Origin of the sequence: Streptomyces sp. NPDC094032 (genome assembly GCF_040303965.1) — a bacterium.
Lineage (GTDB): Bacteria > Actinomycetota > Actinomycetes > Streptomycetales > Streptomycetaceae > Streptomyces.
This window is the reverse complement of record NZ_JBEOUE010000008.1, coordinates 168,264-224,120: the sequence shown is the minus strand read 5'-3', so window position 1 is coordinate 224,120 and position 55,857 is coordinate 168,264. Positions and strand designations below refer to the sequence as shown.

48 protein-coding genes and 1 pseudogene (2 of these 49 running past the window's edge) are annotated in these 55,857 nt (G+C 73.7%); 21 read left to right on the top strand and 28 right to left on the bottom strand.

The features are described 5' to 3' along the window. On the bottom strand, nt 1-717 hold the 5' portion of the coding sequence (locus ABTZ54_RS14820) for an ATP-binding cassette domain-containing protein (RefSeq protein ID WP_351662168.1). 240 nt of this gene lie to the left of the window's left edge; only the first 717 of its 957 coding nucleotides appear in the window; it begins with the start codon at nt 715-717; the stop codon falls past the left edge of the window. Nucleotides 718-824: 107 nt separating this feature from the next. Here ABTZ54_RS14820 and ABTZ54_RS14815 point away from each other — a divergent pair, with 107 nt between their 5' ends. After that, complete coding sequence (locus ABTZ54_RS14815; RefSeq protein WP_351662165.1) at nt 825-1,544, top strand: TetR/AcrR family transcriptional regulator C-terminal domain-containing protein; 720 nt, start codon at nt 825-827, stop codon at nt 1,542-1,544. 12 nt (nt 1,545-1,556) lie between these two features. On the opposite strand, the gene ABTZ54_RS14810 is transcribed toward ABTZ54_RS14815, so the two are convergent. From ABTZ54_RS14810 to hmgA, 3 genes are read right to left on the bottom strand one after another with little or no spacing between them, the layout of a single operon-like run. Beyond that, nucleotides 1,557-2,777, bottom strand: a complete 1,221-nt coding sequence (locus tag ABTZ54_RS14810) for a type ISP restriction/modification enzyme (RefSeq protein ID WP_351662162.1) — start codon at nt 2,775-2,777, stop codon at nt 1,557-1,559. A gap of 14 nt (nt 2,778-2,791) precedes the next feature. Further along, complete coding sequence (locus ABTZ54_RS14805) at nt 2,792-3,541, bottom strand: GntR family transcriptional regulator (protein WP_351662160.1); 750 nt, start codon at nt 3,539-3,541, stop codon at nt 2,792-2,794. A 42-nt stretch (nt 3,542-3,583) separates the two neighbouring features. After that, nucleotides 3,584-4,906: a homogentisate 1,2-dioxygenase gene (hmgA, locus tag ABTZ54_RS14800; protein WP_351662157.1), complete on the bottom strand. Its 1,323-nt coding sequence runs from the start codon at nt 4,904-4,906 to the stop codon at nt 3,584-3,586. 150 nt (nt 4,907-5,056) lie between these two features. Here hmgA and ABTZ54_RS14795 point away from each other — a divergent pair, with 150 nt between their 5' ends. The 7 genes from ABTZ54_RS14795 (at nt 5,057) to ABTZ54_RS14765 (ending at nt 13,672) form a co-directional block, all read left to right on the top strand. After that, nucleotides 5,057-7,180: a right-handed parallel beta-helix repeat-containing protein gene (locus ABTZ54_RS14795; protein ID WP_351662154.1), complete on the top strand. Its 2,124-nt coding sequence runs from the start codon at nt 5,057-5,059 to the stop codon at nt 7,178-7,180. An 8-nt stretch (nt 7,181-7,188) separates the two neighbouring features. Continuing rightward, nucleotides 7,189-8,013, top strand: a complete 825-nt coding sequence (locus ABTZ54_RS14790; protein WP_502997248.1) for a hypothetical protein — start codon at nt 7,189-7,191, stop codon at nt 8,011-8,013. A gap of 89 nt (nt 8,014-8,102) precedes the next feature. Continuing rightward, entirely contained in the window at nt 8,103-9,377 is a 1,275-nt protein-coding gene (locus tag ABTZ54_RS14785; RefSeq protein WP_351662380.1) for a hypothetical protein, read from the top strand. Nucleotides 9,378-9,542: 165 nt separating this feature from the next. Then, the gene (locus ABTZ54_RS14780) at nt 9,543-10,286 is read left to right on the top strand and encodes a TetR/AcrR family transcriptional regulator (RefSeq protein WP_351662148.1); all 744 of its coding nucleotides are present in this window, start codon (nt 9,543-9,545) and stop codon (nt 10,284-10,286) included. A 239-nt stretch (nt 10,287-10,525) separates the two neighbouring features. Continuing rightward, nucleotides 10,526-11,989: a CitMHS family transporter gene (locus ABTZ54_RS14775; protein WP_351662145.1), complete on the top strand. Its 1,464-nt coding sequence runs from the start codon at nt 10,526-10,528 to the stop codon at nt 11,987-11,989. Nucleotides 11,990-12,129: 140 nt separating this feature from the next. After that, nucleotides 12,130-12,855: a hypothetical protein gene (locus tag ABTZ54_RS14770; protein ID WP_351662142.1), complete on the top strand. Its 726-nt coding sequence runs from the start codon at nt 12,130-12,132 to the stop codon at nt 12,853-12,855. A 157-nt stretch (nt 12,856-13,012) separates the two neighbouring features. Then, on the top strand, nt 13,013-13,672 hold the full coding sequence (locus tag ABTZ54_RS14765) for a class F sortase (RefSeq protein WP_351662139.1): 660 nt from the start codon (nt 13,013-13,015) through the stop codon (nt 13,670-13,672). Between the two features lie 377 nt (nt 13,673-14,049). Here ABTZ54_RS14765 and ABTZ54_RS14760 read toward each other — a convergent pair whose 3' ends face one another. The 3 genes from ABTZ54_RS14760 to ABTZ54_RS14750 form a co-directional block, all read right to left on the bottom strand. After that, the gene (locus ABTZ54_RS14760) at nt 14,050-17,511 is read right to left on the bottom strand and encodes an ATP-binding protein (RefSeq protein WP_351662136.1); all 3,462 of its coding nucleotides are present in this window, start codon (nt 17,509-17,511) and stop codon (nt 14,050-14,052) included. Between the two features lie 112 nt (nt 17,512-17,623). Beyond that, nucleotides 17,624-20,515, bottom strand: a complete 2,892-nt coding sequence (locus ABTZ54_RS14755) for a VCBS repeat-containing protein (RefSeq protein WP_351662133.1) — start codon at nt 20,513-20,515, stop codon at nt 17,624-17,626. Continuing rightward, nucleotides 20,515-23,085 carry a S8 family serine peptidase gene (locus ABTZ54_RS14750; RefSeq protein ID WP_351662131.1) on the bottom strand — a complete coding sequence of 857 codons (2,571 nt, stop codon included), beginning with the start codon at nt 23,083-23,085 and terminating at the stop codon, nt 20,515-20,517. Before ABTZ54_RS14750 ends, ABTZ54_RS14755 begins: the two co-directional genes overlap by 1 nt. Before the next feature lie 538 nt (nt 23,086-23,623). Between ABTZ54_RS14750 and ABTZ54_RS14745 the strand changes: the two genes are divergently transcribed. Together ABTZ54_RS14745 and ABTZ54_RS14740 are read left to right on the top strand one after the other, a co-directional pair. After that, nucleotides 23,624-25,015: an aldehyde dehydrogenase family protein gene (locus ABTZ54_RS14745; protein WP_351662128.1), complete on the top strand. Its 1,392-nt coding sequence runs from the start codon at nt 23,624-23,626 to the stop codon at nt 25,013-25,015. Between the two features lie 48 nt (nt 25,016-25,063). Next, a complete protein-coding gene (locus ABTZ54_RS14740; protein WP_351662125.1) occupies nt 25,064-26,143 on the top strand; it encodes a Zn-dependent alcohol dehydrogenase in 1,080 nt (359 codons plus the stop codon). Nucleotides 26,144-26,159: 16 nt separating this feature from the next. Here ABTZ54_RS14740 and ABTZ54_RS14735 read toward each other — a convergent pair whose 3' ends face one another. The 3 genes from ABTZ54_RS14735 to ABTZ54_RS14725 form a co-directional block, all read right to left on the bottom strand. Continuing rightward, on the bottom strand, nt 26,160-27,068 hold the full coding sequence (locus ABTZ54_RS14735) for a DMT family transporter (RefSeq protein WP_351662122.1): 909 nt from the start codon (nt 27,066-27,068) through the stop codon (nt 26,160-26,162). Between the two features lie 109 nt (nt 27,069-27,177). Then, on the bottom strand, nt 27,178-27,873 hold the full coding sequence (locus ABTZ54_RS14730; protein WP_351662119.1) for an ArsR/SmtB family transcription factor: 696 nt from the start codon (nt 27,871-27,873) through the stop codon (nt 27,178-27,180). Between the two features lie 49 nt (nt 27,874-27,922). Then, a complete protein-coding gene (locus tag ABTZ54_RS14725; protein ID WP_351662116.1) occupies nt 27,923-28,579 on the bottom strand; it encodes a TetR/AcrR family transcriptional regulator in 657 nt (218 codons plus the stop codon). Nucleotides 28,580-28,644: 65 nt separating this feature from the next. Here ABTZ54_RS14725 and ABTZ54_RS14720 point away from each other — a divergent pair, with 65 nt between their 5' ends. The 3 genes and pseudogenes from ABTZ54_RS14720 (at nt 28,645) to ABTZ54_RS14710 (ending at nt 30,816) form a co-directional block, all read left to right on the top strand. Further along, the gene (locus ABTZ54_RS14720; RefSeq protein ID WP_351662113.1) at nt 28,645-29,796 is read left to right on the top strand and encodes an acyl-CoA dehydrogenase family protein; all 1,152 of its coding nucleotides are present in this window, start codon (nt 28,645-28,647) and stop codon (nt 29,794-29,796) included. Nucleotides 29,797-29,900: 104 nt separating this feature from the next. Beyond that, nucleotides 29,901-30,113, top strand: a pseudogene (locus tag ABTZ54_RS14715) (YiaA/YiaB family inner membrane protein); the annotation flags it as partial. A gap of 76 nt (nt 30,114-30,189) precedes the next feature. Further along, entirely contained in the window at nt 30,190-30,816 is a 627-nt protein-coding gene (locus ABTZ54_RS14710; protein ID WP_351662110.1) for a TetR/AcrR family transcriptional regulator, read from the top strand. Here the strand turns inward: ABTZ54_RS14710 and ABTZ54_RS14705 are convergent. Further along, nucleotides 30,807-31,268, bottom strand: coding sequence for a MaoC family dehydratase (locus tag ABTZ54_RS14705; RefSeq protein ID WP_351662107.1), 462 nt, complete (start codon nt 31,266-31,268; stop codon nt 30,807-30,809). The two genes, ABTZ54_RS14710 and ABTZ54_RS14705, sit on opposite strands and share 10 nt — an antisense overlap. Nucleotides 31,269-31,375: 107 nt before the next feature. Between ABTZ54_RS14705 and soxR the strand changes: the two genes are divergently transcribed. Further along, nucleotides 31,376-31,837 carry a redox-sensitive transcriptional activator SoxR gene (gene soxR / locus ABTZ54_RS14700; RefSeq protein WP_351662104.1) on the top strand — a complete coding sequence of 154 codons (462 nt, stop codon included), beginning with the start codon at nt 31,376-31,378 and terminating at the stop codon, nt 31,835-31,837. A gap of 176 nt (nt 31,838-32,013) precedes the next feature. On the opposite strand, the gene ABTZ54_RS14695 is transcribed toward soxR, so the two are convergent. From ABTZ54_RS14695 to ABTZ54_RS14675, 5 genes are all read right to left on the bottom strand, one after another. Beyond that, nucleotides 32,014-32,733: a 3-keto-5-aminohexanoate cleavage protein gene (locus ABTZ54_RS14695; RefSeq protein ID WP_351662101.1), complete on the bottom strand. Its 720-nt coding sequence runs from the start codon at nt 32,731-32,733 to the stop codon at nt 32,014-32,016. Then, a complete protein-coding gene (locus tag ABTZ54_RS14690) occupies nt 32,733-33,344 on the bottom strand; it encodes a hypothetical protein (protein WP_351662098.1) in 612 nt (203 codons plus the stop codon). The genes ABTZ54_RS14695 and ABTZ54_RS14690 overlap by 1 nt, the downstream gene beginning before the upstream one ends. Nucleotides 33,345-33,493: 149 nt before the next feature. Further along, the gene (locus tag ABTZ54_RS14685) at nt 33,494-34,729 is read right to left on the bottom strand and encodes a serine-threonine protein kinase (protein WP_351662095.1); all 1,236 of its coding nucleotides are present in this window, start codon (nt 34,727-34,729) and stop codon (nt 33,494-33,496) included. Between the two features lie 71 nt (nt 34,730-34,800). Next, on the bottom strand, nt 34,801-36,162 hold the full coding sequence (locus tag ABTZ54_RS14680) for an erythromycin esterase family protein (RefSeq protein WP_351662093.1): 1,362 nt from the start codon (nt 36,160-36,162) through the stop codon (nt 34,801-34,803). A gap of 81 nt (nt 36,163-36,243) precedes the next feature. Continuing rightward, entirely contained in the window at nt 36,244-37,518 is a 1,275-nt protein-coding gene (locus ABTZ54_RS14675) for an exo-beta-N-acetylmuramidase NamZ family protein (RefSeq protein WP_351662090.1), read from the bottom strand. A gap of 153 nt (nt 37,519-37,671) precedes the next feature. Here ABTZ54_RS14675 and ABTZ54_RS14670 point away from each other — a divergent pair, with 153 nt between their 5' ends. From ABTZ54_RS14670 to ABTZ54_RS14660, 3 genes are read left to right on the top strand one after another with little or no spacing between them, the layout of a single operon-like run. After that, nucleotides 37,672-38,445: an SDR family oxidoreductase gene (locus tag ABTZ54_RS14670; protein ID WP_351662087.1), complete on the top strand. Its 774-nt coding sequence runs from the start codon at nt 37,672-37,674 to the stop codon at nt 38,443-38,445. Beyond that, complete coding sequence (locus ABTZ54_RS14665) at nt 38,442-40,148, top strand: AMP-binding protein (protein ID WP_351662084.1); 1,707 nt, start codon at nt 38,442-38,444, stop codon at nt 40,146-40,148. Before ABTZ54_RS14670 ends, ABTZ54_RS14665 begins: the two co-directional genes overlap by 4 nt. 41 nt (nt 40,149-40,189) lie before the next feature. Beyond that, the gene (locus tag ABTZ54_RS14660) at nt 40,190-40,783 is read left to right on the top strand and encodes a TetR/AcrR family transcriptional regulator (RefSeq protein WP_351662081.1); all 594 of its coding nucleotides are present in this window, start codon (nt 40,190-40,192) and stop codon (nt 40,781-40,783) included. 15 nt (nt 40,784-40,798) lie between these two features. Here the strand turns inward: ABTZ54_RS14660 and ABTZ54_RS14655 are convergent, their stop codons facing one another. From ABTZ54_RS14655 to ABTZ54_RS14615, 9 genes are all read right to left on the bottom strand, one after another. Beyond that, on the bottom strand, nt 40,799-42,013 hold the full coding sequence (locus tag ABTZ54_RS14655; protein WP_351662078.1) for an acyl-CoA dehydrogenase family protein: 1,215 nt from the start codon (nt 42,011-42,013) through the stop codon (nt 40,799-40,801). A 6-nt stretch (nt 42,014-42,019) separates the two neighbouring features. Then, nucleotides 42,020-43,057: a phosphotransferase family protein gene (locus tag ABTZ54_RS14650; RefSeq protein WP_351662075.1), complete on the bottom strand. Its 1,038-nt coding sequence runs from the start codon at nt 43,055-43,057 to the stop codon at nt 42,020-42,022. A gap of 138 nt (nt 43,058-43,195) precedes the next feature. Further along, a complete protein-coding gene (locus ABTZ54_RS14645) occupies nt 43,196-44,107 on the bottom strand; it encodes an MBL fold metallo-hydrolase (RefSeq protein WP_351662072.1) in 912 nt (303 codons plus the stop codon). An 88-nt stretch (nt 44,108-44,195) separates the two neighbouring features. Next, the gene (locus ABTZ54_RS14640) at nt 44,196-44,492 is read right to left on the bottom strand and encodes a hypothetical protein (protein WP_351662069.1); all 297 of its coding nucleotides are present in this window, start codon (nt 44,490-44,492) and stop codon (nt 44,196-44,198) included. 116 nt (nt 44,493-44,608) lie between these two features. Next, nucleotides 44,609-44,941, bottom strand: coding sequence for a DUF202 domain-containing protein (locus tag ABTZ54_RS14635; protein WP_351662066.1), 333 nt, complete (start codon nt 44,939-44,941; stop codon nt 44,609-44,611). Then, complete coding sequence (locus tag ABTZ54_RS14630) at nt 44,938-45,333, bottom strand: YidH family protein (protein WP_351662063.1); 396 nt, start codon at nt 45,331-45,333, stop codon at nt 44,938-44,940. The genes ABTZ54_RS14635 and ABTZ54_RS14630 overlap by 4 nt, the downstream gene beginning before the upstream one ends. 120 nt (nt 45,334-45,453) lie before the next feature. Beyond that, on the bottom strand, nt 45,454-45,969 hold the full coding sequence (locus tag ABTZ54_RS14625; RefSeq protein ID WP_351662061.1) for an NUDIX hydrolase: 516 nt from the start codon (nt 45,967-45,969) through the stop codon (nt 45,454-45,456). 40 nt (nt 45,970-46,009) lie between these two features. After that, complete coding sequence (locus tag ABTZ54_RS14620) at nt 46,010-46,801, bottom strand: glucose 1-dehydrogenase (RefSeq protein ID WP_351662058.1); 792 nt, start codon at nt 46,799-46,801, stop codon at nt 46,010-46,012. Beyond that, nucleotides 46,798-47,460: a TetR/AcrR family transcriptional regulator gene (locus tag ABTZ54_RS14615; RefSeq protein ID WP_351662055.1), complete on the bottom strand. Its 663-nt coding sequence runs from the start codon at nt 47,458-47,460 to the stop codon at nt 46,798-46,800. Before ABTZ54_RS14615 ends, ABTZ54_RS14620 begins: the two co-directional genes overlap by 4 nt. An 84-nt stretch (nt 47,461-47,544) precedes the next feature. On the opposite strand from ABTZ54_RS14615, the gene ABTZ54_RS14610 reads away from it, so the two are divergent. Continuing rightward, nucleotides 47,545-49,206 (top strand): FAD-binding dehydrogenase, encoded by a 1,662-nt coding sequence (locus ABTZ54_RS14610; protein WP_351662052.1) that lies wholly within the window; start codon nt 47,545-47,547, stop codon nt 49,204-49,206. 74 nt (nt 49,207-49,280) lie between these two features. Here the strand turns inward: ABTZ54_RS14610 and ABTZ54_RS14605 are convergent, their stop codons facing one another. Further along, entirely contained in the window at nt 49,281-50,678 is a 1,398-nt protein-coding gene (locus ABTZ54_RS14605) for a GntT/GntP/DsdX family permease (protein ID WP_351662049.1), read from the bottom strand. Nucleotides 50,679-50,751: 73 nt separating this feature from the next. Next, nucleotides 50,752-51,288, bottom strand: coding sequence for a gluconokinase (locus ABTZ54_RS14600; RefSeq protein WP_351662046.1), 537 nt, complete (start codon nt 51,286-51,288; stop codon nt 50,752-50,754). Between the two features lie 147 nt (nt 51,289-51,435). On the opposite strand from ABTZ54_RS14600, the gene ABTZ54_RS14595 reads away from it, so the two are divergent. Continuing rightward, nucleotides 51,436-52,137 carry a FadR/GntR family transcriptional regulator gene (locus ABTZ54_RS14595; RefSeq protein WP_351662043.1) on the top strand — a complete coding sequence of 234 codons (702 nt, stop codon included), beginning with the start codon at nt 51,436-51,438 and terminating at the stop codon, nt 52,135-52,137. 184 nt (nt 52,138-52,321) lie between these two features. Beyond that, entirely contained in the window at nt 52,322-53,788 is a 1,467-nt protein-coding gene (locus ABTZ54_RS14590) for an amino acid permease (RefSeq protein WP_351662040.1), read from the top strand. Between the two features lie 68 nt (nt 53,789-53,856). Here ABTZ54_RS14590 and phsA read toward each other — a convergent pair whose 3' ends face one another. Continuing rightward, on the bottom strand, nt 53,857-55,704 hold the full coding sequence (phsA, locus tag ABTZ54_RS14585) for an O-aminophenol oxidase PhsA (RefSeq protein WP_351662037.1): 1,848 nt from the start codon (nt 55,702-55,704) through the stop codon (nt 53,857-53,859). Between the two features lie 142 nt (nt 55,705-55,846). Here phsA and ABTZ54_RS14580 point away from each other — a divergent pair, with 142 nt between their 5' ends. After that, nucleotides 55,847-55,857: the start of an S-(hydroxymethyl)mycothiol dehydrogenase gene (locus ABTZ54_RS14580; protein ID WP_351662034.1), read on the top strand. It continues 1,075 nt past the right edge of the window; the window shows 11 of its 1,086 coding nt (coding positions 1-11); the start codon lies at nt 55,847-55,849; its stop codon lies off the right edge, out of view.

The window sequence follows — 55,857 nt, the reverse complement described above, 5'->3', positions numbered from 1 at the left end:
CTCCAGGGCCGAGGGGTGGGCGACCACGACCTCGGCGTAGCTGCCGATCAGCGCCTTGAGTTCGGCCGGGGTGCCGCGGTGGGCGGCCAGGCCCCCGTCGACCAGGACGACCTCGTCGGCGAGCTGGTCGGCCTCCTCCAGGTACTGCGTGGTCAGCAGCACGGTCGTGCCCTGGGACGCCAGCCCCCGTACGGCGTCCCAGATCTCGCCCCGGCTGTGCGGGTCGAGCCCGGTGGTCGGCTCGTCCAGGAAGAGCACACGCGGCCGGACGATCAGGCTCGCCGCCAGGTCGAGGCGCCGCCGCATGCCGCCCGAGTAGGTGCGGGCGGGCCGCCCGGCGGCCTCGGCGAGCCCGAACCGCTCCAGGAGCTCGTCGGCGCGGGAGCGCGGGGCGCGCAGGAGCCGGGCGAAGAGGCGCAGGTTCTCGGCGCCGGTGAGGTCGCCGTCGACGGAGGCGTACTGCCCGGTGACCGCGATGCGCTCGCGCACCCCGGCGGGGTCGCGGACCACGTCGCACCCGGCCACCCGGGCGCTGCCCGCGTCGGGGGCGGTCAGCGTGGTGAGCACCCGGACAGCCGTCGTCTTGCCCGCGCCGTTGGGGCCGAGGACCCCGCAGACGGTGCCCTCGGGGACGGCGAGGTCGAGCCCGCGCAGGGCGTGGACCTCGCCGTACCGCTTCTGCAGACCTTCACTAAGTACAGCGTACGTAGTTGTCATGCGGCGACGATAGCGCACTACGTACGCTGTACGTAACAGGGCTCCGCCGGGTCCGCGCGGGTCCGCGCGATGTCGTCATTACGATGGGGCCGACGAGGTGGTGAGCGATGGCGGGCCGAGCGGCCGAACCCGAAGTGATCTGGGCGCGCCCCGAGCGCACGGGCCGAGGCCCGCGACCGGCGTACCGCCGGAGCGACATCGCGGCCGCGGCCGTCCGCATCGCCGACGCCGACGGCATCGACGCGGTCTCCATGCGCCGGGTCGCGGCCGAACTCGGCTGCGGCACCATGTCGCTGTACAACTACGTGCCGCGCAAGGAGGACCTGTACGAGCTGATGGTCGACGCGGCGAGCGCGGAGTACGAGCTCCCCGACACGCCCAGCGGCGACTGGCGGGCCGACATGACCGGCCTCGCCCGGCAGACCCGCGCGATCATGTACCGGCACCCCTGGCTGTCCCGCGTGATGACCACCGCCTACGGCTTCAGCCCGAACGCCCTGCGCTACCTGGAGTGGAGCCTGGGCTGCCTGGCGCCGCTGGACGTGCACCCCGGCCTGAAGATGCAGCTCATCGCCATGGTCAACGGCACCGTGATGGCCACCGTCCGCAACGAGCAGGCCATCGCCGAGCGGGCCCGCGGCCTTCCCTGGTCCGAGGAGGAGGAACAGGCGGTACGCGGCGCCTATCTGATGTCACAGGTCACGAGCGGCGCCTACCCCCACCTCACCGCACTGCTCGCGGCGTCCCCCGCCCCCGACGACCCCGAGGAGATCTTCGAGATGTCCATCGCCCGGCTGCTCGACTCCTTCGCGCCGCCGGGCGCGTGACGAGCTCCCGGCTCAGAGGAGCATGAACTGCCCCTCCGGGCCCTCCTCCTGATGGTCCAGGACCGACGCCGGACGGCGGGCCGTGTCCGGTACGGGCAGCACCCCGGCCTCCCGCAGGGCGTCCCGGGTCACTCCGGCCCGGACCGCCCGCGCCGTGAGCGCCGCGCGCTCCGGCGCGCGCCCGGCGAGCAGGGCCAGCACCGTGATCAGTTCGAGCAGCTCCGAGCTCCACTCGCGCGGCCAGCCGCGCGGCCCGATCGCCTCCAGACTGCCCGGCTCGACGGGCGCGGTCCGGTGCGCGAACCACTGCTCGATCATCCGCGCACCCCCCACCTCGAACTCCCAGGCGCCCGCCGGTACGGGGGAGACCCGCCCCTCGCCCACACTCAGGACCTCCTCCTCCGGGTCGTACGCCAGCCCCGTCGGCCGGTCCGGGACCGCCGCCCGTACGTAGGGCCTGCGGCCGCCCGGCAGCCGTGGCCGCGCCCCGCCCCTGGCCCCGCGCAGCTGCACCTCGATGAGCTCCCGGCCCAGCGCCACGCCCGCCGCCCACACCTCGGGGTCCAAGGGCAGCGGCACCCGGCAGCCCGCGGGGGAGGGCAGGCCCGCCGCCACGGCCCAGGCCACCAGGTCCGCCGCGGCGACCCCGGACCCGTACCGCCCGCGCAGCAGCGGCAGCAGACCCGGCGCGAGATTCGGCTCCGCGCCCCCGGGGCGGCGGAAGAGCGGCCGGATCCGGCCGGGACGGCCGGCGGGGGAGCGCCCGTCGGGGAGCGCCGCCGTCACGAGCAGCGCGGGACCGGCCGCGCCCGGCACGTACCCCTGCTCGACGGCGAACAGCTGGTGCCCGTCGGCGACCCGCCACAGCTCCGGGCGGGCGGTGTCGATCAGCCGGTGGTCGGGGAGCAGCCACTGCTCGTCGAACGGCCTGTACGCGATCCGCACCGGCTCGGGGCAGCGGCCCGCCTCCCGGGAGAACCGGACGGTGCCGGTCCGCTGCCCGGGCAGCGCGGCCACCGAACTCGCCGGCGTCCGCGCCCGGCTGGACCGGAACAGCTCCTCGCGCTCCGCGCCCCGCGCCGCCACGAGCCGGTCCCAGCGGGCCCTGAGGGTGCGCGGATCCGGGGCGACGATCCAGGAGCGGCCGAGCCGCAGCGGAGCCGTGGACCACGGCATGAGGTCGTCGAGCAGGGGCAGGCCGGGAAGCGGCAGGTCCTCCGTCACGCCCCGCATGCTAACGACGCCGGTCAGTGCGCCTCCACCGTGACGGTGAAGGAGAAGCGGTCGCCCCGGTAGCGGATCCGGGCCACGTCGACCACCCGGCCCTCGTCGTCGTAGGTGACACCGGTGTAGTGCAGGATCGGCGAGAGCAGCGGCACCTGGAGCAGGGCGGCCGTCTCGGGGTCGGCCAGCCGGGCCTCGACGGTGTCGGTGATCCGGCTGATCCGGACACCGACCAGGTCCCGCAACACCTTCGTCATCGGCCAGCGCTCCAGGTCGGCCGGATCGATGCCGGCCGCGATCTCCGGGAGCACCGCGTTCTCGGCCCAGTTGGTGGGCTCGCCGCTCTCGCCGTCGGAGCGCAGCCGCCGGTAGAACGCGACCTCGCCGCCGCCCGGGAAGTACTCGGCGAGCTCGCCGGGGACCGGCCCGGTGCCGTGCCCGAGGACCGTGGTCCGCTCGCCGGACTGCTGGGCCACGATCGCGTCGATCGAGCCGAGCAGCCGGCGCGGGGTGGAGCGCCGGGCGCCCGGCTCGATGAAGGTGCCGCGCCGCCGGTGCCTGCTGATCAGGCCCTCCTCCTCCAGCTCCTTGAGGGCCTGGCGCATGGTCAGCACGCTGACGCCGTAGTGCGCGGCGAGCTGCTCCTCGGTGGGCAGCCGGAGCGAGGCGTCAGGGGTGCGGCCCAGTATGGAGGCGCGCAGCGACTGCGAGACCTGGTACCAGAGCGGCAGCTTCCGGTTCAGGACCAGCGAGTCGGGGGCGAAGGCGGTCACGGCTCTCTCCGTACGACGACTACGAGACTTCCGGCCGGGATGTTACGGCCGGAAGTGGCGCTGAAGACCCTGCCATACGTCGTCGTAGCCCTGCTGCAGGTGGTCGGCTCCGGCGGCCTGCGGGGTGGCGGTGATCGGCCAACGGGTCTCGAACATGAACGCGAGGCCGTCGTCGATCTTGTGCGGCTTGAGCTCGGCGGCGCTGGCCCGGTCGAAGGTCTCCCGGTCGGGCCCGTGCGCGGACATCATGTTGTGCAGCGAGCCGCCGCCCGGCACGAAGCCCCCTTCGCCGGCCGTCTTGGCGTCGTAGGCGCCCTCGATCAGGCCCATGTACTCGCTCATCACATTGCGGTGGAAGTACGGCGGGCGGAAGGTGTCCTCGCCGACCAGCCAGCGCGGCGCGAAGACCACGAAGTCGACGCCCGCGAGCCCGGGGGTGTCGGACGGCGAGGTGAGCACCGTGAAGATCGACGGGTCCGGGTGGTCGTACGAGATCGTCCCGATCACATTGAAACGCCGCAGGTCGTAGACGTACGGCGTGTGGTTGCCGTGCCAGGCGACGACATCGAGCGGGGAGTGGCCGTAGGTCGCCGACCAGAGGTTGCCGCAGTACTTGTTGACCACCTCGACCGGGCCCTCGACGTCCTCGTAGGCGGCGACGGGGGCGCGGAAGTCGCGGGCGTTGGCCAGGCCGTTGGCGCCGATCGGGCCGAGGTCGGGGAGCTGGAAGGGGGCCCCGTAGTTCTCGCAGACGTAACCGCGGGCGGTCGCGTCCAGGAGCTCGACCCGGAACCGGACCCCGCGCGGGATCAGCGCGACCTCGCCGGGGCGGACCGCGAGCAGTCCGAGCTCGGTGCGCAGCAGCAGCCCGCCGTCCTCGGGGACGATCAGCAGCTCGCCGTCGGCGTCGCTGAAGACCCGCTCCATGGGCGCGTTCGCGTGGTACAGGTGCACGGCCATGCCGCTGCGCTGGGCGGCGTCGCCGTTGCCGCCGAGCGTCCAGAGACCGGCCAGCCAGTCGGTGCCCGCCGGGGGCTGCGGCAGCGGGTTCCAGCGCAGCCGGTTGGGGTCGGGCACGGTCTCGGTGAAGGGCGCGGTGCGCACGGCTCCGTTGTCGATCCGGCTGAAGGGCGGGTGCGCGGCCGAGGGGCGGATCCGGTAGAGCCAGGAGCGCCGGTTGTGCGCCCGCGGCTCCGTGAACGCCGAGCCGCTGAGCTGCTCCGCGTACAGGCCGAGCGGGGCCCGCTGCGGCGAGTTCCGGCCCTCCGGCAGGGCGCCGGGGACGGCCTCGGATCCGTGCTCGTTGCCGAATCCCGTGCTGTAGCTCAGCGCTGCGGCCGTCTTGCCGGCCTGTTCCGCGTTCATCGCGTGCTCCTGTCCTGACGCTCACAACAATCCTATGCATGACCGTAGGATTCCGCTCCCGCTCGCGTCAACGGCTCTTTTGCGGAGCTCTTGGACGAGGTGCGTGCACGGGGGGTTCCAAAAGATGAACATTGCTCTACTCTCTCGCGCATGTCGTGGACCCGAAGGTTCGTTCTCGCGCTCTCCGCCGTGCTCGCGGCCCTCGCCGCCGCCCTCTTCGCCGCGCCCGTCGCCCAGGCGCACGAGGAACGGCCCGTCACCCTGCCCGACGGCTCCGGCAGCGTGCCCGTGCTGCGCACCGGCGAGCCGGACCTGCTCGTCTGCAAGGCCGACCGGGCGGACTTCGAACGCCGGATCGCGGCCTTCCCCGCCGCCCTCAAGGCCCGCAACCTCGCCCTCTACGAGCGCTGCGTCGCCCCCGGCACCCGCCAGGGCTTCCGCCACCTCCAGCAGGCCGTCGACGCCGTCCACCGGCCCGGCATGAACATCGCCATCCTGCCCGGGCTCTACGAGGAGGAGCCCTCACTGCCCGCGCCCACCGGCGCCTGCGCCACCCTCAAGGCCCCCAACTCCTCGCTCGGCTACCAGATCCTCAGCTACGAGCAGCAGAAGCAGTGCCCGCACAACCAGAACCTCGTCGCCATCCTCGGCAAGAAGAACCTCCAGATCGAAGGCACCGGGGCCTCCCGCCTCGACGTCGTCGTCGACGCCAAGTACGCCAAACTGAACGCGATCCGGGCCGACGGCTCCGACGGCATCTACTTCCGCAACTTCACCGCCCAGCGCACCACCTTCAACTCGCTCTACATCCTCGCCGGCGACGGCTTCGTCATCGACGACGTCCTCACCCGCTGGAACGACGAGTACGGCTTCCTCACCTTCGCCTCCGACCACGGCCTCTACAAGAACTGCGAGTCCTACGGCAACGGCGACTCCGGCATCTACCCCGGCTCCGCGTCCAACATCAACAACGGGCGCGGCTACGACGTCCCCCGCTACTCCATCGAGATCACCGGCTGCCGCAGCCACCACAACATGGTCGGCTACAGCGGCACCGCCGGAGACTCGGTCTACGTCCACGACAACGAGTTCGACCACAACATGGGCGGCGCCTCCATGGACTCCGCCTTCCCCGGTCACCCCGGACTCCCGCAGAACCACGCCCGCTTCGAACGCAACCTCATCCACGACAACAACGCCAACTACTACCCCTACGTCGCCGATGGCACCTGCGCCAAGCCGCCCGTCGAGCGCGGCTACGAACAGGGCGTCGTCTGCCCCCAGATCTCCATGCCGCCCGGCACCGGCATCATCACCGCCGGAGGCAACTGGAACCTCTACGAGAACAACTGGGTGTACGGACACCAGCGCGCCGCCTTCTTCCTCAGCGCCGTCCCCGCCTTCATCCGCGGCGAGTCCGCCTGGGGCAAGCAGACCGACACCTCCCACCACAACCGCTACGCCGGCAACCACCTGGGCGTCGACCGCTCCGGCGCCTCCCGCCCCAACCGCACCGACGTCTGGTGGGACGGCCAGGGCGGCGGCAACTGCTGGCAGTCCGACTCCGGCGCGAGCACCCCCACCGCCCTCCCCGCCTGCGGCGCCGCCCGCGGCGAGGTCTCCGGCAACACCCGCCGCCTCGTCGGCGAGCCCGTCAAGCTCGCCCAACTCCTCGTCTGCGCCGACTACAACGTCCAGGCCCGCCGCCTGCCCGCGGGCTGCGACTGGTACGGCGCGCGCGGCATCCAGCGTGTCGAGACCCAGCTGACCCTGGGCGTCGCCGCCGTCCTCGCCCTGGTCGGCACCCTGCTCTGGTGGCGCCGCCTGCGCGGCAGCCGCCTCGCCGCCGTGGCGACCGCCCTGGGCCTGGCCGGCCTCGTCCTCGACGTCGCCGGCTCCACCCTCGCCCTCACCCCCACCTCCGTCCCCGCCCTGGCCCTGCTCCTCACCGGCCTCTGGTGGACCGGCATCGGCCTCGCCCTCCGCGCCGGCGGCACCCGCCCGGTCTTCGCCTGGACCACCGTGACCCTGGGCGCCCTCACCCTCCTCGACGCCTTCGACAAGGCGGTCCTGATGATCCCCGGGATCCCCGTCAGCCCCGCCTGGGTACGCGGACTGCTCGCCGTGATCTGGGTCCTGTGGGCCGTGATCGTCGCGGGCACCCGGAAGGCCGCCGCTCCGACCGGGCCCGCGAGCCCGGAGACGTCCACCACGGGCGCCACGGCTGCCCCGGGCGCCCCGGCTGCCCCGGGCGCCCCGGGCGGCGGCGCGTGAGCCGGGTCATGGGGTGCGCGGCTACTCCTGCCCCCGCCGCTCGCATCGCGCGGGCCGTGGCCGTCCTCGTACTCGCCGTGAGCGTGACGGTGCTCTCGGGGTGCGGCGGGCGCGCCACCACCCACCACAAGCCCGGGACCAGCCACCAGGAGGCCACCGGCGGCAATGGCACCCTCCTCGCCGCCAAGGACGCCGCCGGGCACCGCCTCCGCGAGGTGCCCGCCGCCGGGGCGCCCGGCGTACGCGTGGAGCTCCGGCCCGACAGCGAGAGCGGCTGGAACGTCCACCTGCTGGTGGAGAGGTTCCGCTTCACCCCCGAGAGCACCGGCGGCGCCGCCCTCCTGGGCCGGGGACACGCCCGGCTCCTCCTCGACGGCCGCGAGACCGCCCGCGCCTACGGCCCCTGGGCCCACGTCCCGGCCGGCGCCCGCACCCTCACCGTCCGGCTGTACGCCGACGACCACACCGTCTGGGCCGTGGCGGGCCGCCCCATCGAGGCCACCGTCCGCCTCGCCGACACAGACAGCACGGCCTCCGCAGCCACCCCGCCCGCGCCGCCCACCACGCCGGCCGGCCGCACCCTCACCATCACCGTCAGCGGCGACTCCGTACAACCACCCCCTTCCCGGGTCGAACTGAAGAAGGGCGAACGCCTCACCCTCCAGGTGACCAGCGACCGCGCCGACACCCTCCACGTCCACGGCTACGACCGCGAACTCCCCCTTCCCGCCGGAAAACCGGCCACCCTCACCCTGACCCTCGACCGCACCGGCCTCTTCGAGGTGGAGACCCACGAGTCCGGACTCGTGCTGACCCAACTCGTCGTCCGATGACGGGACTCGCCGAGGCCGCCGCTCCGGCGACCGGCCTGGCGGTCGCCGGACTCCGCGCCGCCGGCCTGCCGGTCCCCGGCCCGGCCACCCTGCCGCTCGCCCACGGCGTGGGCGCCCAGCACGACCTGCCCCTCTCGCCCTTCTACGCCTACGCGGGCGCCTTTGCCGCGCTGTTCGTCTCCTTCCTCTCGCTCGGCCTGCTCTGGTCCACCTCCCGCTTCCGCGGCGACCGGGCAGGCCGCGCCCTGCCCACCGCCGTCCAGCGCCTCGCCGACGCCCCCGCCACCCGCACCGCGCTGCGGGCGCTCGGCGCCGCCGCCGCGCTCCTCCTCGTCCTCCACCTCCTCCTCGGCCCCGACGACCCGGACCGCAATCCCGCGCCCGGCGCCGTCTACGTCCTGCTCTGGGTCGGACTCGTCCCCGCCTCCCTCCTCCTCGGCCCCGTCTGGCGCCTGGTCAACCCGCTACGCACCCTCCACGCCCTCCTCCAGCGCCTCCTTCCCGCGGGGCGCCCGCCCCGCCCGCTGCCGGCCCGGCTCGGCATCCGGCCCGCCGCCGCCGGACTCCTCCTCTTCACCTGGCTCGAACTGGTCGCCCCCGCCAACACCACCGCGGCCGTCCTCCTGACCGCCCTCGGCGTGCACACCGCCGTCCAACTCCTCGGCGCCGCCCGCCACGGCCCCGACTGGTTCGCCCACGGCGACCCCTTCGAGGTCTACTCCTCCCTCCTCGCCCGGCTCTCCCCGCTCGGCCGCCGCGCCGACGGCCGCCTGGTCCTCCGCTCGCCCTTCAACGGCCTCGACGCCACGCCGCCGGTCCCCGGTCTCGTCGCCTCCGTCTGCGTCCTCCTCGGCTCCACCGCCTACGACGGTCTCTCCGACAACCCCCGCTGGATCGACCTCCTCCAGACCGCGACCCTCGGGCGCACCCTCACCGCCACCCTCGGACTGCTCGCCGCGGTCGCCCTCGTAGCCGTCCTCTACGGCCTCTGCGCAGGCGCCCTGCGTCTCGTGAACCGCGAACTCACCACCCCGCTCACCTCCTTCGCCCACTCGCTCCTGCCCATCGCCCTCGGCTACCTGGTCGCCCACTACTTCTCACTCTTCGCCACCGAAGGACCACGTACAGTCATCATGGCAGTGGGCACTGACAACGCCCCTTCACCCGCTCCACCACTGGACCCCGGCGGCCTCGCCACCCTCCAGGTCACCTCGATCGTCATCGGCCACGTCCTAGGCGTAATAGCCGCCCACGACCGCTCCGCCCGCCTCTTCCCACCCGACCGAGCCGTGGCGGGCCAGCTGCCGCTGTTCGCGCTGATGATCGCGTACACGCTTGGGGGTATTGGCTTGCTGATTGCCTGAGTTGGGGGGGGCGGGGGTGGGGGTGTGGGTGTGGGTTGGGTGGGGGTTGGGGTTAAGGGCCCTGGGGCGGGGGCTGGGTGGCCCGGCGACCCGGCGACCTCGCGCCCTGGCCGGACGCGGCCCGCTGATCGCCCGACCCCGACCCGGAGCGGCATGATGGTCCCCGTGCCCCAGCCCGACCCGCAGTCCTCGCCGTCGCAGCAGACCGTCCCGCCGTCCACGCGGCCGTCCGCGCCGCGGTCGACGCGGCCGGCCACGCGCCCGTCCCCGTCCCCGTCCGCGCAGGCCACGGCCCCGGCGCCGGCCCTCCGTCGCGCCCCCGTCCAGCAGCGCAGCGCCGAGCGTCTCGCTCGTATCGTCGACGCCTGCGCCGAACTCCTCGACGAGACCGGCTACGAGCAGCTGAGCACCCGGGCCGTCGCCGCCCGGGCGGGCGTTCCCATCGGCTCCGTCTACCGCTTCTTCGGCAACAAGCGGGCCCTGGCCACCGCGCTCGCGCACCGCAACCTCGACCGGTACGCGGCCCGTATCGCCGCGAGGCTCGACGCGCTGCCCGCCGGGGGAGCCGACGCCAACGCCGTCGCCGTCGTCGACGCCGTACTCGACGAGTACATCGCGATGAAGCGGACCGTGCCCGGCTTCGCGCGGGTCGACTTCGGCATCCCGGCCCCCGGTGAGCCGGACGAGGAGCACCCCAACCACCTCGTCGCCGACCGGATCTGCGGACTGCTGGCGGCCCCCCTCGGCCGCTCCGCCGACGAGGCGCTGCGCCGCAAGGTGCTCGTAGGTGTCGAGGCCACCGACGCCCTGCTGCAACTCGCCTTCCGGGTCGACCCGTCCGGCGACCCCGCGCTGATCGCCGAGACCCGCGCGCTCCTCCACGCCTACCTCGCGCCCTCCCTCGGCTGAGAGGCCGAAGCGCGGCCCGCGTCAGGGTCTGCCCCACCTCTCCACCGGTGGCCGGGACGGCGCCTTCGGCCGCATGGTCCGCCCCCGCCGCCGGCTCCAACCGTCGCACCCCGCCGTGACCTGGGGTTTTGCTCGTATTGCTCACACGTCAACATCTTGTTAACGCTGGAACCGGCCACCTACCGTCATCCGCACCGCCGCTCTGGCGGGAGTTCAAGGGTGAACGTGAGGTGCCTCCCATGCTGACCATCCTCGGCTTCGCCATGATCGCGACCTTCCTGGTCCTGATCATGACGAAGAAGATGTCGCCGATCGCGGCGCTCGTGCTGATTCCCGCGCTGTTCTGCGTCGCCGTCGGACAAGGGGCCCAGCTGGGCGACTACGTCATCGAAGGCGTCGGCAAGCTGGCGCCGACGGCCGCGATGCTGATGTTCGCGATCGTCTACTTCGGCGTCATGATCGACGTCGGCCTGTTCGACCCGATCGTCCGGGGCATCCTGCGCTTCTGCAAGGCCGACCCGATGCGGGTCGTGGTCGGTACGGCGGTGCTCGCCGCGATCGTCTCGCTGGACGGCGACGGCTCCACGACCTTCATGATCACCGTCTCGGCGATGTACCCGCTCTACAAGCGGCTCGGCATGAGCCTGGTCGTCATGACCGGTGTCGCCGCCACCGCCAACGGTGTCATGAACACCCTTCCCTGGGGCGGTCCGACCGCCCGCGCGGCCACCGCGCTCAAGCTGGACGCGGCCGACATCTTCGTCCCGATGATCCCGGCGCTCGCCGTGGGCCTGCTCTTCGTCTTCATCCTCTCCTATGTGCTGGGTATGCGTGAGCGCAAGCGCATCGGCTACCTCAGCCTGGACGACGCGCTGGTCACCGAGACCGAGACCGTCCTGGTGGGGGCGGGCGGCGGCGCCGACGCGAACTCCAAGGGCGCCAAGGGCGCCAAGGGTGGCAAGGGCAGCAAGGGTGCCAAGGGCGGCACCAAGGGAGCCGGTTCCGGTAGCGACCTCCCCGAGGGTGCCGAGGCTGGCGTCGAAGACGACACCGACGGCGGCTTCCAGGGCCTCGACCCGAACCGCGCGACCCTGCGCCCCAAGCTGTACTGGTTCAACGCCGGCCTCACCATCGTCCTGCTCACCGCGATGATCATGGAGCTGCTGCCGATCCCGGTGCTGTTCCTGCTCGGTGCCGCGCTCGCGCTGACCGTCAACTACCCGAAGATGGGCGAGCAGAAGGCCCGTATCGCCGCTCACGCCGACAACGTCCTCAACGTCTCCGGCATGGTCTTCGCCGCCGCCGTCTTCACCGGCGTGCTCACCGGCACCGGCATGGTCAAGCACATGGCCGACTGGCTGGTCGGGGCCATTCCCGAGGGCATGGGGCCGCACATGGCCCTGGTCACCGGTCTGCTGAGCCTCCCGCTCACGTACTTCATGTCGAACGACGGCTTCTACTTCGGCGTCCTGCCGGTGCTCGCCGAGGCCGGTGCCGCCCACGGCGTGTCCTCGCTGGAGATCGCCCGCGCCTCGCTCGTCGGCCAGGCCCTGCACATGTCGAGCCCGCTGGTCCCGGCGGTGTACGTGCTGGTCGGCATGGCGAAGGTGGAGTTCGGCGACCACACCAAGTTCACCGTGAAGTGGGCCGCGCTGACCTCGCTGGTGGTGCTCGCGGCGGGGATCCTCTTCGGGATCATCTAGGCGGCGGGACCGGCTAGGACCGGACGGGTGGAAAACGGAGGGTGGCGCGGCACGGTGCCACCCTCCGTACTTGTGGAGTCACTAATAGTCAGATTATCGGTTCACGAAATCCGAGATCTGTACGACTGGAGGACATCCGCATGACCGTTCCGGCTCTCCGCCCCCTGCTCTCCACCGCCGTGGCCGCCCTGGTCGTGGGCTCGGCCGCCCTGGCGGGAGCGCCCACGGCGTTCGCCGCCCCGGGTGACAACGGAGACGTCAAGATCCACAATTCGGGTACGTCTCCCGACAGCAACAACGACGAGCCCAAGGTCTGCAGGTTCTACCTCGCCGCCTTCAACTTCGACGGGCTCCAGGAAGTCAGCTGGGACATCTCCCCACAGCCGCCCAAGGCCGACTCCCCGAACCTCAGCGGCAAGATCACCCTGGACGCCCAGGGCAACGGCCACACCAGCGACCTCCTCCTGCCGGACGGCCAGTACAAGCTGGACTGGACCTTCGTCGGCGAGAACGGCGCGGGCAAGCACAAGGTCTTCCAGGTCGACTGCAGCACCACTCCCCCCACCACCCCGCCGCCCACCACGGGTGGCAACGGCAATGGTGGCGGCGGAAACGGTGGAGGCGGCAATGGTGGCGGCGGAAACGGTGGGGGCGGCAACGGCGGAGGCGGCTACAGCGGCGGGTCCGGCCACCACAAGCCGCCGCACGGACCCGTCGGAGCGGGCGGCGGCGGATCGGCCGACACCACCGCCTCGGACGACGGCTCCGGCTTCGGCGTCGGATCCGCCCTCGCCGCAGGTCTCGCGGGCACCGCGGGCCTGATCCTCATCCGCCGTGCGCGCCGCCGCAACGATGGCGCCGCGTAGGTCCCCCTCCCCGCGCAGGACGGTTCCCCCCGGCCGGGCTCCCTCCGCCTCACCGAACGAGCGGAGCCCGCACCGGGCCCACCCGCGCGGGCCCGCCTCGCGCAGACCCACCACCCGCCGGCAGCGCAGGCTCCGCAGGCTCGCCCGAACCGTCGCCGTGACCCTCACCCTGGTCGTCGGCGTCCTCTGGTGGGTCCAGGACGGTGAGCCGGAGGGCCCCGCCCTCGCCGCCGGCTCCGCCGCCCACGGCATGGCGGGGCCGGCCCCGGCCCCGGGGGACCCCAAGCCGAAGAGCGTCACCCACGCATCGGCCCGTGCCACGGCCAAACCCCAGCCCCCACCCGCACCTCTGGCACGATCCACCCCCACCATGCTCGGTGTCCCCGCCATCACCATCGAGGCCCCCGTGGTGAAGCTGGGCCTCGAACCCTCCGGCGGACTCGCGACCCCGCCGGTCGACAACCCCCGGATCGTCGGCTGGTACGCCGACGGCCCCACCCCCGGCGAACGCGGCACCGCCGTGGTCGTCGGCCACCGTGACACCCGCACCGGACCGGCGATCTTCCTCAACCTCAACGCGCTCACCCCCGGCAACACCGTCAGGGTCGCCCGCGCCGACGGCCGCGTCGCCGTCTTCACGGTCGACCGCGTCCGTACGTACGCCAAGTCCGCCTTCCCCGACAAGGAGGTCTACGGCAGCACGGGCCGCCCCGAACTGCGCCTGCTCACCTGCGGCGGAACCTTCGACCGCAAGGCGGGCTACGAGTCGAACATCGTCGTCTTCGCCCACCTGACGGGCGTCGACCGGTCGATCTGACCCCCCCCCGCTGGGCCGCCGGAGGCGCCCGATACGAGGACCGGGCACCGCAGGCCTGCCGCCGCAGGCCCGGCCCTCGGAGATCCGGTCCTCGCAGGCTCGGCTCCGGAGGCCCGTCTGCCGGAGGACCGGCCCCGGAGGGTCCGACCCTTGGAAGTCCGGCCTCGCAGGTTCGGCTCCGGAGGCCCGGCCCTCGGAAGGAGGGCCCTGGGAGGTCAGGCCCTCACGTGCCCGGCCCGGCCGTCCGTCAGTCGGAGGCCCAGCCGCGCAGGCCTGGGCCCCGCAGGCCCTTCACCGCAGGCCCAGCGCCGGAGGCCTGGCCCCGCACCCCCAGCCTGGCCCGCACCCCCAGCCCCACCCCCCACAAGCAGCCCGCCCTACCGCCCCCACCCACCCCGCAACCCGCCCCCCGCCTCCCCCGACCCGCCCCGGCGGGCCCACGCCACCCGCCGGGCGCCCGCCGGATAAGGCAGCTCCGCCGCGAGTGCCGCCGCTCGGGCGAAGCCCTTCTCGGCATCCGCGTCGCGGCCCAGCGCCGCCAGCGCCGCCGCGTGCACCGTGCGGGCCTCCGTCTCCGTGAGGCGCTCGCCGGCGCGGCGTGCCCGCGCCACCTCCGTGGCCGCCACCGACAGTGCCTCCTCCGGGCGCCCGCGGCCCAGCCACGCCCAGGCCGACAGATGCGCGGTGCCCGTCTCTCGCTGCCCTTCGAGCAGGGCAAGCGCCTCCTCGGGGCGGCCCTCAAGGACCGCGAGCTCCGCGCGTGCCGACCGCACCTCGTACTGCGCCTGATGGTCCCCCAGGGCCCGGGCCGACCGGTCCGCCGGGTCGAGCAGCTCCGACGCGCCCGGCTCCGCCGCCCGCATGCGGACCCGGGCCAGCGCCACCCGCGCGTACGGAGCGCACCAGCCGGCCTCCGTCTCCGCGTCCCGTACGGCCGTCTCGGCCAGTTCCCGCGCCTCCGCGAGCTCCTCCATCAGCAGGTGGAGCTCCGCCAGATTGGCCCGCTCGAAGACCGACGCCGTCGGATCGCCCGAGCGCTCGGCCAGCGCCAGCGCCCGGCGGCCCGTGGCGATGGCCTCCCGCAGCCGGCCCGCCCGCCGCGCCGTCTCGCGCAGCACCGACACGACCGAGGCCAGCAACTGCGGCTCGCCGTACGCCTCCGCGTGCGGAAGCGCCCGGTCCGCCACCGGGCCCGCCTCCCCGAACCGGCCCGCGAGTCCCAGCGAGGTCGCCCGCGCCGCCAACGCCCGGGCGAGCAGCCCGCGCCGCTCGGGACCCGCCACCGCCTCGGCCGCCTCCTCCGCCGCGACCGCCGCCGCCACACCCTCCTCGTACCGGCCCGACACGAAGCACACCACCGCCCGCGCCAGATGGTGGGCGCTCGCCACCGCCGGGTGGGTACCGGGGCCGGGCGGGCAGGAGTCGAGCAGCCGGAAGCCCTCGTCGGTGACCCGCGTCTTCGGCATCAGCTCCGCGAGCCGCGCCGCCGCCAGGACCCTGCCGTCCGCGTCCCCGCGCCGCTCCAGCTCCTCCAGGGCCTCGCGCAGCAGCCCGGCCGCCTCCTGGAAACGCCCCATCCGGCGCAGCACCACGCTCCGGTCGATCCGGGCGTGCGCGGACTCGGCGGCCAGGGCGTCGAGCCGCCCCGTCAGTTCGGCGTAGTAACGGTCGGCGGTGTCGTTGGCGTAGAGGGCGGCGGCCCGCTCGGCGGCCTGCCGCAGATAGGCCGTGGCGCGCGGGTCGTCCGCCCGTGCGAGATGGGCGGCCAGGGTGTCCACGGCCTCCGGGCGCCGCCGCAGCACGGCCTCCGCGTACGCCGAGTGCAGCAGCCGCCGCCGGGCCGCCGAAAGGCCCTCGTAGCAGGTCAGCCGGACCAGCGGGTGGCGGAAGGCGAGCCCGGCGGCGGGCCGGCCCCCGGCGACCACCTGGCGCTCCTCCACGACCGAGGCGGCCACCGCGGCCTCCACCGCCTCCGTCGCCTCGGCCGCCGACAATCGCGGATGCCCGCCGCGCCGGGCCACGTCCAGGACCTCCGCCAGCGCCGCGTCCTGACCGGCGACGGCCACCACGTCGACCACTCGGCGGGCCGCCGGCGCCAGCCGCCCGAGCCGGTCGGCGACGAGCTGCCGCACACCCTCCGGGGCGCCCGGCCCGTCCGCGTCCGAGGCGTCCCAGCCGTCCCGCAGGGCACGGGCGAGTTCGAGGGCGAACAGCGGGTTGCCCAGTGACAGTTCCCACACCCGCTCGGGTACGGATCCGAGGGCGGCGGGCCGCCCCTTCCCGGCTGCCCGGCCATTCCCGGCGGTCCCGCCCTTCCCGGCGGTCCCGCCCTCCCCGGCGACCCCGGCGCCCAGCCCGTCCGCCGCCACGGCGAGGCAGGCGGTACGGGACAGGCGCGGGAGTTCGACCCAGGCGGCGGCCGACTGCCGGGGCAGCGCCTCCAGGGCCTGGCGGCGCGGGTCGGTGCCCGGAAGTTCCTCCAGGCGAACAGTGGCGAGAAATCGCCAACCCCTTCCGTCCTCGCGGGCCCGGCGCGCAAGATGACTGAGGAGCTGGAAGGAGCCCGCGTCCGCCGCGTGGAGATCGTCCAGCACCAGCATCACGGGCCGCTCCGCACCCAACTCGCCGAGCAGCCCCGCCGTCGCCCGGAACAGCCGGTCCCGCTCCTCCTCGGGACTGCGCCCCGCCTCCGGGCGGACCCGCCCCAAGGACGGCAGCAGAGAGGCCAGTTCGGGATACTCCGCTCCCGCACGGGCCCGCTCCGCGGCCGGCCGGTCCGCCAGCCAGCCGTCCAGGGCCTCGGCGAAAGGCCCGTAAGGCGTGTGCCCCTCCGCGTCGTGGCCCGCGCCCCACAGCACCGCCGCGCCGCTCCCGGCAGCCAGCCGGGCGGCCTCGCCGACCAGCCGGGTCTTGCCGAGCCCGGCCTCGCCGGTGACCAGGAGGACGGGCGGGGCCCCGTCGTCGAGGAGCCGGGCCAGTACCTCGTCGCGACCGCGCAGCGGCGAGCCCGGCGGGCGGCGGAGCGCGGCCGGCGGCGCCGGGCGGGCCGGACGCGAGGCGGGACGCGGCACGGCCAGGGCCCGCTGGTGCAGCGCCTCCGTCTCCGGGCCAGGACGCACCCCCAGCTCGGCGTCCAGCGCCTCCCGGCACAGGTGGTACTGCCGCACCGCCCGCCGCCGCAACCCCTGGCGGAGGTACGCCTCGATGAGAATCCGATGCGCGCCCTCCTCCGCCGGCGCCGCCGACAGGACCCGCTCGGCGGTCGGCACCGCCTCCTCCGGCGCGCCCGCCGTCAGATGGGCGGCGGCCAGCGCGAGCAGGGTGCGCTCGCGCAGGGCGGTGAGGCGCTCCCGGCGCGCCTCGGCCCAGGGGGCGTAGCGGTCCTCCGGCAGCAGTTCGCCGGTGAACGCGTCCAGGGCGGCGGCCAGTCCGGCGCGGCCGCCGTGGACCAGGGCCGCCTCCGCGCCGGCCTCGGCCTCGTCGGCGTCGACCCGTACGGTGCCCGGGTCGAGCCGGAGCAGGGTGCCGTCGCCGGTGAGATAGGAGGAGGCGGCGCGAGGGGCGAGTTCGGGCTCGATCGCCCGGCGGGCGGCGTGCAGCGCCACCCGCAGACTGCCGAGGGCGGCCTGCGGGTCGGCGTCCGGCCAGCAGATCTCCATGGCCTGCTCGCGGTGGAGGCTGTGGCCGGGGGAGACCGCGAGCAGTTTCACGAGCGTGCGGGCGCTCGGCCGGGGCCACCGCTCGGCGAGCGGCGCGCCGCCGTCCCGGTCGATCCGGAACCCTCCGAAGAGATGGACCCGGAGCGTCGGAGGCGAACCCGCTGATATGTCAGTGCTCATGAGGGCGCCCACTCTAACGGGCGCCCTCAGGAACTGATCTTGAAAGGAAGGAGGTGAGTGGAAGGGGCAGGGGATGAGGTGGGGACAGGGCAACGAGCCGGTGAGGAGGGGACTATGAGGCGGAGAAGACCCCGGTCACCAGGCCGTGGAGCGAGGAGTCCGACACCAGATAGCGTCCGCCGGAGAGCTCGATCGTGCGGTCGAAGCCGGTGTCGTCCTTGCCCAGGCCGACGACCTCGTCCACTCCGTCCCCGGTGAGGTCCGCGACGACGATGTTCTGCGTCGCGTACCCATTGAGGCGGGTGAGCTGGTCGGGGTAGTTACGGCCGGCGGTCAGCACGGCCGGGTCCCAGACGTACGCGGAGCCCTCGGTGCCGCCGACGATCAGGCGCCGGTTGCCGGGGCCGGTGGCGAACGCGGCCCGGTGCAGGGTCGGCAGGGTGTAGATCTCGTACAGGCCGCCGTCGCGGTGGAAGGTGCGCAGGCTGGCGGTGCCGGCGAGGACCAGGCCCTCGTCGCCGGTGAACCAGTTGCCGACCGTCCAGGCGCCGCCGCCGGTGGCGGTGTGCACGACCTCGCCGGTGCGGACGTCGCGGAACTCGAAGTACGTGGTCCAGAAGCCGCCCTCGCGGACGAGCCAGGAGTGCACGACCGCGTGCCCGTCGGCGTAGGGGATGCGGGGCGAGGCGTGGACGCCGTGGAAGAGCTGGGCGGCGTAGACCTTGGTGTCCGGGTCGCCGGTCCAGCGCGGCTCGGCCTGCCAGGCGAGGGTGCCGGTCGCCGCGTCGAGGGCCATGCCGCCGACCGTGCCCGTGCCGTCGGAGACGCCCCGGGTCTGGTAGGAGCCGAGCACCCGGCCGTCGGCGACGGCGAGGTCGGAGAAGACCAGGCCGGGGCCCGTCGCGTACTCCCAGAGCTTCCGGCCGCCGCCGCTGTACGCGCGGACGGCGTCGGTCGGGACGAGGATCTCGTCGTCGCCGTCCCTGTCCAGGTCCGCCACGGTCACCGAGCGCACGAACCGGCCCTGGCCGTCGATGCGTTCCCGCACCCGGCCGGTGCGGGAGTCGACCACCACGGCCGCCGTGTCGGCGGCGACCACCAGGTCGTCCTGGCGTCCGTCGCCGTCGGTGTCGCCGAGGACGAGGTCGCCCTGGACGGAGCCGGGCAGGGTGGTCCGCCACAGCAGCTTCGGCCTGCCCGCGGCCAGCGAGGGGCCGTCGTACGCCCACAGCCCCTGCGACTGGCCGCCGACGATCAGGTCCTTGCGGCCGTCGCCGTCGACGTCGGTGGCGATCCCGGCGTGCAGGTCGCCCTGGAGCGGGATCACGGAGTCCTGGGCGCCGCCGCCCAGCCGGTACGAGCGGATGTTCTGCTCGTTGTCGACGGTCCGGACGCGCCACTCGTCGTCCTCGCGGTACGGCTGGGCGTAGATCGGGGAGGCGTCGGCGCCGCGGTGGCTCCAGCGGACCGCGCCGTCCCGGCCGGCGAGCGCCACGAGGGTGCCGTAGCGGGTGCCACCGGGGTTGGCCGCGGTCGACTCGTCGGCGGTGGTGAAGTACGAGGCGAGCACGCGGCCGTCGGCGATCCGCAGGCCGAGCGCCGAGTCGCCGTCCCGGGCGTTGCTCTCGTCGCGCTTCACCGTGTACGCCCACAGCTGGGTGGCGTCGGCGCCATCCAGGGCGCGTACGGTCGCCGTGTTGACGTAGAGGTAGGCGTCGAGGGTGGACTCGCTGACCACGTACTCCGGGCGCCCGCCGCCACGCAGTTCGCCGATCCGCAGGCCGATGCCGAGGGCGTTGACCCGGGTGTCGAGCGTGGTGCGGGTGCCGGTCGCCGGGTCGTAGGCGGCGATCTCGTAGCGCACGCCGTCCCGGTAGTCGGCCTGTTCCAGGGCGACGATCCGGCCGCGTGCCGGGTCGGCGGCGAGCCGGCGTCCGTACAGCTCGCCGTCCGTGCGCCAGATGACGGTGCCGTCGGCCGGGTCCAGGACCAGGGTGTGCCCGGCGGCCGGGGCGGTCGCGGTCTTCTTCACGTACCAGGAGACGGCGAGCCGACCGTCGGCGAGCGGCAGGGTGGCGCCCCAGCGTCCGTTGCGCTGGCCCGTCGCGTAGCTCCAGGCGGTGGTCGCGGTCAGCCGGCCGGTGCCGTCCGGGGTGAAGCGGAGTGCCTGGAGGGAGGCGGTTGCGTCCTTGGCGGAGTTGGGGTTGGTGGACGGCTGGTCGCCGAGGACGAGGGTGTCGCCGACGAGGGTGACCTGCTGGACGTCCGCATACAGCTTCGACCACAGGGTCCGGCCGGTCGCGCCGTCCAGGACGGTGACGAACGTGCCGGTGGTCAGCGGTGAGCCGGGGGAGGTGAAGGGGCGGTAGGGGTTGTTGCCGACGTCGGCGGTGAAGACGACGTCCGCGACGCCGTCGCCGGTCAGGTCGCCCTGCGTCCAGCCCTGGTCGGCGCTGTCGAGGAAGGGGCTGTTGGCGTTGTAGCCGATGGTGATCCGGGCGGCGTACGGGTCGGTCTGCCAGGGCCGGATGTTGGTGACCTGCCAGTCGGCGTAGAGGGAGGCGTTGTCGCGCCGCCACACCGTTCGGCCGTCCTCGGTCAGCCGGGTGACCGTGCCCGCGCTGTGCAGGGCGAGGAAGTCGCCCCGGCCGCCGCCGAGCTGGGCGGTGTCGGCCTGTCCCTGGTACGTCTCCAGAGCGGTGGACCGGTTCAGGGAGAGCCCGCCGGCGGCGGGGGCCGGGGAGGCGGCCATGTCACCGGTGTCCTGGAGGGCTCGCGGGGCGGCCTGCGGGACCGCCGGGTTCTGCGGGGTGACGGTCTCCGGGGCGGCCGGTTCGGCGCGCTGTTCCAGGGCGTCGGCCTGGGCGTCGGTGAGGACCCGGCCGAGCGGTGCGTCGTCGGCGTGGGCGGTCGTGGCGGGCAGGCCGGGCAGCACGGTCAGCGCGAGGCCCGCGGCGACGAGGGTGGAGGCGAGGCGCACGGCCCGCCGGGATCGGTCGGTCATCACGCCGCCTTCGGGGTGCCGGGGGAGATACGGAGGGCGGACCGGTCGGTGAGCACCGGCCGGTCGGTGGAGTAGGCCAGGGCGTCGGTGCCGGACTGGTTCTCGATGCCGAAGGTCGCCTTGGCTCCGGACTCCAGGGAGCCGGAGCCGATCGACTGGTACTGGAGGACGATCGCGCCGGTCGCCTCCTCGAAGACCGCCTCGAAGGTGACCCGCTGGGAGGTGTCGGCGGCGAAGGCCGCGTTCTCCCAGACGATCGCGAAGCGGCGCTGTCCGACGGTGCCGGTGGTGGCCGTGCGCACCGCGGACTTGGCGTCCAGGGTGAGGTCGTCCCAGTAGGCGGCGAGAATGCCGTTGGGCTGGTTCGGCTCGGGCAGCGCGGTGTTGGCGTAGTCGCCGAGGCGCGGGGCGAGGAAGTTCACCAGGCCGTTGGTGGTGACGTGCGCCTGGGTGTAGCGCACCCCGTAGAAGGTGACGGGGAAGGGCAGGGCGAGCGTGGTGGCGTTCTCGTCGCCGGAGAGCGCCAGCTTGGTGCTGCCGGCGAGCCAGGAGTACGCGGCGGGGCGGCAGTTGTTGCCGAAGGCGTCGGCGCGGGCGGGCAGGGCGGCCGTGACGGTCTCGGTGCCGTCGACGGTGAGGGTGGCGCTGTGGACGCCGTTGCACAGTTCCGGCGCGGCCGGGGTGGCGGTGAGGGTGAAGGTGCCCTCGGCGACGGCAGGGAAGCGGAAGGCGCCCGAGGTGTCGGTGACGACGGGGGCGAGCGGGGCGTCGGTCAAGCGCACGGTGGCGCCCTTCAGCGGCTTGCCGGTGACGTCGAGAACGGTGCCGGAGACGGGGTGCGCGGGCACGGCGTCGAGGGCGAGGTCCTGGGCGAGGGCCTGGCCGGTGGTGACGGTGAGCCCGTTCCGCGTCAGGTCGCGGTAGCCGTAGCCGCCGGCGGTGAGCGTGTAGGTGCCGGCGGTCAGGGTCAGCCGGTAGGCGCCGGAGGCGTCGGTGGTGACCGAGCGGCGCGCGTCGCCGCCGGCGGCGGTGGCGGTGACGGTGATGCCGGCGAGGGGGGTGCCCGTGGCGTGGTCGGTGACCGCGCCGGTGACGGTGGCCGCGGTGTGCGGGGCGCGGTCGACGGCGCCGAGGATGTCCAGCTTGCCCTCGCCCCACACGTTGTTGGCGTCGGCGGTGCCGCCGCAGTGGGTGTCGTCCACGTTCCGGGCGGAGGTGTTCAGGAGGGCCCGGGTGGCGTCGATGTCCCCGATGAGGGAGGGGGCGGCGGACCACAGGAGCGCGACGGCGCCCGCGACGTGCGGGGTCGCCATGGACGTACCGGAGATGGCGCGGTAGGTGCCGCCCGGCCAGCTGGAGCGGACGTCGACGCCCGGGGCGGCGAGGTTGGGCTTCAGCGAGCCGTCGACGCGGGAGGGGCCGAAGCCGGAGAAGGAGGCGATCTTTCCGGCGGCGTCGTAGGCGCCGACGCCGTAGGCCGGGGCCTGGGCGCCGGGGGCCTCGGTGGTGGAGCAGGTGGCGCCGTCACCGGAGTTGCCGGCGGCGAAGGCCTCGAAGATGCCGGCGGCGTTCCAGGACTCGATGATGTCCTGGTAGAAGGTGGTGTTCCCGCCGCCCCACGAGTTGTTGACGATGTCGGGCGCGAGGTCGGGGCGCGGGTTCTGCCCGTTGCGGTCGGTGGGGGCGAGGATCCACTGGCCGGACTTCAGGAGCGAGGAGTCCGAGCAGCTGCGGGCCTCGCAGCCCTTGGCGGCGATCCAGGTGGTGCCGGGGGCGACGCCGATGCCGCCCGCGCCGGCGATGGTGCCCATGGTGTGGGTGCCGTGGCCGTTGTTGTCGCAGGGCGTGCCGCCGGTGCACTGGCCGGTGGGGTCGTACCAGTTGTAGTCGTGGCTGAAGCTGCCGTCGCCGAGGTTGCCCCGGTAGTTGCCCTTGAGGGCCGGGTGGTCGAACTGCACGCCCGAGTCGACGTTGGCGACGACGATGCCCTCGCCGCGGTCGTCGTAGCGGTCCCACACCTGGTCGGCGCCGATGTCCTTGACGCCCCATTCGGCCGTGGCGGCGGGGGCGGCGGCGGGGCCCTGCGCGGCGGTGTCGAGGGCGTAGTGGCGTTCCTGGCGGATGGAGGCCACGTCGGGGCGGGCGGCCAGCTGCTCGACGAGGGCCTTGCCGCCGGTGACCTTGACGGCGTTGGCGATCCAGTACGACTCGTAGCCGACCTTCGCCCGGTCCAGGAAGCGGGTCAGCGGGGCCTGGCTGCGGGTGGCCTCGGCGCGCAGGGTGTCGAAGGCGGCCCGCGCCTTCTTGGCGTGGCCGCGCTGCCCGCGGGCCCGGGAGAGGTCGGCGCGGTCGCCCAAGACGACGAAGAACGTCGCCTCCCGGCCGGCCGCGACGGTCGCGGCGACACCCGGGTCGACGTTCGCCCGGACGGGCCCGGACGGGGTGGCGGCGACGGCGGCCGGAGCGGTGAGCACGGCGGCGGCGGTGACGGCGACCGCGGCCCAGGCGGTCGCTCCGCGCCGGAGCGGCGGGCGGCCGGGGGACCGCAGCGGTGAGCGGGGCAGGTGCATGTGGGTGGCTCCTCCAACGCTGGTACGGGGGAAGCCGACGCCCCGCCCCTCGCACGGCCGAGGGGGACCGGCCGTACGGGGGTGGGGCGGGCTCGGCCGGGACGCTAGGGCGGGGCCGTTACTGGCGAATTACTGGTCCCAGGCCCCAACCGACGGGTCCACCCGGACCCGGCCCCGCTTACCCGCCCTGCCCCGCCCGCCTCGGCCCGCCCTGCCCCGCCCGCCTCGGCCCGCCCTGCCCCGCCCGCCTTGGCCCGTCTGCCCGGCCCGCCCGGACTCCGCCCGTCTACCCGGCCCTCCCGGCCCCCGCCCCCACCCCCCACAAGGCGGAACCCCCCAGTCCCCAGCCCCCAGCCCTGTCCAAGGTGCCCGTGGACAAGCCGGGAAACGGAGCGCGAGGATCGGTCCTGGGTGGGGCGGCCGGGCCGGGACCTGCGGCGGCCCCCGGGGAGGGGCCTGGCGTTGGAAAACTAACAGCGCTAGTTTGGGTGCGGTCGCGCGAGCAGGCGTGGCGAGCCGAGGTGTGAGGAGACAGCGGATGAAGGCCCACGACGCGATGTACATCGGCGGGGAGTGGCGCCCGGCCGCGTCCACGGAGACGATCGCCGTGATCGACCCCGCCGACGAGCGGGTCATCGCCCACGTCCCGGCCGGCACCGCCGAGGACGTCGACGCCGCCGTCCGCGCCGCCCGCGCCGCCTTCCCCGGCTGGGCCGCCACGCCGCCCGCCGAGCGGGCCGCCCGGATCGGCGCGCTGCGCGACGCGCTCGCCGCCCGCGCCGAGGAGATCGCCGCCACCGTCACCGCCGAGCTCGGCGCCCCGCCGCAGCTCGCCGCCGCCGTGCACGCCGGACTGCCGATCGCCGTGGCCGGGTCGTACGCCGAACTCGCCGCCACCCACCCCTTCGAGGAGAAGGTCGGCAACTCGACCGTCCACTCCGAGCCGGTCGGCGTCGTCGCCGCCATCACCCCGTGGAACTACCCGCTCCACCAGATCGTCGCCAAGGTCGCCCCCGCCCTCGCCGCGGGCTGCGCCGTCGTCCTCAAGCCCGCCGAGGACACCCCGCTGACCGCCCAGCTCTTCGCCGAGGCCGTGCACGCCGCCGGTGTCCCGGCCGGTGTCTTCAACCTGGTCACCGGCCTCGGCACGGTCGCAGGACAGGCCCTCGCCGAGCACCCGGACGTGGACCTCGTCTCCTTCACCGGCTCCACCGCCGTCGGCCGCCGGATCGGCGCCCTCGCCGGCGGCGCGGTCAAGCGGGTCGCCCTCGAACTCGGCGGCAAGTCCGCCAACGTGATCCTGCCCAGCGCGGACCTCGGCAAGGCGGTCGCCGTCGGCGTCGCCAACGTCATGTCCAACTCCGGCCAGACGTGCAGCGCCTGGACCCGCATGCTGGTCCCCGCCGAGCGGTACGAGGAGGCCGTCGCCCTCGCCGCCGAGGCCGTCGCCAAGTACGTCCCCGGCGAGCGTCTCGGCCCGCTCGTCAACGCCAGGCAGCGCGACCGCGTCCGCGGCTACATCGAGAGGGGCCTCGCCGAGGGCGCCCGGCTCGTCGCGGGCGGCCCCGAGGCCCCGCGCGAGACCGGCTACTACGTCGCCCCGACCGTCTTCGCCGACGTCACCCCCGAGATGACCATCGCCCAGGAGGAGATCTTCGGCCCGGTCCTCTCGATCATCCGGTACGAGGACGAGGCCGACGCGCTCGCCATCGCCAACGGCACCGTGTACGGGCTCGGCGGCGCCGTCTGGGGCGAGCCGGACGAGGCCGTCGCCTTCGCCCGCCGCATGGAGACCGGCCAGGTCGACATCAACGGCGGCCGCTTCAACCCGCTGGCCCCCTTCGGCGGCTGGAAGCAGTCGGGGGTCGGCCGCGAGCTCGGCGCCCACGGGCTCGCCGAGTACCTCCAGACCAAGTCCCTGCAGTTCTGAGCACCGTACGCACGTGCTGAGCACCGTACGCACCCGAGGAGCCCATCCGTGATCCGCGCCGCCGTCCTGCCCGCCGTCGGCTCTCCCCTGGAGATCACCGGCATCGAACTGCCCGAGCCCGGCCCCGGCCAGGTCCGGGTCCGCCTCGCCGCCGCCGGGGTGTGCCACTCCGACCTGTCGCTGTCCAACGGCACGATGCGGGTGCCGGTGCCCGCCGTCCTCGGGCACGAGGGCGCCGGCACGGTGGTCTCCGTCGGCGAGGGCGTCACCCACGTCGCCCCCGGCGACGGCGTCGTCCTCAACTGGGCGCCGTCCTGCGGCACCTGCCACCCCTGCTCGCTCGGCGAGGTCTGGCTCTGCGCCAACGCGCTGGCCGGCGCCGCCGACGTGTACGCCCGCACCCAGGACGGCACCGAGCTCCACCCGGGCCTCAACGTGGCGGCCTTCGCCGAGGAGACCGTCGTCGCCGCGAACTGCGTGCTGCCCGTCCCGGACGGCGTGCCGCTCACCGACGCCGCCCTGCTCGGCTGCGCGGTCCTCACCGGCTGGGGCGCGGTCCACCACTCCGCGCGGGTCCGGCGGGGCGAGTCGGTCGCCGTCTTCGGCGTCGGCGGCGTCGGCCTCGCCACCCTCCAGGCCGCCCGGATCGCCGGCGCCTCCACGATCGTCGCGGTGGACGTGTCGCCGGAGAAGGAGGCGCTGGCCCGGGCCGCCGGGGCCACCGAGTACGTCGTCGCCTCCGACACCACCGCCAAGGAGATCCGGAAGCTGACCGGCGGCCACGGTGCCGACGTGTCCGTCGAGTGCGTCGGCCGCGCCGCCACCATCCGTACCGCCTGGGACGCCACCCGGCGCGGCGGCCGCACCACGGTGGTCGGCATCGGCGGCAAGGACCAGCAGGTCACCTTCAACGCCCTGGAGCTCTTCCACTGGGGCCGCACCCTGTCCGGCTGCGTCTACGGCAACTCCAACCCGGCCGAGGACCTCCCGGTCCTCGCCGAGCACATCCGCGCAGGCCGCCTCGACCTGAGCGTCCTGGTCACCGAACGCATCACCCTGGAGGGCATCCCGGGCGCCTTCGACAACATGCTCGCGGGCAAGGGCGGCCGGGCGCTGGTGGTGTTCTAGGCGCGCGGGCCCGCCGTCAGCCCCGTACGGTCCCGGCCGGAGCCGTCGACGCGCGCTTCGGCCGCGACCGGGACACCGCCACGCCCGCCAGGCACAGCGCGCCGCCCGCCAGGGTGAGCAGCCCCGGCAGCTCGCCCAGGAACACCCAGGCGAGCAGCACCACCAGGGCGGGCACGGCGTAGGTCGTCGCGCCCATCCGGCCCGCGGTCGTACGGGCCAGGGCGTAGGCCCAGGTCGTGAAGGCGAGGGCGGTCGGGAAGACGCCCAGGTAGACCATGTTGAGGGTCGCCGACAGCGGGGCCCGGCCCGCCTCCTCGACCAGCCGCCCGGCGAACGGCAGACAGGCCACCGTGCCGACCAGGCACCCGAAGGTCGTGACCTGGAGCGCGCTGCCGTGCGCCAGCGCGGGCTTCTGGGCGACGACCCCGCCGGCGTACGCGACGGCGGCCAGCAGGCACAGCGCGACGCCGAGCACCGAGGCGTGCCCCTCGCCGGACATGGAGAGCCCGACGGCCACCGCGCCCGCGAAGGACACCGCCATGCCCGCGAGCAGCCGGGGCGGCAGCGACTCCTTCAGGAAGCGGGCGCCGAGCAGGGCGATCAGGATCGGGCCGATGTTCACGACCATCGCCGCGGTGCCCGCGTCGACCTCCTGCTCGCCCCAGTTGAGCACCACCATGTACACCCCGAACCACAGCAGCCCGGATATGCCGATCCCGCGCCAGGCGGCCCGCGGCGGGAGCCCTTCGCGGCGGATCAGCAGCACCGTGCCGAGGACCAGGGACCCGGCGAGGAGCCTGCCGAGGGCGAGGGCGCCGGGGGAGTAGGCGGCGCCCGCGCTGCGGATGGAGACGAAGGCGGAGGCCCACAGGACGACGGTGACACCGGCGGCGGCGAGCGCGAGGCGTGCGGTTCGGTTCGGCATGGACCGACCGTACGGGGCGGACCGTTCGGCGCTCACCGCAATAACTGGCCCGGCCCGGCCAGGACCGAGCCGCTCACCGCACTGCCGGGGTGGCCAGGGGCCGAGGGACTCACCGCAGCGCCCCCGCCTCGATGCCCAGCCGTTCGTACAGCTCCCGTTCCCCCTCGGGCGTCACCTTCACCGCGCGCTCCGACCCGATCCGTACGCACCACCCGGCGTCCATCGCGTGCCGGCACAGCGCCGCCCCCGCGAGGCCCGCGAGGTGCGGTCTGCGCTCGGTCCAGTCGAGGCAGCCGCGCGCGACCGGCCGCCGCCCCTTCGGTACGAGGGGGACGCCCAGCTCCTCGAACCAGGCCAGGCCCGGGTCGGTCAGGGCGAAGCCGGTGTCCTGGCGCAGCAGTCCGCGGGCGGTCAGGGCGTCGGTGAGGACGATGCCGAGCCGCCCGGCGAGATGGTCGTAGCAGGTCCGGCCGCGGGCCATGGCCTGCCCCGCGCTCGCCGCCCGCAGGCCGGACGGCGCCGGGGGCACGGCCGGTTCGGAGCGGGCGGCCAGGTCCTCGACGAGGTGCGCGATGCCGGGGTCGGCGAGCCGGACGTACCGGTGGCGGCCCTGCCGCTCCTCGGCGAGCACACCGCCCGCGACCAGCTTGCCGAGGTGCTCGCTGGTGGTCGAGGGCGCCACCCGCGCGTGCCGGGCCAGCTCGCCGGCGGTCCAGGCGCGTCCGTCGAGCAGGGCGAGCAGGAAGGTGGCACGGGTCTCGTCGGCGAAGAGGGCGGCGAGCGAGGCGAGGTCTTTGGGAGCCATGGCACCAGCTTGGCGCAGGGACGGTTCGGTTCCGGCCGAACCGTCGGGGTCAGGAGGCCGGGTCCTGCCGCGCGTACGGCGCGAACTGCGTCCGGAGGCCGTCGAGCAGAGCCCGCAGCCCCGTGTCGAAGGCGCCCTCGTCGACCTTCTCGCGCCGCTCGGCGAGCAGGTGGGCCTGGCCGAGGTGTGGGTAGTCGGCGGGGTCGTAGGCGGTCTCGTCGTCGACGAAGCCGCGGGCGAAGGAGCCGAGGGCGGAGCCGGTGACGAAGTAGCGCATCAGCGCGCCGATGGAGGTGGCCTGGGCGGGCGGCCAGCCCGCGCGGACCATCGCGCCGAAGACCGCGTCGGCGACCTTCAGGCCGGCCGGGCGGCGGCCGGGGCCCTGGGCGAGGACCGGGACGATGTGGGGGTGGTCGTGGAGGGCGGCCCGGTAGGAGACCGCCCAGTCGCGCAGGGCGGTGTCCCAGTCGCGCGGGTCGTCGGCCGCGAACATCGACAGGTCGATCTTGGCGCTGACCGCGTCCGCGACCGCGTCGAGGATCTCGTCCTTGGTCCGGAAGTGGTTGTACAGCGAGGGCCCGCTCACGCCGAGTTCGGCGGCGAGCCGCCTGGTCGAGAGGGCGGCGAGCCCCTCGGCGTCCACGAGCGCTCCCGCCGTCTCGACGATGCGGTCTCGGCTGAGGAGGGGCTTGCGCGGTCGGGCCATGGCGCACATAGTAGGCCTGGCCATAAAAACTAGCAGTGGTAATTAAATGGGGATGGGGTGGCGCGGTGAATCTGGAGCCGAGCGAGGAGCAGGCGGCCGTACGACGGCTCGCCGAGGACTTCGTCGCCCGTGAGGTCGCCCCGTACGTCGTCGAGTGGGACCGGGCGGAGAACGTCGACCGGTCGATCGTGAAGAAGCTGGGCGCGGTCGGCTTCCTCGGCCTGACGATCCCGGAGGAGTACGGCGGCTCGGGCGGCGACCACCTCTCGTACTGCCTGGTGACCGAGGAACTGGGCCGCGGCGACTCCTCGGTGCGCGGCATCGTCTCCGTCTCGCTCGGCCTGGTCGCCAAGACCATCGCCTCCTGGGGCGACGAGGAGCAGAAGCGGAGCTGGCTGCCGCGGCTCGCCTCCGGCGACGCGATCGGCTGCTTCGGCCTGACCGAGCCGGGCACCGGTTCCGACGCCGGGAACCTCGCCACCCGGGCGGTCCGCGACGGCGACGCGTACGTCATCGACGGCAGCAAGATGTTCATCACCAACGGCACCTGGGCCGATGTCGTGCTGCTCTTCGCCCGCACCAACGACACCCCCGGTCACAAGGGCGTCTCCGCCTTCCTGGTGCCCACCGACACCCCCGGCCTCACCCGCCGCACCATCCACGGCAAGCTGGGTCTGCGCGGCCAGGCCACCGCCGAACTGGTCCTCGACGGCGTCCGGGTGCCGGCGGGCGCGATGCTCGGCCCCGAGGGCAAGGGCTTCTCGATCGCCATGTCCGCCCTCGCCAAGGGCCGCATGTCGGTCGCCGCGGGCTGTGTCGGCATCGCCCAGGCGGCGCTCGACGCGGCCGTGCGGTACGCGGGGGAGCGCGAGCAGTTCGGCAAGCCCATCGCCTCGTACCAGCTGGTGCAGGAGCTGATCAGTGACATCGCGGTCGACGTGGACGCGGCGCGGCTGCTCACCTGGCGGGTCGCGGACCTGATCGACCGCGGCCAGGAGTTCGCCACCGCCGCCTCGAAGGCCAAGCTGTTCGCCTCGGAGGCCGCCGTCCGCGCGGCCAACAACGCCCTCCAGGTCTTCGGCGGCTACGGCTACATCGACGAGTACCCGGTCGGCAAACTGCTGCGGGACGCGCGCGTGATGACCCTGTACGAGGGCACCAGCCAGATCCAGAAGCTGATCATCGGGCGGGCGCTGACGGGGGTCTCGGCCTTCTGAGTATCCGGGGAGTACCCGGGGAGTACCTAGGGAGTACCCGGGGCGCGCCCCCTGAGTATCCGGGCGGATGTGGCACCGGCCACGTCCGCCCGATGCTGTCCGGCATGAGCGACTACCCGGTCAAGCAGCAGCAGAACACCGCCGCCTACTACGTGCAGGCGATCCTCTCCTTCGGCCTCGCCCTCCTGGCCGTGACGGTCGGGATCTACCAGCTCGACGCCAGCGCCTGGGTCCGAGGTTTCCTCGCCGTCGCGGTCCTCTACCTGACCACCTCCGCCTTCACGCTCGCCAAGGTCGTCCGCGACCGGCAGGAAAGCTGAGCCCGTACGCTCTAAGCGCTTGCTCAGCTTCGTTGTATGGTGTTCGTCCCGAAGGCCCGACGAGGAGAGTGCGATGAGCGTGGCGCAGGAGACGCCCGGCGGCGAGGACATGCCGTGGGGCGAGGTCACGCCCGAAGCGGCCCGGCGGCTGCTGGTCGCGGCCGTCGAGGCGTTCGCCGAGCGCGGCTACCACGCCACGACGACCCGTGACATCGCGGGCCGGGCGGGGATGAGCCCGGCCGCGCTCTACATCCACTACAAGACCAAGGAAGAGCTGCTCCACCGGATCAGCCGGATCGGGCACGACAAGGCCCTGGAGCTCCTCCGCGACGCCGCCGACGGCCCGGGCACGGCCGCGGAGCGACTCGCCGACGCCGTACGGTCCTTCGTCCGCTGGCACGCCGAGCGGCACACCACCGCCCGGGTCGTGCAGTACGAGCTCGACGCCCTCGGCCCCGAGCACCGCGCCGAGATCGTGGCGCTGCGCCGCGAGTCGGACGCGACCGTGCGGCGGATCCTCGACGAGGGCGTGGCGGCGGGGGAGTTCGACGTCCCGGACGTGGCGGGCACCACCGTCGCGGTGCTCTCCCTCTGCATCGACGTCTCGCGCTGGTTCAACACCCAGGGGCGCCGGACGCCGGACGAGGTCGGCGCGCTCTACGCCGACCTCGTGCTGCGGATGGCGGGGGTTCAGAAGTAGTAGCGGGAGACCGACTCGGCGACGCACACCGGCTTGTCGCCGCCCTCGCGCTCCACGGTCACCTTCGCGGTCACCTGCACCCCGCCGCCCGCCTCCGTCACATCGGTGAGCACGGCGGTGGCGCGCAGCCGCGAGCCCACCGGTACGGGGGCGGGGAAACGCACCTTGTCGGTGCCGTAGTTGAGCCCCATCTTCATGCCCTCGACGCGCATGATCTGCGGCACCAGCACCGGCAGGAGCGAGAGGGTGAGGTAGCCGTGCGCGATCGTGCGCCCGAACGGGCCCGCGGCGGCGCGCTCCGGGTCCACATGGATCCACTGGTGGTCGCCCGTCGCGTCGGCGAACTGGTCGATCCGCTTCTGCTCGATCTCCAGCCAGTCGCTGTGGCCCAGCTGCTCGCCGACCCCGGCGCGCAGTTCCTCGGCGGAGGTGAAGATCCTCGGCTCGGCCATGTTCCCGCTCCCTCTCGTTCCCGTGATGTCTAAGCGCTTGCTCAGCATGTGGGGGCGGGCGGCCTCCTGTCAACGGAGCGGAACGCCCCTCGCGTAGGCTCGACCGGGTGCCGCAGATTCCCGAGAAGATCCATGAACTCACCGTCGGCCAGCTGTCCGCGCGCAGCGGAGCGGCCGTCTCGGCCCTCCACTTCTACGAGTCCAAGGGCCTGATCAGCAGCCGCCGCACCAGCGGCAACCAGCGCCGCTACGGCCGCGACATACTCCGCCGCGTCGCCTTCATCCGGGCCGCCCAGCGGGTCGGCATCCCGCTCGCGACCGTCCGCGACGCCCTCGCCCGGCTGCCCGAGGAGCGCACGCCCACCCACGAGGACTGGGCACGCCTCTCGGCGGCCTGGCGGACCGAGCTGGACGAGCGGATCAAGCAGCTCGGGCGGCTGCGGGACCACCTGAGCGACTGCATCGGCTGCGGCTGCCTCTCGCTGGAGAACTGCGTCCTGTCCAACCCCGACGACGCGTTCGGCGAGCGGCTGAGCGGCTCGCGCCTGATGCCCGAGAGCAGGGCCTGAGAGCAGGACCCGAGAGCAGGGCCTGAGAAGGAACGGGCGGGGACCCGCCACCCCCGTGGGCGGGCCCCCGCCCGGCTGGTGGCGGGCGGCGTCGCCGCACACTCTGCCCGCGCGGAATTCCGCTGGGCGAGCGGATTTCCCGCCTGCTAGCGTCGTTTCTTTTCAGGGGGCCGGGGCTACGCCGTGATCGGTGCCGCGAGTGCCGCCGACACCAACTGGGCGTTCGAGCGGGCCGGGGTGCCGTCGGGCAGCAGCAGGGTGTCCTCCAGGCCGATGCGGGTGGCGAGACCCAGCCGGCGGGCCAGGCGCAGGAGCGGCCAGGCGGTGTCCCCGGTGCCGTGCAGCAGGACCGGGCGGGCGTGCGGGGAGCGCGACAGGGCGGCCAGCAGGGCCCGGGCCGAGGACTCGGCCGTCGCGGGGGAGGGGTCCGTCACCTCGGCGAGGACGCGCAGCACGCGCGGGGCAAGCGCGGAGCGCAGGAAGCGGGCCGGGCCGTCCGTACCGGAGCGCAGGCAGGCCTCGACGGCGACGCCCCGGCCGAGCAGAGCGGCGGCGAGGGCCTCGGCCCCCGGTTCGTGCCAGTTGACGCAGGCGTGGTCGGGCAGTGTCGTCCAGGCGCGGACCCGGGCGAGCCGGCGCACCGGGTCGCGCTCCGAGCGGACCCCGGTCGTCACGCCCACCGGCACGTCCACGGCCGCGCGGATCGCGGCCAGCGTGTCGGCGAGGACCCGCGGCGACAGGGTGTCGCTGCCGCAGGGCGTCTTGGGATGCACATGCACGTCGTCGGCGCCCGCGGCGACGGCGGCGGCCGCCGCCTCGGCCATCGCGACCGGGGACATCGGCAGCGCGGCCGAATCCCCGGGCCCGTGGCCCCCGTTGAGACAGACCTGGAGCATCACGCCACCGAGGCCAGCCGCGGCAGCGCGTCGCCACGGGTCCGGGCGAGCGCCCGGGGCGTGAGGACCGCGCGGGGTATCAGCACCCCGCAGTCCTCGCACACCGGACCGAACCACGGCTCGTCCCGCAGCTCCGCGCGCCACTCGATGCGCGGCCCCGCGCAGACCGGGCAGTGCTCGCCGGGACCCCGCTTCAGCGCGGCCACCAGCCGCTCCAGCACCTCGGGCAGCGGCTCCTGCGGATGCAGGGCGGGATCGTCGCAGCGGGCCACCCCGTTGCCGCCCCAGATCCGGCGGTGCCACTCGTCGAGCGCGCCGGGCCGGCGCAGCCCGCCGTGTTTCTCCCGCCGCCTGCGCTCGGCGAACTCCTCCTCGTACGCGAGCCACACGGCCCGCGCCTGCTCCAACTCGTCCAGTGCGGCCACCAGCCGCCCCGGATCGGCTTCCCGGTCCTCCGGGCCGAAGCCGTGGCTCCGGCACAGATGGTCCCAGGTCGCCCGGTGACCGTAGGGCGCGAACCGCTCAAGGCACTTGCGCAGCGAATACCGTCGCAAGGCCGTGTCGCTCCCTGGATCACGGACCTGTCTCGCGAGACTCCGGAACCCGGCCATCGTCTGCCCACCTCCGTCGCTGGCACTTCGGCGATATGAGAGGGACGAACGGGAGGCGCTTCGTGTTCCATCGAAAATCGGATGACAGCCGTCGGCGGCCCTCCGACGGCCGGAAGTCACCCCCAGGACCCCACCCGTCGATCAGCCGTTCACCCGCCGAAGCGGCCCGCCCGCGCCACCACCCGCGCCAGCTCCGGGTGGCAGACGTCGCTGTGCTCCGACACCACCTCCGCCGCGTCCACGCTCACGCACCCAGAGCCGGGCAGCCCGTCCCGCAGCACCGTCCCCAGGGTGCGGGCGGTCGTTCCGGGAACGGCCTGAATGCCGTCGTAGCCGATCGCCCACCACCGGCGGTCGTCCTGCCCGAGGACCGCGTCGTCGTCGCGCGAGAGCCGGGAGGCCAGCGGGTAGTACACCCGCAGCGCGGTGTCGTGGCGGGAGTGGCAGGCCACCAGGGGGCCGTCTATCCGGCGCTGGAGGTCGGGCAGGGAGCCGCCCCGGCCGGGGGCGTGCGGCAGCCGGGCGGCGAACGCGTAGTGGGAGAAGGCGCCTTGGAGGAGGGTTACCGACTTGACGCTGCGGGTGCCGTCGGGCAGCCCGAGCAGGGCGTGCGCGACCAGCCGGCCGCCGAAGCTGTGCCCGGCGAGGTGGACGCGCAGGTCCGGCGCCGTACCGGCGAGTTCGCCGAGCAGCGGGCCGAGCCCCCGGGCGCCGACCACGCCCGCGCGGCGCTTCATCGTGTAGTACGTGGCCTGGCGCAGGGCCTCCTTGGCCCCCTTCCACAGCCGCTTCAGCCGGTCTCCCCCGAGCAGCGCCTCAGCGTCCGCCGAGCTGTCCGCGCCGTCCGCGTCCCCCGCGTCCGCGAACGCCCCGTACGTCGTGAGCGGATCGGCGACGAGAAAGGCCGGGACGTCGGAGTCGGCCTCGGCGTCCGCACCGGCATCGCGCAGCCCCGCCCGGTCCGTGTCCGTCAGCTCCCGCAGCAGCGCGCCGAACTCGGCGAACGCCGACTCCCGCGCGGGCTCCGTGCCGACGAGCTCCGCGAGCCGCGCCACGACCGCCGTCTTCCCGGGCACGGCGGCCGTGAGGGAGGCGAAGTCGGGGACCGGCTCGTCGGAGAACATCATCGAGGGCCAGACCACCCCCGCGTACCCCAGCCGCACCCCCGGCCCTTCGAGGCCGGGGAAGGGGGCGAAGAAGGCCGAGTAGAAACGGGTCGCCACGGACGGCGTGTTGTTCCAGCCGTGGGCGAACACCACCAGGTCCGTGCAGCCTTGGCGGGAGAGCTCCGCGAGAGCGGCCGCCTGACCGGCGGGACCGCCGGGGCCCTCGCCGTCCTTGTCGAAGGTGATCTCGCGGTACGGCCCGACACTCATCCCGGTCATGGCCCCGTCCCTCCGCGTCGAGGTGTGCCGTCGGCACCGGGATTCTTCCCACGAGGAGGCACGGGCAGTCGTCAGCCGATGACCCGCGCCGCCGAGATCTCGGGGAAGTGCACGACGGCGTCGTACGCGGTCGACAGCCGCACGTCCGCGACGTCGCCGTCCCAGGGGTATGCCGTGCCGACCGACCGCGTCGGCCGGGCGACGCCCAGCCAGCTCCGGGCGGCCGGGGTCGCGGTCCGCAGGTCCAGCAGGAAGGGGCGGTCCATGACCCGGTCGAGGACGTGCGCGTTGCTGTCGGCGCCCAGCGGGCCGACGGTGAACTCCCGTACGGGTTCGCCCGGAGCCGTCGTGTCGTGCGCGTTGAACGAGCCGCGCCCGAAGGTGGCGCCGATGCTCACGTACCCCGCGCCGAGCGCGTCGCGCAGGAACGCGCCCTGGAGGCGCGGGTACTGCTCGGGACGGGGGGTCTCGTAGCCGATGTGCCCGTCGTGCGCGGACAGCACCATCCGGTCGCCGGTGCGGCGCTGCCACCACACGGTGTTCTCGGCCATGACCCGGTCGCGGTAGAGCATCGCCCGCGCGGTCTCGTCCGGGCCCGCCTGGCCGGTCAGGTCGTACGCGTACTCCGTGCCGACCTGGGCGATGACCCGGGCGTGCTGCACCGCCCACGCGTGCGCCGCGCGGGCCGCGCGGTCCTTTCCGGCCGGCCCCTGCCGCTCCAGGAGGGCGAGCACCCGGCCGACGTCGGCCGCCATGGCCTTGCGCTCGGCGAGCGGCCTGGTCAGGTACGCGTTCATCCAGGCGTCCACCGTGCCCACCGGTCGCGAGCCCCGGTAGAGCTCCTGGACCCGGGGGAGCAGCCGCGGCCGCGTCCGGGCCACGTAGCCGGTGACCTCGTCGAAGAGGTTGGGGCCCGCGTAGCCGAGGTCGTTGCCCATGAAGCGCACCGGGTGCTCCGGGTGGCGCTGGTTGTGCCGCCGCATCCAGGTGAACAGGTCCAGGTACTCCTCGGTGTTCCAGAAGCCGTACGCGTTCTGGAACTCGTCCCGCATGATCTTCCGGATGTCGCCCTTGCCGGAGCGCACGTAGGCGTCGACCAGCAGTCCGGTGCTCCAGTTCGCCTCCAGGGCGAAGGTGGTGAACCCCTGGCGCTCCACGAGCTGTTCGAAGATCCGGTGCTTGGCCTCGAAGAACTCGTGGGAGCTGTGCGTGGCCTCGCCGACGCCGACGACCTTGGCGTCGCCGACGATCCGCTCCAGGGCCCGCACATTGGTCAAGGGGCGCGCGGTGACGGCGAGTTCGCGGGCCGGGTCGGGGCGCCCGGTGTCGCGGGCGAGGGCCGGGGCCGTGGGGGCGAGCAGGGCCGCGCACAGGGCGGCGAGCAGGACGGTCAGGGGGCGGCGGTGGCGTCGTCGTAAGGAAGCAGGGCTCATGGTCCCAGCCTCGCCGCCGGGGGCGGGCCCGGACATCCGGTCCGCCCCCGTGATCGTCCGGGGGTCAGCCCCCCGTCCCCGTCAGTGGTAGAGCAGGTACGCGCGCCGCAGCGCCCGGAACGCCGCCAGGTCCGTCTCCCAGGCCGCCGCCACCTCGTCCGCCGTCGCCCCCGCGTCGATCAGGGTGCGCACCCGGCTCGAACCGGTCAGCTTGTCGATCCAGTTGTCGGCGCGCCAGGCGAAACCGCTCCAGCTCCGCCGCGCGGTGACAAGGAGCGCGATCCCGGTGCGTACCGGGTCGAAGGCCGCGCGGTCGTGGACCATCAGCTGGAGCCCGCCCACGGTCTTCCCCTGGAACTTGGAGAAGGTCGGCGCGAAGTACGCCTCGCGGAAGCGCACCCCGGGCAGTTCAAGGGCGTTCGCCGCCTCCGCCCAGCGGCCGTCGATCCCCTCCGCGCCGAGCAGCTCGAACGGGCGGGTGGTGCCGCGCCCCTCGGAGAGGTTGGTGCCCTCGAAGAGGCAGGTGCCCGCGTAGACGAGCGCGGTGTCCGGCGTCGGCATGTTGGGGCTCGGCGGCACCCACGGCAGCCCCGTGGCGTCGAAGAACTCCCCGCGCCGCCAGCCGCTCGCCGCCACCGTCTCCAGCGCCACCGGCTTTGCGAGGAACTCCCCGTTGAACAGGCGGGCCAGCTCCGCCACCGTCATCCCGTGCGCCTGCGCGATGGGCTCGCGCCCGACGAAGGTCGCGTACGCCCGGTCGAGGACGGGCCCCAGCGCGGCCCGGCCCGTCACCGGGTTCGGCCGGTCGAGGACCACGAAGCGCTTCCCGGCCAGCGAGGCCGCCACCATGCAGTCGTAGAGCGTCCAGATGTACGTGTAGAAGCGCGCGCCCACGTCCTGGATGTCGAAGACGACGGTGTCCACGCCCGAGGCGGTGAACACGTCGGCCAGCGGCTGCCCGCTCTTCAGGTACGTGTCGTAGACCGGAAGGCCGGTCGCCGGGTCGTCGTACCGCCCCTCCGAGCCGCCGGCCTGGGCCGTGCCGCGGAAGCCGTGCTCGGGGCCGAAGACGGCGACCAGGTCGACGCGTTCGTCGGCGTGCATCACGTCCACGATGTGCCGGGCCTCGGCGGTGATGCCGGTCGGGTTGGTGACCACGCCGACCCGCTGCCCGGCCAGCCGCGCGTACCCGTCGGCGGCGAGCCGCTCGAACCCGGTGCGGACCCGGCGGCCCGGCACGCCCTCCCCGCCGGGCCCCGGCGGGGCCGCGTGCGCCGCCGCCGACCCCGTACCGGCCGCCGCCACGGCGCCGAGGGCGCCGCCCGCGGCCAGCAGGCCACGTCTGGACAGGCTCATGCGGAAACCTCCTTGATCGCCTTTCCTGACATGGGCACGCACGCTAGCGCTCCACCGGCCCGCGCGGAACGAGGCGTACCGCCGGAGTCTTCCCCGGCTCCATACCGACCGGTTAGTCTGCCCGCACAGTCGCTACGGAGAGGTGGGCCGCCGATGAGTACGGTGCAGGGCGTCGAGGGGGCCGCTGTGGTCGTCACGGGCGCGGGTGGCGGCATCGGGGCCGCGCTCGCCCGCAGGTTCGCCGCCGAGGGGGCCCGGGTCGTCGTCAACGACATCGACCCCGGCCGCACCAAGGCCGTCGCCGACGAGATCGGCGCCCTCGCCGTCCCCGGGGACGCCTCCGGGATCGTCGAGGAGGCCCGCGCAGCGCTCGGCGGCACCGTGGACGTCTGGTGCGCCAACGCCGGACTCGCCTCGCCCGGCGACGCCTTCGCCGACGAGGAGGTCTGGGCCGCCGCCTGGGACGTCAACGTCATGGCCCACGTCCGCGCGGCCCGCGTGCTGCTGCCCGACTGGCTGGAGCGCGGCACCGGCCGCTTCGTCTCCACCGTCTCCGCCGCCGGACTGCTCACCATGATCGGCGCCGCGCCGTACAGCGTCTCCAAGCACGGCGCGTACGCCTTCGCCGAATGGCTCTCCCTCACCTACCGCCACCGCGGCCTCAAGGTGCACGCCATCTGCCCGCAGGGCGTGCGCACCGACATGCTCACCGCCTCCGGGACGGCCGGTGAACTCGTCCTCGCCCCCACCGCCATCGAGCCCGAGGACGTCGCCGACGCCCTCTTCGACGCCATGGCCGCCGACCGCTTCCTCGTCCTGCCCCACCCCGAGGTCGCCGACTACTACCGGGCCCGGGCGACCGAGCCCGAACGGTGGCTGGGCAATATGAACCACATCCAGCGGAAGTGGGAAGGGACGGGCGCATGAGCGGGCAGGGACGGGACGCCGATGACGGCACGGACGGCGGCCGTACGGGATCGATCTACGCCGCCCGGCCCTGGCTCGGGCGCCTCAGCGCGGCCCAGCGGGCCCCCATCAGCCCGCCCCCCACCGTCCTGCACGCCTTCCGCGCCGCCGCCGCCCGCACCCCGGACCACCCGGCCCTCGCCTACTTCGACGGCCGGATCTCCTACCGCGAGGCCGACGCCCTCTCCGACTCCGTCGCCGGACACCTGGCCGCCCGGGGCGTCGGACGCGGCGACCGGGTCGCCGTCATGCTCCAGAACAGCCCCCACTTCGTCCTCGCCCTCCTGGGCGCCTGGAAGGCGGGCGCCACCGTCGTCCCGCTCAACCCCATGTACAAGGCGGGCGAGGTCGGCCACGCCCTGCGGGACTCCGGCGCCACCGCCCTGGTCTGCTCCGACCGCGCCTGGGACGCCTACCTCCGCGACACCGCCGCCGAGGCCGGCGTCCGGACCGCCCTCACCGCCTTCGAGCGCGAGCTCCAGACCCGCGACGACCCCCGCGTCCTGGGCTTCGAGAAGGCCGCCGCCGACGCCCTCCAGGGAGCCGACGACCTGCTCTCCGTCGCCCGCGCGGGACACCCGGCCCCCGAGGGCCGCGACCCGGCCACCGACGACATCGCCCTGATCAGCTACACCTCCGGCACCAGCGGCACCCCCAAGGGCGCCCTCAACCTGCACCGGGGCATCGTCCACAACGCCGAACGCCAGCGCACCGGCCACCCCGTCCCCGAGGGCGCCGTCTACTTCGCCCTCGCCCCGCTCTTCCACATCACCGGACTCGTCTGCGAACTCGGCGCCTGCTTCGCCAACGGCGGCACCCTCGCCCTCGCCTACCGCTTCGAGGCCGGGGTCGTCCTGGACGCCTTCCTGGAGCACCGGCCCGCCTACACCGTCGGCCCCTCCACCGCCTACATGGCGCTCGCCGCCCACCCGGCCGCCACCCCCGGCCACTTCTCCTCGTTCCTCGTGATGAGCTCCGGCGGCGCGCCCGTGCCGCCCGCCCTCGTCGAACGGTTCCGCGCCGGCTTCGGCCCGTACCTGCGCAACGGCTACGGCCTCACCGAGTGCACCGCCCCCTGCGCCTCCGTGCCGCCGCAGGCCGAGGCGCCCGTCGACCCCGCCTCCGGCACGCTCTCCGTCGGCGTCCCCGGCCCCGACACCGTCGTGCGGATCCTCGACGAGCACGGCGCCGAGGTCCCGTTCGGCGAGCAGGGCGAGATCGCCGTCCGCGGCCCCCAGGTCGTCCCCGGCTACTGGCGGCTGCCCGAGGCCACCGCCGCCACCTTCCCCGACGGGGAGCTGCGCACCGGCGACATCGGCTTCATGGACGCGGACGGCTGGCTGTACGTCGTCGACCGCAAGAAGGACATGATCAACGCCTCCGGCTTCAAGGTCTGGCCGCGCGAGGTCGAGGACGTCCTCTACACCCACCCGGCCGTCCGCGAGGCCGCCGTCGTAGGCGTCCCCGACGCCTACCGGGGCGAGACGGTGAAGGCGTACGTGAGCCTGCGGCCCGGCGCCGATGCGGGCCCCGCCGAGCTCTCCGCCTACTGTGAGCAGCGGCTCGCCGCGTACAAGTACCCGCGCGAGGTCGAGATCCTGGCGGAGCTCCCCAAGACGACAAGTGGGAAGATCCTCAGGCGGGACCTGCGGTCCCGGACGTGAACACCGGCACGAGCGCCGGCATGGACGAAAGAAGGCGGAGCATGGCCAGGACGACGGACGGCAACGGGGTCCCCGTCCCCCAGAGGCTGCTCGCCGCCGCCACCCGGCTCTTCGCGGAGCAGGGGTACGACCGGACCTCCGTCCAGGAGATCGTCGAGGCCGCGGGCGTCACCAAGGGCGCGCTCTACCACTACTTCGGCTCCAAGGAGGACCTGCTCCAGGAGGTCTACGCCAGGGTGCTCCGCCTCCAGCAGGAGCGCCTCGACGCCTTCGCGGGCGCCGACGCCCCGGTGGAGCGGCGGCTGCGGGACGCCGCCGCCGACGTCGTCGTCACCACGATCGACAACCTCGACGACGCCGCCATCTTCTTCCGCTCCATGCACCACCTCAGCCCGGAGAAGAACAAGCAGGTACGGGCCGAGCGCCGCCGCTACCACGAGCGGTTCCGGGCCCTGATCGAGGAGGGCCAGCAGGCCGGGGTGTTCTCCGCGGCGACCCCCGCCGACCTGGTGGTCGACTACCACTTCGGGTCGGTCCACCACCTGTCCACCTGGTACCGCCCCGACGGCCCGCTCACCCCGCAGCAGGTGGCCGACCACCTGGCCGACCTCCTGCTGCGGGCCCTGCGCCCGTAGGCAGGTCCGGCGGGCTCAGAGGTACTTCTTCAGCTCCCGGCGCGCCAGCGACCGCTGGTGCACCTCGTCGGGCCCGTCCGCCAGCATCAGGGTGCGCGCCCCGGCCCACAGCTCGGCGAGCGGGAAGTCCTGCGAGACCCCGCCGGCGCCGTGCAGCTGGACCGCCCGGTCGATGATGTCGACCACCGCGCGCGGGGTGGCGATCTTGATGGCCTGGATCTCGGTGTGGGCGCCCCGGTTGCCGACGGTGTCCATCAGCCAGGCCGTCTTGAGGACGAGCAGCCGCAGCTGTTCGACCGTGACCCGGGCGTCCGCGATCCAGTTCTGCACGACCCCCTGCTGGGCGAGGGCCTTGCCGAAGGCGGTACGGGAGACCGCGCGCCGGCACATCAGCTCGATGGCCCGCTCGGCCATGCCGATCAGCCGCATGCAGTGGTGGATGCGGCCGGGGCCGAGCCGGGCCTGGGCGATGGCGAAGCCGCCGCCCTCCTCGCCGATCAGGTGCGTGGCCGGGACCCGGGCGCCGTCGAAGACCACCTCGGCGTGGCCGCCGTGGGAGTGGTCCTCGTAGCCGTACACCCGCATGGCGCGGCGCACCTCGACGCCGGGGGTGTCGCGCGGCACCAGGATCATCGACTGCTGGCGGCGCTGGTCGGCGGCGTCCGGGTCGGTCTTGCCCATGACGATGAAGATCCGGCAGTCGGGGTTCATCGCCCCGGAGATGTACCACTTGCGCCCGTCGATGACGTACGCGTCGCCGTCCCGCCGGATCCGGGTCTCGATGTTGGTCGCGTCGGAGGAGGCCACCTCGGGCTCGGTCATGGCGAACGCCGAGCGGATCTCGCCCGCGAGCAGCGGCTCCAGCCACTGCTTCTTCTGCGCCTCGTCGCCGAACTGGGCGAGCACCTCCATGTTCCCGGTGTCGGGGGCGGCGCAGTTGAGGGCGGTCGGCGCCAGCTGGGGGCTGCGGCCGGTGATCTCGGCGAGCGGCGCGTACTGGAGGTTGGTGAGCCCCGCCCCGTACTCCTCGTCCGGGAGGAAGAGGTTCCACAGCCCCTGGCGCTTCGCCTCGGCCTTCAGGTCCTCGACGACCGCCGGGGTGTCCCACGGGGAGGCGAGCCGGGCCCGCTGCTCGTGGGCGACGGCCTCGGCGGGGTACACGTGCTCGTCCATGAAGGCGAGGAGCCTGGCCCGCAGTTCCTCGGTGCGGGCGTCGTACGCGAAGTCCATGACGGGTCAGCCTTCCTGGAGGGTGGTGAGGCCGTGCTCGATGAAGACGGGGACGAGCTCGCCGATCCGGTCGAAGCCGGCGCCGACGGTCTGCCCGAGGGTGTAGCGGTAGTGGATGCCCTCCAGGATCACGGCCAGCTTGAACCAGGCGAAGGCCGTGTACCAGGAGACGGCGCCGGTGTCCCGGCCGGAGCGGGCGGCGTAGCGCTCGATCAGCTCGGCGGGCGTGGGATGGCCGGCGGCGGACGCGGTGGTGGAGATGGGGGAGTCCGGCAGCTCCAGGGGCGCGCTGTACATGACGAGCAGCCCGAGGTCGGTGAGCGGGTCGCCGAGGGTGGACATCTCCCAGTCGAGGACGGCCTCGATGCGGTCGTCCGCGCCGATGAGGACGTTGTCGAGCCGGTAGTCGCCGTGCACGACGGTGGGCGCGGGCGAGGTGGGCAGGCCCCGGCCCAGGGCGGCGTGCAGCTCGTCGATGCCCGGCAGTTCGCGGCCCCGTGAGGCGGCGAGCTGCTTGCCCCAGCGGCGCAGCTGGCGGTCGAGGAAGCCCTCGGGCCGCCCGAAGTCGTCGAGCCCGACGGCGGCGGGGTCCACGGCGTGCAGGTCGACGAGGGTGTCGACGAGCCCGAGGACGGCCTCGCGGGTACGGGCGGGGCCGAGCGGGGCGAGCTCGGCCGCCGAGCGGTACGGCGTGCCGGGCACGAACTCCATGACGTAGAACGGCGCTCCGAGCACCGACTCGTCCTCGCAGAGCGCGACCGTCCCCGGCACGGGCACGGCGGTGGTCCGCAGGGCGCTGATGACCCGGTGCTCGCGCTTCATGTCGTGCGCGGTGGCGAGGACATGGCCGAGCGGCGGGCGCCGCACGACCCAGCGGCCGGTGCCGTCGGTCACCTGGTACGTCAGGTTCGACCGGCCGCCCTCGATCAGCCGGGCCGTGAGCGGACCGGTGACGAGGCCGGGCCGCTCACGGTCGAGGAAGGCACGCAGCCGCTCGGGGTCGAGACCGGGGGGCGGGGAGCCGGGCGGCGGGGTGGAGCTCATGTGCGGATACCTCCGGGGTCGGCGTCGGCGTTCATGATGACCGACCAGTCGGTATGTCGTCCAGAGGGGCCCGCCCGGCGAGGGGCGGCGCGGCGGGCCCGCCAGGCGGCGGCGATGGTCGTCGCCGGGCGGCGCCGGTCAGGCGTGGCAGGCCACCGGCGCCCCGCCGTTCATCGCGGCCATGTCCCCGAAGATCGCCACCGGGTCCAGCGGGTGCCCCTCCGGCAGGCCGTCCAGCTCCGCGTACGCCCGGTGCAGGTTGGCGACCAGCCGCTCGCTCTCGCGCCACGCGGCGAACTCGCCGAGCTCCGCGCCCCGGGCCGTCTCCAGCGGGGACGCCCCCTTCGCGTGGCCCTCCCGGGCCAGCTCCCGCACCCAGAGCAGATAGCGCTCGGTCGCGTCGTACGCGGAGGGGTCGGTCACCCGGCCGTGCCCGGGCACCACCGTGGGCGCGTCGAGCCCGCGCAGCAGGGCGAGCGCGCGCAGCGAACCGGCGAGCGAGCCCGTCAGCAGGAACGGCGTGCCGCCGTGGAAGACCAGGTCGCCGGTGAACACGACGCCGTGCTCGGGGAGATGGACGATCGAGTCGCCGGTGGTGTGCGCCGGACCCGGGTGGATCACCCGCACCTCCACCTCGCCGACGTACAGCGTGAGGGAGTCCCGGTACGTGAGGTGGGGCGGCAGGATCTCGACCCGGCCGAAGTCGGTCTGCGGCCACAGCAGATGGAGCTGGTGCCCGGCGGCGAGCTGCTCGGCCCGGCAGTTCTCGTGGCCGATGATCCGCGCCTCCGGCCGGAACACCCCGTTGCCGTAGGTGTGGTCGCCGTGGTGGTGCGTGGAGACGATCGTGCGCGGCGCCGCGAGCCCCGCGTCGCGGACCGCGTCGCGCAGCAGCAGGGCCCGCCGCTCGGTGGCGGCCGTGTCGACGAGCAGCGTCTCGCCGCGGTCGCCGAGGAAGCCGGCGTTGTTCAGGCACCAGCCGCCGTCGGGCTGGACGAAGGCGTGGACGTTCGGCGCGAGTTCGACCACGTAAGGATCGGTGGCAGACACAGGAGTTCCCCTGGATGAGAGCCCGACTGGACAGGGGAAGGGTGCCAGTCGCGCCGGGTCCGGGGGAAACCGGGGGCGACGGCAGGCCCTAGTGGTCGTCCCAGTGGTTGCCGTGCGCCGCGTGCCGGTGCCCGTCGTGGGCGTAGTCGACATGGTCGCCGTGCGGGACGGCGGTGTGCCCGCACTCCGGTCCGTGCGTGTGGTCGGGGTGGGTGTGCGCCACGTGCGCGGAGGACTCGCACTCGTCCCAGTGCCCCGCGTGCTCGCGGTGCAGATGCCCGTCGTGCGCGTAGTCCATGTGGTCCCGGTGGGGGACGGAGGTGTGCCCGCAGGACGGGCCGTGGCTGTGCGCGTGGGTCGGGTGCTCGTGGTGGGTGACGGTCATGGTTCCGCCTCTGCGAGGGGACGGCTGACCACCTCAGGCTAGTCCGGAATGCCCGTTTCTTCAGGTCGGGTGCGGGTCGGGTGCGGGTCTCTGCGGAGGGCCTCGCCCACGGCCGCTCAGAGCACGATCGCCACCGCGAACCCCGCGAACGCGATCGTGCACAGCGCGGTCAGCCAGGCGCTCCGCAGCGACAGCTGCCTCGGCCGCACCGCGCCGAGCGACTGGATCCTGCGGTGCGCCACCGCGAGGAAGCCGATCCACACCAGCGCCGAGAGCCCCGCCGCGAGCAGACCGGTCGCCGTCACGCCCTCGTGGATCGCCTGCTTGCCCGCGAGCACCGCCGTGACCGTGCAGGACAGGGTGGTGCGCCGCCAGGCCAGCCGGGTGCGCTCGGGCTGGAGCCCCGGGTCCCGGAGGGGTGGCCCGCCCCCGTCGCCCGCCCCGGTCACCGTCCGGCCCAGCCGAAGACGACGACCACCACCATCGCGACCGCGACCACCGCCACCGCCAGGCTCAGCACGGCGGGGAAACGGGAGACCGGCAGGTCCTCGCCGCGCCGCATGGCCCGCTCGCAGCGCACCCAGTGGTTCACGGCGCGCAGGGCGCACAGCACACCCGCCGCGAGCAGCGCGAGCGCCAGCCCGACCCGGACGCCCCAGCGCAGGTCCGGCAGGAACTGGTCCACGGCGAAGCCGCCGCCGATCAGCGCGAGCCCGGTCCGGATCCAGGCGAGGAAGGTCCGCTCGTTGGCCAGGGAGAAGCGGTAGTCGGGGGTCTCGCCCTCCTCCCGGAGGCGCTGCGGCGCGAACCACAGCCGCAGGCTCTGTATGAAGTCGCTCACGCGGGCACCCTATCCGTCGGATGATCACACCGCCCGGCGACGGCCCCCGCCCACGGCCCGGCTCACGGCGCCCCGCACGCCCAGGCCCGCCCCGCCCCGCTCACCAACCGCGCCCGGGTCTCACCCCGCCCGCAGCCCCCGCAGCCGCTCGTACGCGGCCCGCCCGTCCGGCACCCACTCCCAGTCGGTGAGCCGTGCCTCCAGCTCCGCCTCCGGCAGGAAGGCGTGCCAGGCCACCTCCTCCGGCTGCGGCCGGACGGGCAGCTCGCACCGCACCTCGTACACGGCCGACCACCACTTCCCGGCGACGCCCCCGGAGTCGTACAGGAAGCGGAACAGCGGTTCGGGCCGGGGCAGCCCGGACACGCCCAGCTCCTCCTCGGCCTCCCGCAGGGCCGCGTCGTCGTAGGACTCGCCGGCGCCGACGACCCCGCCGACGAACATGTCGTACAGCGACGGGAAGACCAGCTTCGTCGGGGTCCTGCGGTGGACGAAGACCCGTCCCTCGGCGTCCCGCACCCGGATGAAGGTGCAGCGATGGATCAGGCCCCGCGCGTACACCTCACCGCGCGGGGCCTGTCCGATCACGACGTCGTTCTCGTCGACGACGTCGAGTACCTCATCGGCAGCGCTCATGGGCCCCATGAAACCACCGCCGTCGTTCACGCGTGCGGGCTCACTGCCCCATCACGTACTTGACCGTCGGACCCGTCGTCCAGCCGCCGTCCACCGCCAGCTCCGCGCCCGTCACGTACGAGGCGGCCTCCGAGAGCAGGAAGACGACCGCGCCCGCGATCTCGTGCGCCTCGCCGACCCGGCCCATCGGGGTGTTGGGGTACTTGCCCTCGCCCTTCTCGATGCCGACGGAGGCGGTCATCGGGGTGTACGTCATGCCCGGGTGGACCGAGTTGACGCGGATCCGCGAGGTGCCGAGCTCCACCGCGCCGATCTTCGTCAGACCGCGCACGCCCCACTTGGAGGCGCCGTAACCGGCGGTCAGCGCGAGGCCCATCAGACCGGCGGCCGAGGAGATGTTGACGATCGAGCCGCCGCCCGCCTCCCGCATCGCGGGGACCGCGGCCTTCATGCCGATGAAGACACCGGTCAGGTTGATGTCGAGCACCTTGCGGAAGTGCTCGACCGACTCGGTCTCCAGCAGGGCGCCGGTCGATATGCCGGCGTTGTTGACCAGGCCGTGCAGCCCGCCGAACTCCTCGACGGCGTACGCGACGGCCGCCGCCCACTCCTCCTCCGAGGTCACGTCGTGGTGGAGGAACCGGGCCCGCTCGCCGAGCTCGGCGGCGGTGGCCTTGCCCTCCTCGTCGAGCACGTCGGTGATCACCACGTTGGCCCCGGCGGCCACGGCCTGCCGGGCGGCCTCGGCGCCCAGACCACGGGCGCCGCCGGTGACGAGGACGGTCCGGCCGGTCAGGTCGTGCGGGTGGTTCGGGGTGGTGTTCTCGCTCATGTGCGGTCCTTTCGGGGCCCTTGGGGGTGCGCGCCGCTCCGGGGCTGTGCGGCCAGGAGCAGCGCCGTGGTGGTCTCGACCAGATCGGCGAGGAAGAGCGCCTCTCCGGTGAGCGGTTCGGTGCCGTCGAGGTACTGCCGGGCCCGGTCGGCCATCGCCGCGCCCACGACGGTCAGCGCCAGGTCGAGACGTTCCAGGCGCAGCGGCTCGGGCAGCACGGCGACGGCCGGGCAGGTCTCCAGGCGCTCGATCAGACGCCAGTAGGCGGTGCCCGCGAGCGTGGGGTGGGGGGAGCGGGTGCGGATCCCGCTCTCGTGGCTGAGCTGCGCGGAGATCCGCAGACAGCGCCGGCCCCGGTCGGTGCGCAACTCGCTCGACTCGGCGGCGACCAGCGCGGCGACCAGCTCGTGCGGCTCGTCGGGGGCGGCGGCGAGGAGCGGGGCGAGCACCTGCTCGGTGCGCAGCTGGCGGCCGGCCATCACGGAGTCGAGCAGTCCCGCGCGGGAGCCGAAGTGGTACTGGACGGCGGACGGATTGCCCTGTCCGGCCCGCGCCACGATGTCCCGCAGCTGGGCGCCGTCCACGCCCTGGGCGGCGAAGACCTCCTCCGCCGCACGGATCAGTTTCTCCCGGGTCTCGGGCCCTGACGTCCTTGCCATGCGTTCATATTAATGCCCGGCATTAGAAAAAGGGAGGGCCTCGAACCGTTGACTCGATACATCGGTGTATCCAAGATGCGGACCATGCCCCCTGCCTACGACGCCGACGTCATCGTCATCGGAGCCGGTCTCGCCGGACTCGTCGCCACCGCCGAGCTGGTCGACGCCGGCCGGTCCGTGATCCTGCTCGACCAGGAACCCGAGCGGTCGATCGGCGGCCAGGCCCACTGGTCCTTCGGCGGCCTCTTCCTCGTCGACTCGCCCGAACAGCGCCGGATGCGGATCCGCGACAGCCACGCCCTGGCCCTCCAGGACTGGCTCGGCACCGCCGGCTTCGACCGCCCCGAGGACCAGTGGCCGCGCCGCTGGGCCGAGGCGTACGTCGACTTCGCGGCCGGCGAGAAGCGCGCCTGGCTGCACGGCCTCGGCGTCCGCTTCTTCCCGGTGGTCGGCTGGGCCGAGCGCGGCGGCTACGACGCCAACGGGCACGGCAACTCCGTCCCCCGCTTCCACATCACCTGGGGCACCGGCCCCGGTCTGGTCGCCCCCTTCGAGGCCCGGGTCCGCGAGGGCGTGGCCCGCGGTCTGGTCCGCTTCCGCTTCCGCCACCGGGTGACCGGCCTCGCCCGTACCGCGGGCGATCTCGACACCGTCACCGGCGAGATCCTGGCCCCCTCCGACGCCCCGCGCGGCACCGCCAGCGGCCGCGAGGCCACCGGCGCCTTCACCCTGCGCGCCCAGGCCGTGATCGTCACCTCCGGCGGCATCGGCGGCAACCACGACCTGGTCCGCGCCCAGTGGCCCGAGCGGCTCGGCACCCCGCCCGCCCGCATGCTCTCGGGCGTCCCCGCCCATGTGGACGGCCTGATGCTCGGCATCGCCGAGAAGGCCGGCGCGCACCACGTCAACCGCGACCGGATGTGGCACTACACCGAGGGCATCGAGAACTGGGACCCCATCTGGGCCCGGCACGGCATCCGCATCCTGCCCGGCCCGTCCTCGCTCTGGCTGGACGCGACCGGCAAGCGGCTGCCCGTCCCGCTCTTCCCCGGCTTCGACACCCTCGGCACCCTCGAACACATCATGCGGACCGGCCACGACCACACCTGGTTCGTGCTCGACCAGAGGATCATCGGCAAGGAGTTCGCCCTCTCCGGCTCCGAACAGAACCCCGACCTCACCGGCAAGTCGGTCCGCGACGTCATCGGCCGCGCCTGCGCCGACGTGCCGGGACCGGTGAAGGCCTTCATGGACAAGGGCGCCGACTTCGTCGTCGAGCGCGACCTGGCCGCCCTGGTGCGCGGCATGAACCGGATCACCGGCGAGGACCTGATCGACGAGGCCGCGCTGCGCCACGAGATCACCGCCCGCGACCGGGAGATCGCCAACCCCTTCACCAAGGACCTCCAGGTCACCGCGATCCGGGGCGCGCGCAAGTACCTGGGCGACCGCCTGATCCGCACGGCCGCCCCGCACCGCCTGCTCGACCCGAAGGCCGGCCCGCTGATCGCCGTACGCCTGAACATCCTCACCCGCAAGTCCCTCGGCGGCCTCCAGACCGACCTCTCCTCCCGCGTCCTCACCGAGACCGGCGAACCGCTGCCCGGCCTGTACGCGGCGGGCGAGGCGGCGGGCTTCGGTGGCGGCGGCGTCCACGGCTACCGCTCCCTCGAAGGCACCTTCCTCGGCGGCTGCCTCTTCTCCGGGCGCGCGGCGGGCCGGGCGGCGGCCCGGGCGGTCGGCTGACGGGAACGGACGAGGCCCTGGAGCGCGGGTCACCGCACTCCAGGGCCTCGGCACGAGGGACCGCCGTACGGCCGCTAGATCACCAGCGACAGCAGCAGCACGAAGACGATGCCGACCACCGAGATGATGGTCTCCATCACCGACCAGGTCTTGATCGTCTGGCCGACGTTCATCCCGAAGTACTCCTTCACCAGCCAGAAACCCGCGTCGTTGACATGGCTGAAGAAGAGCGAACCGGCGCCGATCGCGAGGACGAGCAGCGATACCTCGCCGGTCGACATCCCCTCGGCCAGCGGGGCCACCAGGCCGGCCGCCGAGATCGTCGCCACCGTGGCGGAGCCGGTCGCGAGCCGGATGGCGACGGCGATCAGCCAGGCGAGCAGCAGCGCCGGGATCGACCAGTTCTCGGAGAAGTCCAGGATCATCTGGCCGACGCCGATGTCGATGAGGGTCTGCTTGAAACCGCCGCCCGCGCCGACGATCAGGAGCACGCCCGCGATCGGGGCGAGCGACTTCTCGACGGTGGTGGACAGCCGCTCCTTGGTGAAGCCGGCCGCCCGGCCCAGGGTGAACATGCCCACTATGACGGCGGCGAGCAGGGCGATCATCGGGGAGCCGATGACGTCGGTGACCTTCTGCACGCCGTTGGCCGGGTCGTCGACGACGATGTCGACGAGGGCCTTCACCAGCATCAGGACGACCGGCAGCAGCACGGTGGCCACGGTGGCGCCGAAGCCGGGGCGCTTGTCCAGGTCCTCGGAGGGACGCGTGGGGATCATCTTCTCGGGGGCCGGGATGTCGACCCAGCGGGCGGCGTACCGGGAGAAGACGGGACCGGCGATGATCACGGTCGGGATGGCGACGACCAGGCCGAGGGCGAGGGTGACGCCCAGGTTGGCGCCGACCGCGTCGATCGCGACGAGCGGGCCGGGGTGCGGCGGGATGAGCCCGTGCATGACGGACAGGCCGGCCAGGGCCGGGATGCCGATCCGCATCAGCGAGTAGTTGCCGCGCTTGGCGACCAGCAGCACCACCGGGATCAGCAGCACGATGCCGACCTCGAAGAAGAGCGGCAGGCCGATCACGGAGGCGATCAGGACCATCGCCCACGGCATGCCGCGCCTGCCGGTCCTGGCCAGGATCGTGTCGACGATCTGGTCGGCGCCGCCCGAGTCGGCGAGCAGCTTGCCGAGGATGGCGCCGAGCGCGATGAGCACGCCCACGCCGGCCACGGTGTTGCCGAGCCCGGTCGAGAAGGACTTGATGGTGGCCGCGAGCGGCGCACTCGCGAACGCGCCGAGCGCCAGTGACCCGATGGTCAGCGCCAGGAACGCGTGCATCTTGAACTTGGTGATGAGCAGGACGATGACGGCGATGCCGGCGAGGACGGCGATGCCGAGCTGGGCGTTGCCTGCCGAGGTGATGGGTTCGGCGGCGTCCGCTGCCAGGATCTCGACGCTGAGACTGGTCACGGTGGGTCCTTGAGAGGGAGTGAGAAAGGGGGGAGAACAGGGGGGGACGGGGGTACGGGGGTACGGAACGGGGTCAGACGCCGAGTCGCCGCAGCGCGGTGACGGCCCGGTGGGCGATCTCCTCGGGGGTGCCGGACACGTCGACCGCGACGCCGGCCTCGTCCTCCCCGAGCGGCTGGAGCGTGGCGAACTGCGAGTCGAGGAGCGCGGTCGGCATGAAGTGGCCCTTGCGGGCGGCCATCCGGCCCTCGATGAGCTCCCGGTCGCCGGTCAGGTGGAGGAAGACGACGCCGGGGGCTGCGGCGCGCAGCCGGTCCCGGTAGATCCGCTTCAGCGCGGAGCTGCTCACCACCCCGCCGAGTCCGGCCCGGCCGTGCGCCCATCTCCCGATGGCGTCGAGCCAGGGCTCCCGGTCGCTGTCGTCCAGGGGGGTCCCGGCCGACATCTTGGCCACGTTGGCCGCCGGGTGGAAGTCGTCGCCCTCCGCGTACGGCAGGTCCAGCGCTTCGGCCACCAGGGGGCCGATGGTGGTCTTGCCGGTGCCGGCGACGCCCATCACGACGACGACCTGGGGAGGGCCGGCCGGGACGGGCTGGGGGGTGGTGCTCATGGGGGGTGCCTCGCTGTCTTCTTCGACATCGATCCGTCGCGCTCATGAAACCTGTTGGGTACGACGTATTCAAGAGGCTGTGACAAATAAGTCGTACTTATTCTTCCCGGCGTGATCACCTGTGTGATCACGCATAGGCTGGCCACCATGACGACAACGGCCCAGGGGCTTCACCCGCACGTCCTGAACGCCCTGGGCCTCGCGATCACCGCGGGGGAGTACCCGCCCGGCGCCGTGCTGCGCAGCGACGAGCTCGCCGAGCGCTTCGAGGTCTCCCGTACCGTCGTGCGCGAGGTCGTGCGCGTCCTCGAATCCATGCACCTCGTCGAGTCCCGGCGCCGGGTCGGCGTCATCGTGCTGCCGACCGAGCGCTGGAACGTGTACGACCCCCAGGTCATCCGCTGGCGCCTGGCCGGCGCCGACCGCCCGCGCCAGCTCCGCTCGCTCACCGTGCTGCGCTCCGCGATCGAGCCGGTCGCCGCCGGTCTCGCCGCCCTCCACGCCACCCCCGAGCAGTGCCGCGAGCTCACCGAGGAGGCCCTCGGCATGGTCGCCACCTCGCGCGGGCGCCGCCTGGAGGAGTACCTGGTGCACGACATCGCCTTCCACCGGGTCGTCCTCAACGCCTCCGGCAACGAGATGTTCGCCCGGCTCGGGGACGTGGTCGCCGAGGTCCTCAGCGGGCGCACCCGCCACCAGGTGATGTTCGAGGACCCCGACCCGGCCGCCGTCACCCTGCACGTCCAGGTCGCCGAGGCGGTACGGGAGCGGGACGCGGTCCGCGCCGAGGCGCTGACCCGGGAGATCGCGGTCGGCGCGCTCAAGGAGCTGGACGTCCTCGCGCCCTGAGGCACCTCGCCGGTACGGGTACCCTCAACCTCTGAACTAGCTCAAATCCGGGCGTTCAGTGACATCCGCCACAGTCAGTGGCGCCCGTTGCCGTGAGGATGTGCGCTGGCCGTGCCGGGGAGAACCCCGCCGGGCACGGCCGGGTACCGCACGACCCACCCCCCTCACGAAGGCGACCAACTCCATGAGTGACCGCGTCACCGCGGCCGAGCCGCGGTCCGCCGCCCCGGCGGCCGCAGGCTCCACGGCGTCCCCCCACATCGACGCCGGCGACGCCGGATACCGCAAGGACCTCAAGTCCCGGCACATCAACATGATCGCCATCGGCGGCGCCATCGGCACCGGCCTCTTCCTCGGCGCCGGCGGCCGGATGGCCAACGCGGGACCCTCGCTGTTCATCGCGTACGCGGTCTGCGGACTCTTCGCCTTCTTCGTCGTCCGGGCCCTCGGCGAGCTCGTGCTCTACCGCCCCTCCTCCGGCGCCTTCGTCTCCTACGCCCGCGAGTTCATGGGCGAGAAGGGCGCCTACACGGCCGGCTGGCTCTACTTCCTCAACTGGTCGACCACCGCCGTCGCCGACATCACCGCCGCGGCCACCTACGCCCACTTCTGGGCGATGTTCAGCGACGTCCCGCAGTGGATCCTCGCCCTGATCGCCCTCGCCGTCGTCCTGGCTGCCAACCTCATCTCCGTGAAGTATTTCGGGGAAATGGAATTCTGGTTCGCCATCATCAAGGTCGCCGCCCTGGTCGCCTTCATGCTCGTCGGCATCTTCCTCGTCGCCACCTCGCACGACGTCGGCGGCCACACCGCGGGCCTCGCCAACATCACCGAGAACGGCGGCATCTTCCCCAACGGCATGATGCCGATGCTGCTGCTCATTCAGGGCGTCGTCTTCGCCTACGCCTCCGTCGAACTGTGCGGCGTCGCGGCGGGCGAGACCGAGAACCCCGAGAAGATCATGCCGAAGGCGATCAACTCGATCATGTGGCGCGTCGGCCTCTTCTACGTCGGCTCCGTCGTCCTGCTCGCGCTGATCCTCCCGTACACCGCCTACAGCGGCGACCAGAGCCCCTTCGTCACCGTCTTCGACAAGCTGGGCATCCCCGGCGCCGCCGGTGTGATGAACCTGGTCGTCCTCACCGCCGCCCTCTCCAGCCTCAACTCGGGCCTCTACTCCACCGGCCGCATCCTGCGCTCCATGTCGCTGGCCGGCTCCGCGCCCAAGTTCACCGGCGTCATGAACAAGGGCGGCGTGCCCTACGGCGGCATCCTGCTCACCGCCGGCTTCGGCGTCCTCGGCGTCGCGCTCAACTACGTGATGCCCGGCGAGGCCTTCGAGCTGGTCCTCAACTTCGCCTCGATCGGCATCATCGGCACCTGGGCGATGATCATGGTCTGCTCGCTGCTCTTCTGGCGCGCCGCCCGCCAGGGCCGGGTCACCCGCCCCGGCTACAACCTGCCCTGGGCCCCGTACACCCAGCTCGTCACCCTCGCCTTCCTGGCCACCGTCCTCGTCCTCATGTGGATGGACGGCGGCATCGGCCGCACCACCGTCGCCTGTCTGCCGCTGATCGCGGCGGCCCTGGTCGGCGGCTGGTTCCTGGTCCGCGGCCGGGTCCGCGCCACCGCGGGCCACGCCCGCGACTGAGCCCCCACGGGAGGAGGCCCCCGCGAGCACGCCGCTCGCGGGGGCCTCCGTCCTTCCGGGCCGGCGCCTCAGTGACCCCCGTGCCCGTGCCCCGCGCCGTGGTCGAAGGGCAGCACCTCGGGAGGCACCACGACGAACGGGCGCATCATCCCCATGTCCTCGTGCTCCAGCAGATGGCAGTGGTACATGAACCGGCCGTACGCCCCGTCGAACCGGCCCATCACCCGCACCAGCTCCCCGCCCGGCACCCGGAACACGTCCTTCCAGCCCGCCTCGTTCGGCGGCACCGGCACCGGCCGCCCCGGATCGAACCGCACCGGCCCGCGCGACCCGCCGAGCGCCGGGTCGAAGCCGTCCGTCGCGTACGCCTCGCGCCCCATCACCTGGAAGTCCGCCAGATGGATGTGCATCGGGTGCATCAGCGGCCCCGGAGCCAGGTTCAGGAACGACCACTGCTCGTACGAGCCCTCGCCGATCGTGAACCCCAGCGCGTCGTTGAAGGTCCGGGCGGTCCGCCGGTACGTCCGCACCTTGCCGTCCGCCGACTGGAGCTGGATCACCCCGTTCGCCGGCAGCCGCAGCGCGGCCCCCTCCCGCTCCGGGACCTCCTCCATCTCCCACAGCTCCGTGTGACCGCCGCCCCCGACCGTCCCCGGCGGAGTGATCACCACAAGCCGGTGCCCGTGCTCGACGTGCGCGTGGTCATAGCGCCGGAAGGAGCCCGAGAGCACCGGCGGCAGCGCGAACCCGTCGCAGCCCCCGTCCTCGGCCCCCTCGCCCACCCGGAACTCCATCACCTGCGGATACGGCACGTTCGCCGTCGGGTCCGCCACCCCCGGCTCCCGCCCCGCGGCCTTGTTCACCAGGCGCAGGCGCTGCCCCGCCCAGCCCCGGAAGTCGATCAGCAGGTCGAAGCGCTCGGCCGGGGCGATCGTCAGCGGCGCCACCGTCTCCGCGCCCCCGTCGCCCTCCTCGAAGTCGAAGGGGACCGGGCGCGGCAGCAGCCCGCCGTCGCTGCCGATCTGGTGCACCGCGCCCGCCACCGGCCGGTCGTCCTCGTCGACGAGGACCAGGTCGTAGGTCCGCGCGTTCGACGCGTTCACCAGCCGGAAGCGGTACCAGCCGTCCCGCACCTCCAGATACGGCCAGATCGTGCCGTTCACCGTCGTGTACGGGCCGAGGAACGGCAGCCCGACCGGCTTCCCCGTCTCCGGGTGACGGGCCACCAGACGCGTCGTCTTGTGCAGCAGCCGTCCGTTGAGCTCCCCGTCGGCGTCCGCGTCCAGATTCCGGTCCGCCAGGACCAGCGGCAGCTCCCGCTCCCCGGACGGCAGGCCCAGCGCGTCCTCCTCCTCGTCCCGCACCAGATAGGTGCCCACCAGGCCCGCGTACACGTTCCACCGCGTGATGTTCATCGCGTGGTCGTGGTACCACCAGTGCACCGCCTGGTGCTCGTTCGGATACTCCGACAACTGCGCGCCGCCGAAGCCGACCGCGTTGTCCGTCCACCCGTCGTTCCCGCCACCGGTCTGCGCCCCGTGCAGATGCGTCACGGACCAGGCGGGCAGCGCCGCCACCTCGCGGACCGGCTCCGCGCCCTCCCGGCCCGGCCGGTTGTGCGGATCGGGCCGCCCCTCGGTCCGCGGCACCTCCACCACGGTCACCGGGTACTCACTGCCCAGCGGGATCCGGTTGGTCCACGCCACCCGGACCCGCTGCCCCCGCCGTACCTCGATGGTCGGACCCGGGACACTCCCCTCGTACCCCCACATCAGCGTGGGCGGCAGCTGACGGTGCATCCGCACCCATGTCGGCCGTAACGCGATCTCGATCTCGGACGCCCCGTCACCCGGCTCCGGCCGGAGCACCGGCGGAACGGTCAACGGGTCCGCGTACGGTTCGAGTTCACTGGTCATCATGTTCCCCCTGAGGCTGTGTCATGCCTGCTGGAGGTGGAGACGGCGAGCGGGGGGACGCGGGTTGCGGGCGCCGCGTAACCTGGCCGATATCGTCACATCCGTAACGCGGGTCACCGTTTAGGTGGAAGGGAAGTCCACGATGGCGCAGCA

What these genes read in the sequence shown, in the direction of transcription:
- ABTZ54_RS14655 (WP_351662078.1), bottom strand. Translation starts at nt 42,013, where the DNA reads ATGGACTTCGCGTACGACGCCCGCACCGAGGAACTGCGGGCCAGGCTC.
- ABTZ54_RS14595 (WP_351662043.1), top strand. Translation starts at nt 51,436, where the DNA reads ATGACGACAACGGCCCAGGGGCTTCACCCGCACGTCCTGAACGCCCTG.
- ABTZ54_RS14680 (WP_351662093.1), bottom strand. Translation starts at nt 36,162, where the DNA reads ATGAGCCCTGCTTCCTTACGACGACGCCACCGCCGCCCCCTGACCGTC.
- ABTZ54_RS14810 (WP_351662162.1), bottom strand. Translation starts at nt 2,777, where the DNA reads ATGCGGGGCGTGACGGAGGACCTGCCGCTTCCCGGCCTGCCCCTGCTC.
- hmgA (WP_351662157.1), bottom strand. Translation starts at nt 4,906, where the DNA reads ATGAACGCGGAACAGGCCGGCAAGACGGCCGCAGCGCTGAGCTACAGC.
- ABTZ54_RS14625 (WP_351662061.1), bottom strand. Translation starts at nt 45,969, where the DNA reads ATGAGCGCTGCCGATGAGGTACTCGACGTCGTCGACGAGAACGACGTC.
- ABTZ54_RS14745 (WP_351662128.1), top strand. Translation starts at nt 23,624, where the DNA reads ATGAAGGCCCACGACGCGATGTACATCGGCGGGGAGTGGCGCCCGGCC.
- ABTZ54_RS14750 (WP_351662131.1), bottom strand. Translation starts at nt 23,085, where the DNA reads ATGCACCTGCCCCGCTCACCGCTGCGGTCCCCCGGCCGCCCGCCGCTC.
- ABTZ54_RS14665 (WP_351662084.1), top strand. Translation starts at nt 38,442, where the DNA reads ATGAGCGGGCAGGGACGGGACGCCGATGACGGCACGGACGGCGGCCGT.
- ABTZ54_RS14770 (WP_351662142.1), top strand. Translation starts at nt 12,130, where the DNA reads ATGACCGTTCCGGCTCTCCGCCCCCTGCTCTCCACCGCCGTGGCCGCC.
- ABTZ54_RS14660 (WP_351662081.1), top strand. Translation starts at nt 40,190, where the DNA reads ATGGCCAGGACGACGGACGGCAACGGGGTCCCCGTCCCCCAGAGGCTG.
- ABTZ54_RS14725 (WP_351662116.1), bottom strand. Translation starts at nt 28,579, where the DNA reads ATGGCCCGACCGCGCAAGCCCCTCCTCAGCCGAGACCGCATCGTCGAG.
- ABTZ54_RS14600 (WP_351662046.1), bottom strand. Translation starts at nt 51,288, where the DNA reads ATGAGCACCACCCCCCAGCCCGTCCCGGCCGGCCCTCCCCAGGTCGTC.
- ABTZ54_RS14815 (WP_351662165.1), top strand. Translation starts at nt 825, where the DNA reads ATGGCGGGCCGAGCGGCCGAACCCGAAGTGATCTGGGCGCGCCCCGAG.
- ABTZ54_RS14760 (WP_351662136.1), bottom strand. Translation starts at nt 17,511, where the DNA reads ATGAGCACTGACATATCAGCGGGTTCGCCTCCGACGCTCCGGGTCCAT.
- ABTZ54_RS14710 (WP_351662110.1), top strand. Translation starts at nt 30,190, where the DNA reads ATGAGCGTGGCGCAGGAGACGCCCGGCGGCGAGGACATGCCGTGGGGC.
- ABTZ54_RS14795 (WP_351662154.1), top strand. Translation starts at nt 5,057, where the DNA reads ATGTCGTGGACCCGAAGGTTCGTTCTCGCGCTCTCCGCCGTGCTCGCG.
- ABTZ54_RS14735 (WP_351662122.1), bottom strand. Translation starts at nt 27,068, where the DNA reads ATGCCGAACCGAACCGCACGCCTCGCGCTCGCCGCCGCCGGTGTCACC.
- ABTZ54_RS14610 (WP_351662052.1), top strand. Translation starts at nt 47,545, where the DNA reads ATGCCCCCTGCCTACGACGCCGACGTCATCGTCATCGGAGCCGGTCTC.
- ABTZ54_RS14705 (WP_351662107.1), bottom strand. Translation starts at nt 31,268, where the DNA reads ATGGCCGAGCCGAGGATCTTCACCTCCGCCGAGGAACTGCGCGCCGGG.
- ABTZ54_RS14695 (WP_351662101.1), bottom strand. Translation starts at nt 32,733, where the DNA reads ATGCTCCAGGTCTGTCTCAACGGGGGCCACGGGCCCGGGGATTCGGCC.
- ABTZ54_RS14615 (WP_351662055.1), bottom strand. Translation starts at nt 47,460, where the DNA reads ATGGCAAGGACGTCAGGGCCCGAGACCCGGGAGAAACTGATCCGTGCG.
- ABTZ54_RS14730 (WP_351662119.1), bottom strand. Translation starts at nt 27,873, where the DNA reads ATGGCTCCCAAAGACCTCGCCTCGCTCGCCGCCCTCTTCGCCGACGAG.
- ABTZ54_RS14590 (WP_351662040.1), top strand. Translation starts at nt 52,322, where the DNA reads ATGAGTGACCGCGTCACCGCGGCCGAGCCGCGGTCCGCCGCCCCGGCG.
- phsA (WP_351662037.1), bottom strand. Translation starts at nt 55,704, where the DNA reads ATGACCAGTGAACTCGAACCGTACGCGGACCCGTTGACCGTTCCGCCG.
- ABTZ54_RS14620 (WP_351662058.1), bottom strand. Translation starts at nt 46,801, where the DNA reads ATGAGCGAGAACACCACCCCGAACCACCCGCACGACCTGACCGGCCGG.
- ABTZ54_RS14650 (WP_351662075.1), bottom strand. Translation starts at nt 43,057, where the DNA reads ATGAGCTCCACCCCGCCGCCCGGCTCCCCGCCCCCCGGTCTCGACCCC.
- ABTZ54_RS14640 (WP_351662069.1), bottom strand. Translation starts at nt 44,492, where the DNA reads ATGACCGTCACCCACCACGAGCACCCGACCCACGCGCACAGCCACGGC.
- ABTZ54_RS14790 (WP_502997248.1), top strand. Translation starts at nt 7,189, where the DNA reads ATGGGGTGCGCGGCTACTCCTGCCCCCGCCGCTCGCATCGCGCGGGCC.
- ABTZ54_RS14755 (WP_351662133.1), bottom strand. Translation starts at nt 20,515, where the DNA reads ATGACCGACCGATCCCGGCGGGCCGTGCGCCTCGCCTCCACCCTCGTC.
- ABTZ54_RS14775 (WP_351662145.1), top strand. Translation starts at nt 10,526, where the DNA reads ATGCTGACCATCCTCGGCTTCGCCATGATCGCGACCTTCCTGGTCCTG.
- ABTZ54_RS14685 (WP_351662095.1), bottom strand. Translation starts at nt 34,729, where the DNA reads ATGACCGGGATGAGTGTCGGGCCGTACCGCGAGATCACCTTCGACAAG.
- ABTZ54_RS14690 (WP_351662098.1), bottom strand. Translation starts at nt 33,344, where the DNA reads ATGGCCGGGTTCCGGAGTCTCGCGAGACAGGTCCGTGATCCAGGGAGC.
- ABTZ54_RS14670 (WP_351662087.1), top strand. Translation starts at nt 37,672, where the DNA reads ATGAGTACGGTGCAGGGCGTCGAGGGGGCCGCTGTGGTCGTCACGGGC.
- ABTZ54_RS14675 (WP_351662090.1), bottom strand. Translation starts at nt 37,518, where the DNA reads ATGAGCCTGTCCAGACGTGGCCTGCTGGCCGCGGGCGGCGCCCTCGGC.